Here is a 45,736-nt window from a genome sequence, read left to right as displayed (position 1 = left end):
CCGCGTGGGGGGGGGCCCGCCCCCTCCGGGTCCGTGCCGGGCCCCACCGCTTCCGGCGTGGTCATCTGCCCCGGCGGGGGCCCGGAGGAAGGGCGGGCGGGAGCGCCGCCTGAGCCGGCCGTCCCGCGTGCTGCCGGGGATCGCGCTGCCAGGACCCGGGGTACGGCGTATGCCCGAGCCCGGAGTGGCCGCCGTACCCGCCACGCGCGGCGTGCAGCCCGGTGCCGAAGGCCGTGAAGCCAAGATTCTCCTCATTGCTGCGGTCACCGGGCAGCGCCCTGAAGGACCGGCGGAATTCGGAGTACAGCGCGTCGTAGATCGGGGTCGTGGAGAACCCGTCCGCGACATCCTGCGCGGGGCGCATGGACGGGATGTGGCTCTGGTACTGCTGGCGGGTGGGGTCGTATGAGTGCACGTACGTGCCAACGACCTCGTCGCCCGTCGGATGCGGGCTGTCCTGGGATTTCGCCGCCACCGGAATGCGCAGCGGCGGGCGGGTGGGGCGCGTGGCCCCGGTCACGTGCCGGCCAGCGGCATCGCCGCGGCGACCAGCTTGCCGTTGGCCGCGGCCTTCTCCAGGGCGTCGCGCAGCAGGTCCTCGCGGGGCTGCTGGCCGATGGAGCCGACCGGCGCGGCGAAGACCAGGACGGTGTGCGACTTGTTGGCGGCGGTCCGCCAGCCCTCGGTGACCTGGAGCGGCTGATGGGCCTGCCACCACGCGGTCGGGGTGCCGCCGCCCGTGCCGGGCTGGAGCACGGCGTGCAGCTGTCCCATGGCGAGCAGCACCGACCAGCCGGGCAGCGGGGCGGGCACCTGGTTCAGATCACCGAGCGGCTGGAAGCCCTGCTCGACGAGGAGCGGCAGGAACTCGTCGATGGTGGCGTCCGAGCCGGGCCGGACGATCGGGGCGGTCGGCTCGACGACCAGGGCGGGGTGCAGATCGTCCTCGATCAGCACCAGACCGCTGGTGACCCCCAGCACGGCCTGGTTGGAGCCCGCTGCGGGGACTTCCCGCGCTCCCGGGGGCTGGGGCTCGCCGCCGGTGATCGACCGGACCGCCCCCTGGAGCTGGTCCTCGGCGACCTGGACGACCTGGGAGGGAATGCAGGTGGCGTGGGCGAAGGCGAGAACGGCGGTCTCCTCACCGACGAACAGCACGGTGCTGGTCCGCTCCTGTTCGCAGTCGCCGGGGGTCCGGCAGGACGTGCAGTCGTAGCTGCCCGGGGAGTTCTCGCCGGTGAGCAGCCGGTCGGCTTCTTCGTCGCCGATCTCGGCGCGTACGTCCTCGCTGACATCGAGCATGCGCGGCACGGGTGGCTCCTCGAACTCGGTGCGTGAGCCGGGCTGTTCCCGGCTCGTACAGAAGACAACGGGCGAGCCGTCGCCCGGGTCACGCGCGAAGGGGCATGGAATCGAACCATCCCGGGCCGGGCGCGGGCCATCGGCCTGAACAGGCCGGTACGGCTCAACGTCTGCCGGGCGAACGGAAGTTGACCCGGTACACCATGGAGCGGGTCCGTACATGGACAGATGGACAGGTCGACAAATCAGGAAAACAGCGAATCAATAGGGTGGCCGAAAGTCATTGCTCCTTCTGGGGCCCGGACGGGACCTGGTGGGCGCGCTGTCGGCGCGTGAACGTACCGATCCGCTCCGAGTCGGCACCATGTGGGTCATTTCCGCATCTAATCGGTCGGCCCGAACAGGGACCGGCGGAAATCGGAAGGAACCAGGAGACCCGGCACGGCATGCACCTCTCTTTTCAGCTCCACGGGCCGAGTCGCCTTGTCGATCCGCGGCGCGACAGTCCCGGCCGCGACGGTGACGGCCAGAAGCACCAGCGGCCCGCCCGGGGCGGCGTCTTATCCGGCGGCGCGTTCACCGTCAGGGACAAGGCCGCAGATGTGATCCGAAAGGGCAGAACCGTATGACCAGACCCATCGCGCGGCGGGCGTCGCCCGCCGTGTGCACCGCCGACTGCGTCGCCGACTCGGCGGGCGGAATCACCTTCGACATCACGGACGCCGCCCGCCCCGACGCGACGCTCGTGCTGCGCCGCCGGGCGGGCCACGCCGATGGGACGCGCGGCGCTGGTGACGACGAGGTACGGCTGCCGCTGACCGGTCCCGCCGGCGCCACCGCCATCGGCGCCGGGCGGGCGCGGCTGCGCGCCGTGCTGCCCAGCACCGTCGAACTGGCCGAAGGCCACTGGGACATCTTCGCGGGCGCCTCCGGCGACCAGCCCGTGCGGCCCGGGATCAGGGACGTACGGGCGCTGATCGACCGGGTGCCGGGGGCGGGCCCGGTCGCGGCCCGCGTCCCGTACCCCACCGCGGACGGCCGGCTCGCCCTCAGGACGTGGCTCCGCGCACCGCACGCCGAGGCCGGGACGGTCCGCTGCGAGCCGGCCGGGATGTCGGTCGAGGGCGTGGTGTACGGCGCCGAGCTGGGCGAGCACGCGCGGGCCGAGGCCCGGCCGCGCGGCGACGGCCGTACGCACCGGGTGGCCGTGACCGGCCGGGGCGGGGTGTTCGCCTTCACCCTGCCGTACGGACCGCTGGCCGAAGGGCCGGGCGGGCCTGGCCAGGAGCGCAGGCGCTGGGATCTGTGGCTGGTGCCCGCGCCGGACGCCGCCGGCATACGGATCTCCCGCATCCTCGACGACATCTGGGACAAGCGGGCGATCCATGTCTATCCGGCGCACGGCGTCTCGCCGGCGCACGGCACGGACGGCTGGCTGGCCGCCCCCGGCTACACCCAGGACAACGACTTCTGCGTACGGCTCGACCCCGCTGCCGACGTCGACGCGCTGACCTGACCGGAGCGAGGCCCGGGGGGCTTGCGGACAGAAGCTGTCCGCGAGGGCTGTGAGACTCGGACCCATGTTGGAGACCTCGGCACGACTACTGCGGCTGCTCTCACTGCTCCAGGCCCACCGCGAGTGGTCCGGCGCCGACCTCGCGGACCGGCTCGGTGTGACCCCGCGCACCGTACGGCGCGATGTCGACCGGCTGCGCGAACTCGGCTATCCGGTCAACGCCAGCCCGGGCACGGGCGGCGGCTACCAGCTCGGCGCGGGGGCCGAGCTGCCGCCGCTGCTGCTGGACGACGAGGAGGCCGTCGCCGTCGCCGTCGGTCTGCGCACCGCCGCCGGCAACGGCATCGAGGGCATGGGCGAGATCTCCGTACGCGCCCTGGCGAAGCTGGAGCAGGTGCTCCCCGGCCGGCTGCGGCGCAGGGTCAGCGCCCTCAACTCCTTCACCGTGCCGATGCTGAGCGGGCCGCGTGGGTCCACGGTCGACCCCGGCGTCCTCACGGAGCTGGCCAACGCCTGCCGGGACAGCGAGCGGCTGCGCTTCGCGTACCGCGACCACGAGGACACCGTCACCCGCCGCACTGCCGAGCCGCATCGCCTGGTGTGCACCGAACACCGCTGGTATCTGGTCGCCTGGGACCTGGACCGCGCCGACTGGCGTACGTTCCGCGTGGACCGGATCACCCCCACACCCCCGCACGGACCGCGCTTCACCCCGCGTACCCCGCCCGCCGAGGACCTCGCCGCGTATGTCTCGCGGGGCGTCTCCACCCGCGCCTACGCCACGACGGCCGTGGTCCGGCTGCACGCGCCCGCCGAGGAGGCCGCCCAGGAGGTCTGGCCGTCCTCGGGCGTTCTGGAGCCGGTCGACGAGCACAGCTGTCTGCTACGGACCGGGGCGGCGACCCTGGATGTGATGGTGATCCATCTGGTGCTGCTCGGCTTCGACTTCGAGGTGATCGAGCCACCGGAGCTGACCGAGCGCATCAGGGTCGTACGGGACCGGCTGTCCCGCGCCCTCGGCTGACAGGCCCGCGCCAACGGGAAGACGCCGGCGCGGGTACGTGTCGGCCGGCGGCGGATTGTGCGGGGGACTCGTGAATTCCTCGACGGCCCATCAATTGATTTCCTCGGCCGACCGGAAAATCACTGCCGTGGGCGGTGGAATTCAGTCGGACTATTTATGTGATCTTCGAGGTTGTGGAATTTCTAAGAAGTCGGATGTGAAGGGGCCGTAAGAGTGACGCCGTTCTCATCCGGAGCGCGCCGGAACCTGTGACACAAGTGTGACGCGCAGGGACGAGAGGCATACGAACGGGGTATCAGTTCGGCTTCCTTCGGCTTCCTTCCGCTGTCCCCGGCGCCTACGGTGAGTGGTATGGCACCGATACCGACTCCACCCCCACAGCCCGACGACGCCCCTGAGTCCTATGTCGGACTCGACTCGGAGAGCGCCGGACGGATCGCCCGCCGGCGCGGCTGGACCACTGTCAGAGCGCTGCCCCCGGGATCGATCATCACCATGGAGTTCGTCGCGGGCCGGCTCAACTTCGAGGTGGAGGCGGGCCGGGTCATCCGCTGCTGGCTCGGCTGACCGGTCGGTCGGCTGCCCGCGGTCCGCGACGGGGCTCCTGACGGCACCCCGCGCATACGAAGGCCCCGGCCGGAGCCGGGGCCTTCGTATGCGCGGGGAGGGGCTGTGCGTACCGTCCCCGCGGTCCCTGGGGGCGCTCAGCCGCCCGTCATGGGCCGCGAGTGCGGCGGTCGGCGGCTGCCGGCCGGAGTGCCCGGCGTACGTTCCGAGCGCACCGCGTGCGGCCTCGGCTGGGTGAGCCGGCCCGTACCCGCCACGGTGCCGGCGTTCAGGCCCGCGCCGCTGTGGCCGCTGTGACCTGCTCCGATGGGCTCGCACGGCGGCTCGTTGGCCAGCGCCGACGCCTCCTGCGACACCGGCGCCGGGCGTGGGCCGCCGGAGGCGACCGGGGTCGACGGGGTGGTCCTGCGGCGCGCGCGCCACCGCTCGCGTACCGCGAAGATGACCAGCTCGGCCCGGCCGATCAGCGGCTCGAACAGCGGCAGGGCCAGCAGGATCAGCAGCCCGGCGGCCCAGCCGAGCAGCACATCGCTCAGCCAGTGCGTACCGAGGTAGACGGTCGTCGCGCCGACCCCCAGGGCGACCACGGCCGACATGACCGACAGATAGCGCCTGGCCCGGGGCGTGGTGGCCAGATAGGCCAGGATTCCCCAGGTCACCACGGCGTTGGCGGTGTGGCCCGAAGGAAATATATCGCCGCCGGCGAAGAGCTCGGCCGAGCCGATCTGCGTCGCGTAGTGGGGGCCGAGCCGGCCCAGACCGAGCTTCACCGCCCCGACGGTCACGTTGAGCAGCAGCAGCGCCGTGCCGAGTGCCAGCAGCGGCCGCAGCGTGTGCTGCCGCCAGGAGCGCCAGCCCAGCCAGGCCGCGATCATCACGGCCGTGGGGCCGCGCTGCCCCAGCACCACGAAGTAGTCGAGGAAAGGATGCAGTTCCGGCCATTGCTGATAGGGCCGGAAGAGCATGACCTTCCAGTCGAGGATCACCAGCGAGGACGAGGCGAGCACGGCAACGACGATGGCGAGATAGAACGCCAGCGTCCCGCCGAAGAGAGCCTTGCGGGTGCGGCTCATCCGCGGGATCTCTATCTTCGGCGGTTCCGGCTCCCGGTCCAGACGGGCAAAGATGTCGGTACGCACCCAATCGACGTTACAGCGAGTGAGCGAGTGAACCGGTCGATCCGGTCTCTTTGTGATGACGATGTGATGTGGAGTCCGTCTCGGAGCGTGGTTTATCAGGGGCCGTTCCGGAAATCGAAGGGACCTTCGGCCCTATTAATCGGCATGCCGTTCCCGGAACTGTCTTTGTGCGGAACAGAATTAGTTCACCGTGGCGTCGCATGGAATTTCCCTACCGCTCGTGCGCGCTCGGAGCGCCGGTCCTGGCGCGGCGGAGTGGCGTACGCCACACTCGTCGCCCGGAACGGTGAGAGATGCACCACGCGCCACGTACGTTCACTCGCGTACGCTGGCGGCTCACTCGCCCGTCGATGCCGGGCCGCTCCGAGGGACCCGTGTCCCCGTTGGCCCGCCGAGCGCGAGGGACGCATTGGGAGGTACTCAGATGTCCGGGAGCACCACGGCCGGCGCCCGGCTGCGCGCGGCCGGGGCCCGCGGCGGTGCCAACCGCTGGATCGTCCTGGTCGTCCTCTGTGTGAGCCTGCTGCTGGTCGCGCTCGACGCGACCGTGCTGCATGTCGCCGTCCCGGCCGTCACGGCCGACCTCAGGCCGAGCGGTGTCGAGCTGCTCTGGATCGTGGACACGTATCCGCTGGTCTGTGCCGCGTTGCTGATCCTCTTCGGCACACTGGGCGACCGCATCGGAAGACGCCGGGTCCTGCTCATCGGCTACGCGCTCTTCGGGGTGGCCTCGGCCGTCGCGGCGCTCGCCGATACGCCGCTGGTACTGATCGGGGCGCGCGCCCTGCTCGGTATCGGCGGCGCGATGATCATGCCCGCGACACTCTCCATCCTGCGTGACGTCTTTCCCGACCGGCGCGAGCGCGCCATGGCCATCGGTGTCTGGACGGCGGTCGCCGCGGTCGGGGCCGCCCTCGGCCCGGTGCTCGGCGGCTTCCTCGTCGAGCACTTCTGGTGGGGCTCGGTCTTCCTGATCAATATCCCGCTGCTGGCGCTTCTGCTGCCGCTCGGCCGGCTGGTGCTGCCCGAGTCGAAGGGCCTCGGTGACGGCCCCTGGGACGTGCTCGGCGCGCTGATGGCCGCGGCCGGGGTGCTCGGGGTGGTCTTCGGGGTGAAGCGGCTCGGCGCCGGGGAAGGGCCGCTCGGCCCCGAGACCCTTGGCCCGCTCTGTGCCGGCGTGGCGCTCCTCGTCCTCTTCGTCCGCAGACAGCGGCGCAGGGCGCATCCGCTGATCGACATGCGGATGTTCGCCAGGCCCGCGTTCTCCACCTCCGTCGGCTGCATCGTCCTCGCCATGCTGGCCCTGGTCGGCCTGGAGCTGATCGCCGTCCAGTACCTCCAGCTGGTGCTGGAGCTCAGCCCGCTGGAGACCGGACTGCGGCTGCTGCCGCTCACCTTCGCCGCCATGGCGGCGGGGGTCACCGGCTCCGCCACGCTGCGCCGGGTGGGGCCGCGCCGGATGGTGGCCTGGGGCTTCCTGCTGACCGCGGGCGCCGTGCTGCTGTTGACGCTGATGGGCCAGCACGACCGGCCGGGGCTGCTGACCGCGGCGTTCGTGCTGCTCGGGTTCGGGCTCCAGACCACGCTCTTCGGCGCGTACGAGTCGATGCTCAGCGAGGCTCCGGCGGACCAGGCGGGCGGGGCCGCGGCCATCGGCGAGACCTCGTACCAGCTGGGCGCGGGCATGGGGATCGCCCTGCTCGGCAGCGTGATGAACGCGGTGTACGCGCCCGCGCTGTCGGCGGTGAGGGGCGTGCCGACGGCGGCGGGTTCGGCCGCGTCCGACTCGCTCGGTGAGGCGTATCAGGTGGCGGCCCGGCTCGGCGGGCCCGCGGGGGAGACGCTGCGTATCGCCGCCCGCCACTCGTTCGTCCACGGCCTGCATGTCACGCTGCTCGTCAGCGCGGGGGTGCTGCTGCTCGGCGCGCTGGCCGCGCTGCGGCTGCCGAAGATCATGGAGTGCCCGCCGCGCGCCGCCGAGGAGCCCGGCGTCGCGGAGCGGCCGTCCGTGGAGGCGCGTGAGGCGCGCGAAGAGGCGGCCGAGTCCGGGGACGCACGGCCGCCCCGGCCGCAGGAGCGGCGGCCGCCCGGGCCGCGCAGAGCGCCGACGGCGGCGCGTGAGTCGTCGGAGGCGGCCGTCCCGGCGGGCCGCGGCTCTCGTTAGGCGTACCGAACCAGGGGAGACGTACCGAGCCGGGGATGTTTGGCGCGGGCGGGGCATGGACGCGAGGCACACTGCGTCGTAACGTCGTCACCGAGCCGTAACTAGCGCTGCTAGTTACGGCTCGTCCGAAGTCGTCCGAAGTCGTCCGAAGTCGTCCGAAGTCGTTCGAAGTCGTTCGAGTCGTCCCATGTCGTGCGAGCCGCCGGAGGCCGTCCCATGTCCGCACCGTCCGCTCCTTCCGCACCGTCCGCACCTTCTTCGGTCAAGCCCCCGCCCTTCGACCCCGGCGACCCCCTCGGTCTCGACGATCTGCTCGAACCGGAGGACCTGGCGATCCGGGACACCGTACGGACCTGGGCCGCCGACCGGGTCCTGCCGCATGTCGCCGAGTGGTACGAGCGCGGCGAACTGCCCGTCATCCGTGAGCTGGCCCGTGAACTCGGCGGACTCGGCGCGCTCGGAATGTCCCTGACCGGGTACGGCTGCGCGGGCGCCACCGCCGTCCAGTACGGACTCGCCTGTCTGGAACTGGAAGCCGCCGACTCCGGGATCCGCTCGCTCGTCTCCGTACAGGGCTCGCTCGCCATGTACGCGATCCACCGCTTCGGCTCCGAGGAGCAGAAGCGCCGGTGGCTGCCCGGCATGGCCGCCGGCGAGATCATCGGCTGCTTCGGACTCACCGAGCCCGACCATGGCTCCGACCCGGCCGGAATGCGCACCCACGCCAAGCGGGACGGCTCCGACTGGGTGCTCAGCGGCCGCAAGATGTGGATCACCAATGGCTCGGTGGCGGGGGTCGCCGTCGTCTGGGCGCGGACCGACGAGGGCATCCGCGGCTTTCTCGTCCCCGCGGGCAGCCCCGGATTCTCTGCCCCGGAGATCACCCACAAGTGGTCACTGCGTGCCTCGGTCACCAGTGAACTGGTTCTCGATGACGTACGGCTGCCCGCCGACGCCGTCCTCCCGGAGGTCACCGGACTGCGCGGCCCGCTCAGCTGTCTGAGCCACGCGCGGTACGGCATCGTCTGGGGCTCGATGGGCGCGGCGCGCGCCAGTTTCGAAGCTGCGCTTCAGTACGCCAGGACCCGGGAGCAGTTCGGCCGGCCGATCGGTGGCTTCCAGCTCACCCAGGCCAAGCTGGCCGACATGGCCCTCGAACTGCACAAGGGCATCCTGCTCGCCCACCATCTGGGGCGGCGCATGGACGCGGGCCGGATCCGTGCCGAGCAGATCAGCTTCGGCAAGCTCAACAATGTGCGGGAGGCGATCGAGATCTGCCGCACCTCGCGGACCATCCTCGGCGCCAACGGGATCTCGCTGGAGTACCCCGTGATGCGCCATGCGACGAACCTGGAGTCGGTGCTCACGTACGAGGGCACCGTCGAGATGCACCAGCTCGTCCTGGGCAAGGCGCTCACCGGCCTCGACGCCTTCCGGTGACCCCGTGGGACCGGGCGAACCGGTGAGCGCCCTGCTCAGCTCTGGTTGAAGAAGCCGTCCTTGCCGCGGCCCGCGGCCTCGCCGGTGACGATCTCGGTGTCGGCGGGGCTCAGCAGGAAGACCCGGGTGGCCACGCGGTCGATCGAGCCGCGCAGCCCGAAGATCAGTCCGGCGGCGAAGTCCACCACGCGCTTGGCGTCGGCGGGCTCCATGGCCGTGAGGTTCATGATGACCGGGGTGCCCGCCCGGAAGAGCTCGCCGATGGCCCGGGCGTCCCGGAAGCTGTCCGGGGAGACGGTGGCGATTCTGCGGTCCTGCTCGGGGGCGGCCTCGGCGACGACCCGTACGCGCGGGTCGGTCCGCCAGTTGTCGCCGTTCTCCGCTTCCTCGGCGTACTCGTCGTCGTAGTAACGCTCGTCGTTGTCCTCAACGAGGCCCAGCCAGGCACTCGCCTTGCGCACCGATCCCATGGACGCCTCCTTTCACCGCGGTCACATGACGTTCCCTATCCCTATGGTCGACCATCATGCGGATCGCGCGCCAAGGGGATAGTCGGCGCGCAGATGATTCGTGACGGTACTGGTGCAGAAGATGTGGCGGTTCGTCAAGGTTCTTCCAGCGTACAGGCCCTGAGTCGGTACAAAATATTACGTTCCGGCCAGATGGGTGACGCTGGGGACGTACGGGTGAACCGATCGCTCGGTACGATGCGTCACGCACTTGTGAACGACTCTCGGGGGACTGTCGTGTTCGGAATCGTCAGACCATGTACGCATCGGCTCGCCGATGGGCTCAAGACCGAGTGGATGGCCCATCTCTGCGGGCTCTGTCTGGCACTTCGCGCGGACCACGGGCAGTTCTCCCGGGTCGTCACCAACTACGACGGTCTGATCGTCTCGGTTCTGACGGAGGCTCAGACGGAGCGCACCGCACGGCAGCGGCGCACCGCGGGCCCCTGTCCGCTGCGCGGTATGCGTACGGCGCCGATAGCCAGGGGCGAGGGAGCGAGGCTCGCCGCCTCCGTGTCGCTGGTACTCGCCTCGGCGAAGATACGGGACCACGTCGCCGACGGGGACGGGCTGTTGGGGCGCCGGCCGCTGGCGGCCGCCGCGCGCCGGGTCGCGCACGGGTGGGACAGGGCAGGCGCGCGCACCGGCGCGGAGCTGGGGTTCGACACGGCCGTCCTGGTCGACGCCGTCGAGCGTCAGCAGGGGATCGAGGCGCTGGCCGGTCCCGGTACTCCTCTGCTCACCGTCACCGAGCCGACCGAGACGGCGACCGCCGCGGCCTTCGCGTACACCGCCGTCCTGGCGGGCCGGCCGGGCAACAGCGCCCCGCTGGCCGAGGCCGGGCGGCTCTTCGGGCGGCTCGCGCATCTGCTGGACGCCGTGGAGGACCAGCCGGCTGACGCCGCGTCGGGTGCGTGGAACCCGCTCACCGCGACCGGTACGTCCCGCGCGGAGGCGCGCCGGCTCGCCGACGACGCGGTGCGCGGAATCCGGCCGGCGCTGCGGGACGCGGAGTTCACCGACGGCAGGCTGGCGCATGTGCTGCTGGCGCACGAACTGCGGGCGTCGGTCGACCGCGCTTTCGGTACGACGGCCCACGCGCACGAAGGGCATGGCGGCGACGGCGGTTACGGCAGTCCGGGCAGCGGCGGGTTGCCGCCCGGCTTCGGGCAGCAGCCACCGCCGAGGCCGGGCAAGCGCGGCTTCCTGGCCGGCTGCGCGGTCTTCGTCGGCCTGTGCTGCACCTGCAAGATCTGTTGTGCGGACGAGTACGAGGGCCCGTGGTCACGCAAGAAGCGTGAGGGCTGCTGCAACTGGTCCGACGGCTGCGACTGTTGTGGTGAGGGTTGCGACTGCTGTGACGCCTGTAGTTGCTGCGACTGCGGAGCATGACGGGCGTCCTTGCTCGGGCATCCATGCGAGGGGGGAGAAGCGTGGCGCTCTGCGTGTGAAGGCACGCGGGGAAACGGCGCGCGAGCGCCGGAAGTACGGGGAGGCCGTGCAGGGCGTCAGCTCAACAGGAAGAGGACCACACGCGACCGAAGTCGATGTGGGAGCGGGTGACCAGCCACTGCTGCGAATGCATGAGCCAAGTGGAACAGGCATCCGTTTCCGCGTCAACCGAGCCGAGACGGACGGCTCACAGTACGGACAAGCTTGACAACGGGCCGTACACACCGCTTAGCCTCGTACGGACAAGCGGATCGTGCTGAGGGGCTAGGTCCGCCTGCGTTTTCTGTGAAGGCACTCCCGTGTTCGATCGCTGTATCCACGGAGCCTTCGCATGCCTGTGTCCTCGGTCACCGTCCGCACTTCACCCGTGACCCCGTCCGTTGTCGTGGTCGGGGCAGGTCCGCGCGGCACGGGCTTTCTGGAGCGGATCGCCGCCAACGCGCGCTCCCTGTACGACGGTCTGCCGCTGGACATCCATCTCGTGGACCCGCATCCGCCGGGTGCCGGGCGGGTCTGGCGCCGTGATCAGTCGCCGCTGCTCTGGATGAACTCCATGGCCGGGGACGTGACCATGTTCACCGATGACACGGTGGCCCTGGCCGGTCCGGTACGGCACGGACCCGCGCTGCACGAATGGGCACGGGACATCAGGGAGGGCAGGGCGCGGCTCTCCGCCGAGTCGGAGGCGGCCGAGGCGGCGCTCGCTCCGTCCGGGTCCGGGGCCGGGGCTCCGTCCGGGGCCGGGCTGCGCGCCGAGATCGCCGCCCTCACCGGCCAGACCTTCCCCAGCCGCCGGGTGCAGAGCGCCTATCTGAGCTGGGTGTACGAACAGTCCGTCGCCGCCCTGCCGCCCGGTATCACCGTCCACCAGCACCGCACGGACGCCGTGCGCGTCAGCGGTCCGCGCGGCGGACGCCAGCGCGTCCGGCTGGCGGACCGTACCGAACCGCTCCTCGCCGACCTCGTCGTGCTCACCCTCGGCCATCTCGACGCCGAACCGGACGCGGAACAGGTGGAGTTGAGCCGGTTCGCGGCAGAACACGGACTGGTCCATCTGCCGCCCGACTTCACCGCGGACAGCGATCTGTCCGCCCTGCCCGCCGGCGAACCCGTCCTCGTCCGCGGCTTCGGACTCGCCTTCGTCGATCTGATGGTGCTCGTCACCGAAGGGCGCGGCGGACGCTACTCGGGGAGCGCCGACCACGACAACGGGGAGCTGGTCTACCACCCCTCGGGACGCGAACCGGTCCTGTACGTCGGATCGCGGCGCGGTGTCCCGTACCACTCCAAGATCGGTTACGGGCTCGACGGTGAACGGCCCCCGCTGCCCCGCTTCCTCGGGCCCGAGCAGATCGACGAACTGCTGAGCCGGCCGGTGCCGCCCGACTTCCGGCGCGATGTCCGGCCGCTGGTCGACAAGGAGCTGGGCTTCGCGCACTACCACCGGCTCTTCACCGCGCACCCCGAGCGCACCCGCGTGGACTGGACCGACTTCGAGGAGAAGTACGCCGCCGCCGACCCCGGGGGCCCCGAGCTGGACGCCCTGGTCGGCGCGGCCGTCCCCGACCCCGCCGACCGGCTCGATCTCACCGCCCTCGACCGGCCGCTGGCCGGGCTGCGCTTTCCCTCGTACGACGCGCTCCAGGACGGGCTGCGCGACTACATCCGCGCGGATCTGGCCCGCAGACACGACCCGGCCCACAGCGCGGACCTCGCCGTCTTCCTCGGGCTGCTCTCCGTCTACGGCCAGCTGATCCGCCTCGGCGACCTCGGCGATCCCGGCGGCGGCTGGCACGGCTTCTTCAGCTATCTCGCCTCCGGCCCGCCGGGGCCCCGGCTGCGCCAGCTGCTCGCGCTCTCCCGGGCCGGGATCGTCCGCTTCCTGGGCGCGGACATGTCGGTCGAGGCCGACGGACAGCGGGGGATCTTCCGGGCGGGCAGCGCCGTCGTACCGGGGGAGTACGTCGAGGCCCGCGCGCTGGTCGAGGCGCGGCTGCCCGACCCCTCGCCCGAACGCACCCGCAGTCCGCTGCTGCGCGCGCTGTACGAGGAGGGGGCCGCCGCGATCTCGGCGGGTCTGGTACGGGTCGACCCCGACGACGGGCGGCTGCTGGAGCGCGACGGCACCCCGCATCCCCGCCGCTTCGCGCTCGGTCCGTACACCACCGCCCGGTCCAGCGGCGCCTTCACCCGGCCGCGTACGGGCGGCCCCGCGTTCCGGCAGAACGACGCCACCGCGAGGGCCGCGCTCACCCTGCTCGCCGGCCTCGCACAGCCCTCGGTCGCACAGCCCTCGGCCACACAGCCGTCGGCCACACCGTCTCCGGCCACACCGCCCGCGGGCGCACCGTCCACGGCCGCTTCGGCTCCTCAACCGCCGGACGGGCTGCCCGTCCGAAGCTGAAAGGTAAGGCCCGCCATGTCCGCCACCCGACCTCCGCACCGGCCCCAGCACAATCCCCAGCACACCCCGTCGCGCAATCCGCCGCACCGGCCGCTGTATCTCGCCGCCGAGATCGGCGGTCAGCGGTCCTACGACGCCACGTGGTACGTCGAACTCGCCCGGCTCGCCGAGCGGGGCGCCCTCGACTTCGTCACGCTCCAGGACTCCTTCGCGCGCCCCGGCCCCGACGCGCTCGCCGTACTCTCCCGGGTCGCGCCCGCGACCGAGCGCATCGGGCTCGTGCCCACCGTCACCACCACCCACACCGAGCCGTTCCATGTCTCGGCGGCCGTGGCCACCCTGGACTGGGTGAGCCGCGGCCGGGCCGGCTGGCTGGTCGATGTGTCCACCACCCCGGCGGAGGCCCGGCTGTTCGGCCGCCGTCCCGCCGCCGCCGTCCCCGCCCTCTGGCAGGAGGCGGGCGAGGTGGCCGACGTGGCCGCCCGGCTCTGGGACAGCTGGGAGGACGACGCCGAGATCCGCGACACATCGACAGGGCGCTTCATCGACCGCGACAAGCTGCACTATGTCGACTTCGAGGGGGCCACGTTCACGGTCCGCGGCCCGTCCATCGTGCCGCGCCCGCCGCAGGGCCACCCCGTCACCGTGGTCGACGCGACCGAGGGGCACAGCAGGGAGACCGCCGCGCGCCACGCGGATGTCGTCCTGGTCAGGGCCAACCGGCCCGACGAGGCGGCGGCGGTACGGGAGAAGCTACGGTCACGGGCCGCCGACCACGGCCGTGACCCCGACACGCTGCGGGTGCTCGCCGCGCTCACCATCGATCTCGGCGACGGCGAACGCCCGCTGGAACCCGGCCTGGAGAGCGCGCCGCGCACCACGGCCGGGGACACCGGACCGCACTACCGCGGCGGCCCCGTCGATCTCGCCGACCTGATCACCAGCTGGCACGGCACCGGTGCCGTGGACGGCTTCCACCTCACCCCCGCCGCGCCGCGGCGCGATCTCGAACGGCTCGTCAACGGCACGGTGGCGCTGCTCCAGCACCGCAGTCTGTTCCGCACCTTCCATCCGGGCGGCACGCTCCGCGAGCATCTGAACCTCGCACGCCCGGCCAACCAGTACGCGCCCGCCGGGGGAACCTCATGACGACCGACACATCCCGTACCGACCGCAAGCGGATCCATCTCGCCGCGCACTTCCCCGGGGTCAACAGCACCACCGTATGGACCGACCCCCGCTCCCGGTCCCAGATCGACTTCTCCTCCTTCGAGGCGCTGGCCCGTACGGCGGAGCGCGGGAAGTTCGACTTCTTCTTCCTGGCCGAGGGGCTGCGGCTGCGCGAACACAACGGCCTCATCCACGATCTGGACGTGGTCGGCCGCCCCGAATCCCTCACCGTGCTGAGCGCGCTGGCCGCCGTCACCGACCGGCTCGGTCTCGCCGCCACCGTGAACGCCACCTTCAACGAGCCCTACGAACTGGCCCGCAGGCTCGCCACGCTCGACCATCTCAGCGCGGGCCGCGCCGCCTGGAACGTGGTGACGTCCTTCGACGCCTTCACCGGGGAGAACTTCCGGCGCGGCGGCTATCTCGACCGTGCCGACCGCTACACCAGGGCCGCCGAGTTCGTCGCGACCGCGCGGGAGCTGTGGGACTCCTGGACCCCGCCCGCGCCCGGCGCCCCGTACGGCACACCGCGCCCGTTCGCCCACTTTGGGCGGCAATTCGAGATCGAGGGGGAGTTCACCGTTCCGCGTTCGCCGCAGGGCCACCCCGTGGTGATTCAGGCGGGCGACTCGGAGGAGGGCCGGGAGTTCGCCGCCTCCGCCGCCGATGTCATCTTCACCCGGCACGGCACCCTGGAGGCGGGCCGCGAGTTCTACGCGGACACCAAGTCCCGGCTGGCGAAGTACGGCAGGGACCCGGACGATCTCAAGATCATGCCGGGGGTCACCTTCGTCCTCGGCGACAGTGACTCCGAGGCGCAGGAACGGGCCGCCGAGATCCGCAGGCAGCAGGTCTCCCCGCAGAACGCGATCCTCGCCCTGGAGCAGGTCTGGGGGCGCGATCTGTCGGCGTACGACCCGGACGGGCCGCTGCCCGGGATCGATCCGGACCCGGACTCCGAGCTGGTCCAGGGCCGGGTGCGGCACGGTGATCCGTTCGCGGTCGCGGCCAAGTGGCGGGCGCTGTCCGAGGCCAAGGGGCTTTCCATCCGGCAGACCGTCATCGAGACCACCGCGCGGCAGTCCTTCATCGGCACCCCGGAGAGCGTCGCCGAGAGCCTTGACACCTTCGTGCGGACCAGGGCGGCGGACGGGTTCATTCTCGTACCGCATCTGACCCCGGGCGGTCTGGACGACTTCGTGGACCGGGTCGTACCGCTCCTCCAGGAGCGCGGGGCCTTCCGTACGGAATACGAGGGCACCACCTTGCGCTCACATCTCGGGCTTCCCGCACCCGAAGGGAAAGGCTGAGCGGCCCGAGGGAAAGGCTCAGCGGTATGAGCACGGATCGCGAAGGATCACGCCAGGGGAGCAAGGGCGAATTCAAGACAGGACTAGTCCTCACCCGCTGATGACGCGGTGATCGCACCGGGTGTTCGCATATGGAACCGCCCCTGTCCGGCAGCGGTCGGCCGACTGTGCGGCGTACGGGGGCCGTTGCGGACATCGGTCCTGAAGTCGACCTTGTGTGTTACTGGTCTGTCTCGGAATAGTGGGCGCCTCATCCTCCGTGTCAGGACACCCCACATGGCCTGACACGGTCCCCCACAGGAGGCTGACGTTGAATCATCGGCGTATATCGAAGAAGCGCGTGACGATGGCGGGAGGTGCCGTGGCCGCTCTGGTGGTCGCCGGTTTCACCTTCCAGACTGCGAACGCCAGTGAGAGCACACCCCAGTTCACGGTGAAGTCGCTGACCGCCACGGCGGCCGGAACTCTCGCGTCCACCCTGGACGACAGCCTGGGCGCCGGCGCGGCCGGCACGTACTACGACGCCGAGTCGAAGGCGCTCGTGGTGAATGTCGTCAACGAGCGGGCGGCCGAGACCGTGCGCCAGGCCGGCGGCAGGGCCAGACTGGTTCAGAACTCCCTGGCCGAGCTGAAGAGCGCCCGGCAGACCCTCACGGACCGGGCGACCATCCCGGGTACGTCCTGGGCCGTCGACCCGGTGACCAACAAGGTGGTCGTCACGGCCGACCGTACGGTCACGGGCGAATCCTGGAAGACGCTCAGCGGCGTGGTGAAGGCGCTCGGCGACAAGGCCGAACTGAAGAAGACGGCGGGGGAGTTCAAGCCCTTCGTCGCCGGCGGTGACGCCATCACGGGCGGCGGCGGGCGCTGCTCGCTCGGCTTCAACGTGGTCAAGGACGGCGCGCCGTACTTCCTGACCGCCGGGCACTGCACGGAGTCCATCCAGACCTGGTCGGACGCGCAGGGCACCGAGATCGGGACGAACGAGGGGTCCAGCTTCCCGGACAACGACTACGGCCTGGTCAAGTACACCGCCGAGGTGGCGCACCCGAGCGAGGTGAACCTCTACGACGGCAGCACGCAGGCGATCACGCGGGCGGGCGACGCGACCGTCGGCCAGCAGGTGACCCGCAGCGGCTCCACCACCCAGGTGCACGACGGTGAGGTCACCGGGCTCGACGCCACCGTGAACTACGGCAACGGCGACATCGTCAACGGGCTCATCCAGACCACGGTCTGCGCCGAGCCGGGCGACAGCGGCGGCTCGCTCTTCGCGGGCGACACCGCGCTCGGGCTGACCTCGGGCGGCAGCGGTAACTGCTCCTCGGGCGGTGAGACGTTCTTCCAGCCGGTGCCGGAGGCGCTTGCCGCGTACGGAGCACAGATCGGCTGACCCCGGACGCGGATCGGCTGACCGACCCGCTCGGAGGAGGGGCCCGGTCCACCACAGCCTGTGGTGGACCGGGCCCCTTCATGTGTTTACGGCGCCGGATCGTTACGGAGAGTGTTTTCAGTGTCGCCAAACGTCACGCATTCGGGGGCCTAGATCGCTGAACGCGGCGGCGGTGGTGTGCGTGGCGCACGCCCGGAAGGCGTTTTCCCTCAACTGCGCTGCCCGGCCGGGGAGGTGACGGGATGGCGCCTGTCCCGGACGCCGTTCCACTCGCCGAAGAATCGTTTGCATGTTCGAATCTGGTCGCTGACCTGGGCTGATGGGGTTAGAGTAATCGAACGAGCGTACGATGAACATATCGGGTGTATGGCCGAAAAGGGGTGGAGTGATGGAGGTGCGACATGGCGGGCTTCGCCCATCTGCACGTCGCGTCCGGTTACTCCATTCGCTATGGAGCCGCCCATCCCGAACATCTCGTCCGGCGGGCGGCCGAGCGGGGTGTGACGGCGCTCGCGCTCACGGACCGGGACACGGTCACTGGTCTCGTCCGGTTCGCGCGGGCGTGCGCCGGGGCCGGCGTTCGGCCGGTCTTCGGTGTCGATCTGGCGGTGGAGGCCCTTGCGCCCCCGCCGCCGGTCCAGCGGCGCCGTACCCCGGCGCGCGGTGGTGCGCACGTCGTCGAGCCGCCGCTGCGGTTCGTTCTGCTGGCGCGGAACCGGGAGGGATGGGCGCGGCTGTGCCGCATCACATCGGCCGCCCATGCCGGTGCCGTGTCCGGTACGGCACCGGTGGTGCCGTGGGAAGCGCTGCGCGAGTACGGCGGCCCCGGTCTGACCGTGCTGCTCGGACCGCTCTCGGAGCCGGTGCGGGCCCTGGCGGCCGGGCGTGAAGACGTCGCGGTGAAGCTGCTGGCGCCGTGGCAGGAGATCTTCGGTGAAGGACTCAGGCTGGAAGCTGTCGTGCATAAACGTTCCGGCATCGGGCCCGGATCGCTTCGCTCGGCTGCCCGAACCCTGGCACTGGCCGACCGCACCAACACCACCGCGGTGCTCTCCAACGCCGTCCGCTACGCCGACCCCGACCAGCACCGACTCGCTGATGTCCTGGACGCCGCGAGGCTGCTGCGGCCGATCGACCGGCGCCGCCTGGACAGCGGACAGCGCTGGCTGAAGGACGAAAGGGCGATGACGGTCATCGCGCGGATGATCGCCGAATGCGCCGGAGCGGATGCCCGGCGGGCACACCGTCTGATGGCGGACACCGCTGCCACGGCGGCCATGTGCGCGGTCGACCCCCGAGCGGACCTCGGGCTGGGTACGCCGCACTTCCCGGAGCCGGAGCTCTTCGGCGCCGGACCCGCAGCGGGAGGAGCCGGAGCGGGACGGCCCGGAGCGGGAGGAGCCGGAGCGGGACGGCCCGGAGCGGGAGGAGCCGCACAGCTGTTGCGCCGGCGGTGCGAGGACGGCATGGCCCGACGTGGCCTGGACCGCGACCGCGCCGCGCTCGACCGGCTGGAGGAAGAGCTCGGTGTGATCTCCACGCTGGACTACGACTCGTACTTCCTCGCCGTCGGCCAGGTCGTGGCCGACATCCGGGAGAAGGGCATCCGGGTCGCGGCCCGGGGCTCGGGCGCGGGATCGCTGGTCTGCCATGTGCTGGGCATCGCCACGGCCAACCCGCTCGACCACCGACTGCTGTTCGAACGCTTCCTGAGCGTGCGCAGGGGGTCGCTGCCCGATATCGACATCGACGTGGAATCCGCCAGACGGCTGGAGTGCTACGACGCGATCTTCGACCGGTTCGGCAAGGAGCGGGTGGCGGTCACCGCGATGCCCGAGACCTACCGGGCCCGCCGGGCCCTGCGGGACACCGGCCTCGCGCTCGGGATCGCGCCCGCGGACATCGACCGGATCGCCAAGAGCTTCCCGCACCTGAGAGCCTCGGACATCACCGGCGCGCTCGCCGAACTTCCCGAACTGCGACCGCTGGCGGCCGAGGCGGACCGGTTCGGGCCGCTGTGGGAGCTTGCCGAGGGCCTTGACTCCCTGGTCCACGGCATGGCCATGCACCCGTGCGGTGTGGTCATCAGCGACGCCACGCTCCTGGACAGGCTGCCGGTGCAGCCCACACCCCAGGGCGACTACCCCATGGCGATGGCGGCGAAGGAGGAGATCGAGGACCTGGGCAACATCAAGCTGGACGTTCTGGGCGTACGGATGCAGTCCGCGATGGCCCACGCCGTCACCGAGATCGAACGGGCCACCGGCAACCACATCGACCTGGACGATCCCCAGCAGGTGCCGCTCGATGACGTCTTCGCGTTCAAGCTCATCCAGGAGAGCCAGACCCTGGGCCTGTTCCAGCTTGAGTCACCCGGCCAGCAGGATCTTCTGTCCCGGCTGCAGCCCCGCGACCCACAGGACGTCATCGCCGACATCAGCCTCTTCCGTCCCGGACCGGTCGCCGGCGGTATGCCCGAGCGGTACGTCGCCGCGCGCCACGGCGGCTCACCGTCCTACGCCCACCCGGATCTGGAGCCGGTGCTCGCCGACACCTACGGCGTGACCATCTGGCACGAGCAGATCATCGAGACGTTGTCGGTGATGACCGGCTGTGACCGTGCGCTGGCCGAGATCGCCCGGCGGGCACTCGGCGACAGGAACCGACTGCCCAGGATCAAGGGCTGGTTCGACCGGCAGGCACGCGCGCGTGGCTACAGCGCGACCGTCCGGGAGGAGGTCTGGAAGACCGTCGAGGCCTTCGGCGCCTACGGCTTCTGCCGGGCCCACGCGGTCGCCTTCGCCGTACCGGCCCTGCAGAGCGCCTGGCTCAAGGCGCACTATCCGGCGTTCCTGCTGGCCGGTCTTCTCGAACACGACCCCGGTATGTGGCCCAAGCGGGTCCTCGTCTCCGACGCCCGTCGGCGCGGTGTGCCGCTGCTGTCCGTCGACATCAACCACTCCAAGGTGAAGCACACCGTGGAGAAGGCCGACGGAGAGCGGTGGGGCGTGCGGCTCGCGCTGTCCGCGGTGCACGGCATCAGCGAGGAGGAGTGCGCTCGAATCGAGGAGGGCCAGCCGTACGGATCGCTGTCGGACTTCTGGCAACGGGCCCACCCCAGCAGACCGGTCGCCGAACGCCTCGCTGAGATCGGCGCACTGAACGGCCTTCACGACGGCCGCCTCACGCGCCGCGATCTGCTGCTGCAGATCGCCGAACTCCACCGGCAGTCCCGTACCCGGTCCGCGGGCAAAGGCCAGCTGCCCATCGACACGAACGCCGTCGGCGGAGCGGGGCCGAGCGGTCTGCCGGAGATGACTGGACGCGAAGCCCTGAGCGCCGAGCTGAACACTCTCGGTATCGACGTCTCCAAGCACCTGATGGAGCACCATCACCGGCTGCTGCGCGAGATCGGCGCGACCGACGCGGCGCATCTGGCCGGCCTGCGCCCTGGTCAGCAGGTTCTCGTCGCCGGCGTACGGGCTTCCACCCAGACCCCGCCGATCGCCAGCGGCAAACGCGTCATCTTCGTCACCCTGGAGGACGGTTCGGGCCTGGTCGATCTGGCGTTCTTCGAGGATTCCCATCCGGCCTGCGCGTACACCGTCTTCCATAGCGGCCTGCTGCTGGTGCGTGGCACGGTCCAGGTACGCGGCACCCGCCGCACCGTCGTCGGCACCATGGCCTGGGACCTGGACGAGATCGCCGCCGCCCGGCGCGACAACGGTCCCGAGGCCGCACTCGCACTCCTCGGAGCCGACCGCCCGCACCCGACCCCCGCACAGCCGCGGCGCACCCTTGCCAACGGCACCACCGGCGCCCGCCTGCACCCGTACGCCGACCTCCAGCCCCCCGGCAGCCGCTCGGCCGATCTGAAGAAGTTCGGCCACACCAGCCCGGGGAGCGCGGGATGACCACGCGTCAGCGGCATATCGCCCATCTCTACCTGCACTTCCCGCACGACCCGCACGCCGCACCGGTCGAGGATCAGTACCGCGATATAATCGAACTGGTGTCTGGTATCACGCCTCATATCCAGGCCGCCCCGCCCGACGCCGTCCAACTCGATCTGACATCGGCACTCCGGTACTTCGACTTGTCCCCCTACGACGTGGTCCAGTTGGCGAAGCTCAGACTGAAGGCCTTCTACGGCATCGACAGCAGCGCCGGACTCGCGGGCAACCGCATGCTCGCCGTCATGGCGGCCGACACGTCCGCGCCGGGAGAGACCACCTGGGTCCCCGCCGAACGGGCCGCCGGCTGGCTGTACCCGCGCCCCGTCACCGCACTGCCCGGGATCGGCCGCACCACAGCGGCGACACTCGGCAGATACGGTCTGCACACCATCGGCCAGGTCGCCGACATGCCCCCGGCGACCCTCCAGCGTCTTCTCGGCGTCGACCAGGCCCGGTTGCTGACCGAACGCGCCCGGGGCCACGACCCCCGCCCGGTCACCCCCATGGAACCGGTGGCGCACCTGACCGCCGATCACGTGCTTGACCGGGACTGCCTCGATCCGGCCCAGCGTCATCGAGTCGTCCTGGGGCTGGCCGACCGGATCGGTCAACGCCTGCGCGGTGAAAGCCGGGTCGCCGGCCGCGTCACCCTCACCGTGCGCTATGCCGACCGCAGCTCCACCACGCGCACGCGTGCGCTCCCGGAACCCACCAACCACTCACCGGCTCTCGCCGTAGCCGCCCTGGGGCTGCTGGCGGCTCTTGGGCTGCAACGAGCACGGGTCCGGGCCTTCGTGATCCGTGCCGACGACCTGTGGTCGGCCAACAGCGCCTACCGTCAGCTCTCCCTGGATCCTGGTGATGCCCGTGCTCGCGCGGCCGAAGCCGCCGCGGACCGTGCGCGTCGCCGCTTCGGGCCGGATGCCGTACGGCCGGCGGCTCTGGCCAACTGACCGCTTGTGCCAGGAGCCGTCCCGCGGCCGTTCCTCCCGTGTGACCGCGCCGGAAGCACGAACTGGCGCCACGCGTCGCACTTTTTACCGACGCGTAACTTCCCTTCTTCACCTTACTCATGCGTAACTTCATAGCGGAAGCATCTTTGTGGTCCGGGCCACAGGGCTGACAGTCATCGCCATTTCCCTTGAGCCGCAAGGAGATCACACGATGCTGCCCTGGAAGCGCGCGCTCGGACCACTGACCGCGCTGCTGCTGGCCGCTACGTTCCTGGCCACCCCCGCCGTTGCCGCGGCCCCCACCACCCCCACTTCCGTGTCCGGCGCCCCCACCGCCGCCGTCTCCGCTGTACCTGCTGTACCCGCTGTCTCCGCTGTCTCCGCGTCGAGCAGCGGCTGGAACGACTACTCCTGCAAGCCCTCCGCCGCCCATCCCCGTCCCGTCGTCCTGGTCCATGGCACCCTCGGGAACGCCGTCGACAACTGGCTCGGCCTCGCCCCGTATCTGGTGAACCGCGGATACTGCGTCTTCTCCCTCGACTACGGGCAGCTCCCCGGCGTCCCGCTCTTCTACGGCCTCGGCCCCATCGACGCCTCGGCCGGGCAACTCGCCACCTATGTCGACAAGGTGCTCGCGGCCACCGGCGCCGCGAAGGTCGATATCGTCGGCCACTCCCAGGGCGGCATGATGCCGCGCTACTACCTGAAGTTCCTCGGCGGGGCGGCGAAGGTGAACGCCCTGGTCGGCCTCGCCCCCTCCAACCGCGGCAGCACCCTGCTCGGGCTGACACGGCTGCTGCCGTACTTCCCCGGGGCGGTCGATCTGCTGAACGAGAAGACCCCGGGGCTCGCCGACCAGATAGCCGGATCCGCCTTCCTCACCAAGCTCAACGCGGGCGGCGACACCGTTCCCGGGGTGCGCTATACCGTGATAGCCACCCGGTACGACGAGGTGGTCACCCCGTACCGGTCACAGTTCCTGACCGGCCCGGACGTACGCAATGTGCTGCTCCAGGACCTGTGCCCGGTCGATCTCTCCGAGCATGTGGCGATCGGGACGATCGACAGGATCGCCTTCCACGAGGTGACCAACGCGCTCGATCCCGCCCGTGCCACCCCGACCACCTGCTCCTCGGTGATCGGCTGACCCGTACACCCGTACATCCGTACACCCGTACACACACGACTGCCCTCCGCCGCCGAAGAGTTCCCGGTTGCGGAAGGCAGTGTGCGGTGCCGTACGGCGGGGGTCAGCGGCTATGGCGCCCGGACGATACGGCCCTGCGGCGAGCGGCTCCGAAGGTCACCGCGGCACCGATGGCGAGGGCCGCCGTGCCACCGATCGCGAGGTATGACGTGGTGCTGTCGCCGCCGGTCGCGGCGAGGGTGTCCTGACCGTCGGCGCTCTTCGCCTCGGGGGAGTTGGCTTCCGTGTCGGCGTTGGCGTTGGCGTTGGCATTGGTGTCGGAGTCGGCGTAGGCGTCGGTGCTGGTGTCCGGCTGCTTCTCCGGAGTGGCCGGAGTGGCCGGAGTCGCCGGGGTGTCCTTCGCCGAGACCTTCGTCGCGTCGGTACCGAGGTCACCATGGCCGTTGTGCTCGACGGTGGACTTCTCCGTACCGTCCGCGATCTTCTCGTCGGTGGGCGCGGAAGCGGCCGGCGCACCGCCGCCCGCACCGCCGTTGTCCTGCCCGAAGACCACGTCGGAGCAGGTGTAGAAGGCCTCGGGACTGTCCGAGCGCTGCCAGATGGAGTAGATCAGATGACGGCCCGACTTGTTCGGGACGATGCCGTCGAAGACATAGGCGCCGCTCTCCAGCTTCGGGTCGGTGACCTTGAGGAAGGGCTTCTCCTCCAGATCCGACCACTTCAGCGGCTTGGCCGGGTCATAGCTGTCCTTGGTGACATACAGCTCGAAGGAGCCGCGGTGCGGCGCGGTCGCCTTGTAGCGGAAGGTGCGGTTGCCCGGTGCCAGCTCGGACGACGGCCAGTCGCCGCGCGCCAGATCGAGTCCCTTGTACTTGTCCCTGCCCGCGCTGCACAGCTTGCCGTCCGGGATCAACTGCCGGTGGTTCCCGGCGGCGTTGGCGATATTGACCTCGTTCCAGTCGTAGAGCGCCTGCGTTCCGCCGGCCGCGACCGCCGCCTCGCACGCCGCCGACCGCGGACTCTCCGGCCCCTCGGCGAAACACGCGGCGACCCGGCTGACCGGATCGGTCATCGAGCCATGGGCGGCGGCCGGCCCGGCGGAGAGCCCGGCCAGCGCGAGCGGAGCGAGGCCGAGGACGACGATCCCGGTGGCCGTACGTCGAACGGTCATGAACTGGTTCTCCTTCGGAGCGGCGGCAGCGGGGAGGGGGACAGCCGGAGCGGCAGGTGACCTCCCCGTCGCCGTACCGCCCCAGCGATCAGCAAACTAGCCGCCCGGAACCGCGAAATCGGCTGTTGGGAGCGGGTGACGACGCTCCTTATGCTCGGCTTAAGGAGCGGCTAAGAGACCCCTCAGGAAGCCTCTGGGAAGTACTTGGGAAGCCCCGGGCAACCCTTGGCAGCCCTCGGGGACGGGCCGGTCACTCTCATCCGTCCGCGCCCCGGGGGGCCGGGCTCGGGTAGGGTGACCAGCGCAGTACGAGCTGTGGACGTTACCTACCGAAGGAGGCGAGACCCATTACCGCTGTATCAGGTCGGGTGCTCCCCTTTCACGGCCGCGCGGTCCCGCAGGCATAGCTGACCGCCGGGAGTGCCCATCGGCATCCCGAAAGGCTCCTCCTCCTCATGTCGGCTCCTTCTCCGTCCTCTTCTTCTTCTCCTTCTTCTTCCGAGTCTCCTTCCGAGCCTTCTTCCGCGACCGAGTCCGTCATCGTCACCAGGCTCCGCGCCGCCGGCTGTGTCTTCGCCGAGGACGAGGCGCGGCTGCTCATCTCCACGGCGGCGACGCCGGACGATCTCGCGGCCATGGTGGACCGGCGCGTCGGCGGTCTGCCCCTTGAACACGTCCTCGGCTGGGCGGAGTTCTGCGGACTGCGGATCGCTGTGGACCCCGGGGTCTTCGTACCCCGCCGCCGTACCGAATTCCTTGTGCGGCAGGCCGCCGTCGCCGCCACCGCCCTCGCCGGGCCCGGAGCCGTCGTGGTCGACCTGTGCTGCGGCTCGGGCGCGCTGGGCGCGGCGCTGGCCGGGATCCTGGACCGGGCCGAACTGCACGCCGCCGACATCGACCCGGCCGCGGTGCGCTGCGCCCGGCGTAATGTCGCGGCCGTCGGTGGCCGGGTGTACGAGGGCGATCTGTACGCTCCGCTGCCCGTCGCCCTGCGGGGCCGTGTGGACGTCCTGCTCGCCAACGTGCCGTACGTACCCACCGAGGAGGTCGGACTGCTGCCCCCGGAGGCCCGTATCCACGAGGCGCGGGTGGCGCTCGACGGTGGTGCGGACGGGCTCGACGTCCTGCGGCGCGTGACCGCGGAGGCGCCGCGCTGGCTGGCCCCGGGCGGGGGCCTGCTGGTCGAGACGAGCGAGCACCAGGCCGCGCGCGCCGTCGAGACCGTCGCCGGGAGCGGGCTGATCCCACGCGTGGCGCGCTCCGACGAGCTCTATGCCACCGTCGTCGTGGGAACCATGCCCGCCCCCTAAGAGCTGTCCGGGGTCCTGTCCGGTCAGTGGATCTTTCCGGCGCCCGCCCCCCTGTCGACCCGGTGCGGGACCGCGCGCGGGTGGTCGACCGTGGTGCGGAGCGTCGGCGTCCAGCCCGCGTCGGGGCGCAGTGTCTCCTCGGGGATCTCCGCGTTGTGGGCGGCGAGCAGATCGACGTACTTCCCGTTGACGTGGTTGTCCGCCGCGGTGACCGGCGCGTCGTTCCACTTCTTCAGGACGCGGCCGGCGCTCACGGTCGACGGGAGTGTGAACGCGTTCTTCTCGGCGACCAGTTGGGATTCGAGACCGATGCCGAAGGAGTACCCGTAGCCCGACTCCGGTACGTCGAAGTGGTTGTTGTACGCGTCGACCTTCCCGAAGCGGACCCGCGGTGCCCGCTCGATGATGTCCGTGAAGCGGTTGTGATGCAGTGTGACCCGCAGCTTGCCCCGGTCGGTGGCGGCGGCGCTGTCGCTGTTGCCGATCATCAGCGTCTTGTCGTGGTCGGCGAAGACGTTCCAGGAGACGGTCACCAGATCCGAGCCCCGGACGACATCCAGCTCGCCGTCGTGCTGCTGGTACAACCGGCCGTAGTAGTGGGGCTGTTCACTGTCCGGGCGGCGGCCGTCGGTGAAGGTGTTGTGGTCCACCCACACACGCGTGGCGTTGTACAGCACCAGATTGTCGTACTCGGAGTTCCAGTTGCCCAGCTCGGTGTCCGTCGGGTCCCACTGGGGGAAGCAGTCGAAGGCGTCCTCGAACGTGAGGTTGCGGATGATGACATTGCCGACATCCTTCACCTGGAGGCTGCCGCCGAGGATACGGGCGTCCCGGCCCACACCGACGATGGTCGTGTCGGCCGGGACATACGCCTTGATCTGCGCGGCCTGACGGGCGGCGGACGCGGCCCGCAGATCTTCCTGTTCGCCGCTGACCGGGTTCTCACGGCCCCAGACCGCCGGGTCGTACGCGGCGAGGTAGCCGGCCAGGGAGTAGCCGTCGACGGCGTAGTCGTCGCAGGTGCGCGGGTTCCCCGTGCCGTCGGAAAGGGCGTCGAGCGTGCCCTTGACCCGGATGACCGACGGACTGCCCGCGGCGTCGGTCAGGGCCTGTCTGAACTGGGCCCAGGTGGTGACGGTGTAGACGTGTGCGGCGTCCGCGGCCCGGCCGCCGGTGGTGCCGCCGTCGGCGGAGGCCCAGCCGTCGTCGGGGGCGAGGACGGCCCGTTCGAGGGACGGCCGTGCCGACGCCGACACCCGCGCCGATACCGGTGCCGGCGCTGGTGATGCCGGAGCCGCCGGGGCGGCCGTGGGCAGCGCCATCGCGCACGCCAGCCCCGCCGCCGCGATGAGCGTGTGATGTCTCCCTATGCGCATGACTTCTCCTCCAACTCCTCGTCCGACTTCTCCTCGGACAGGTCAGCCCTTGGTCTGCTCGTTCCACTCCGCCTGGGCCTCGTTGAGCTCCTTGGCGACCTTGTCCGCGAACTCCTTCGCGGTCATGTCACCGAGCAGCACCTTCTGGAAGTTCGGCTCGTTGCCGCTCTTGCTGATGGTGTTCCAGTCGGGCAGGTAGTACGGCAGATTGACGATCTTGGTCGAGCCGTCGCTGAGCGCCTTCATCGCCGCCGCTGTCGGCTCGGCCCGCTGGATCCAGGCGTCGGAGGCGGCGTCGGTGTTGGCCGGGATGGATCCCGCCGACTCGTTCCACGCGCTGTTCGACTTGTGGGAGGCGGCGAATTCGATGAGCTTCCAGGCGGCGGCCTTGTTCTCGCTGTTCTTGAACAGACCCAGACCGTCCACCGGGTTGGAGACCTGGACGCGCGAGCCGTTCTCCTGGGCCGGGTAGGGGAGGCCCTTGAACTTCTCGGCGCCCAGCGCCTTCACATGATCCTGGTACGAGGCGAGGTTGTGGGTCAGCATGCCGATGGAGCCGTTGTCCCACTGGGCGACCATCTTGATGAAGTCATTGTTGAGATCGGCGGACGGTGTCACCTTCTTGTACAGCGCGACGTACTTCTCCAGCGCCGCCACGTTCTTTGGATCGTTAACGGTCGTCCTGTCACCGTCCCAGAACGACGTGATGCCGGACTGCCCGTACATCGCGTCCATCGCCGGCGCGATGGAACCCGCGCCGCCCCGGATGGTGTAGCCGAACCGGTTCTTCCCGGCCACGGTGAGCCTTTCGGCCGCCGCGTAGAACTTCGACCAGGTGGTGGGCGGTTCGAGACCGGCCCCCGCGAACAGGTCCGTGCGGTACCAGAGCGTGCCGTTGTTGCTGGACGTCGGCACCGAGTACATGGAGTCCCCGCGACCGCCCGCCGCCTTGACGCTGTCCACCATCGCGGGCACGAGCCTGCCCTTGAGGGAACTCGCGTCGATACGGTCGCCGACCGGCTCCAGGACGTCCCGTACCACCAGGTTGGAGAGATAGGCGGTACCGACGCCGCCGACGTCCGGCAGCCCGCCGCCGTCGATCGCCGTGTCGTACTTCGCCTGCACCTGGTCGATCGGGATCCCGACGTACTTCACGCGGATGTCCGGGTTCTGCTTCTCGAAGTCCTTGATGATCCGCGCCCAGACGTCCCGGCGCTCACCGGTGTTGTTGTCCCAGAGGGTGATCTCGCCCTTGCCGGAGCCCTCGGCGCCGCCGCTGCCGCTTCCGTCGTCACCGCACGCGGTCGCCGTCAGGGCGAGCACCGCCGTCAGGGAGACGGCCGCGGCCGTCCGCCCTCTGACTGCCTTGGAGATTCTCATGGTCGGCTCTTCTCTCTCGGTGGGTTCTCTGCTGAATTCATTGGTGCGGCGCCCAGCTGTCGGTGCTCGCAGGTGGCGCGACCGGGGCCGCGAAGAGCGCGGTGAGCGCGGTGAACGCGGTGAGTACGGTCAGTGTGGTCAGGCAGGCGGTGGCACCGGCCCGGAAATGCTTGCTGCGCAGGTGCGGCGTCATTGCGGCTCTCCTCACAGGCTTACGTCTGAAGGCGGTGGTACGTGCTGAGGCGGTGGTGTGTGATGAGGCGTGGTGTGTTGTGTGGTGTCGCGTTACGTGGTGGCTCGGGCGCTGCGCGGCGGGCTCATACCGCCACCGCCTTGCGCGCGAGCGCGGCGGCGGCCCGCCGGTCGAGCCGGCCGTCCGCGACGACCGTCACCACGCGCCGGGAGACGCTGCCGCCCGCGGCCAGCGGCAGCCGCCGCCGCCAGGCCAGCGCTGAGCCGACCCCCGGATAGTCGGTGGTACGGACGAACCAGGGGTCGTCGCGGGTCTCCCGGTTCGCCCCGGCGAAGATCAGGGTCCAGTCCCGGCCCGCCAGCGCCAGCCAGGGCGCGGTGCTCCCGTGCACCGCGCGCTCGCCCGACGCGCCCTCGGTGAAGGCGTCGGGTGCCGGGCCCGCCGCGTCCTCCTTGGGCGCTCGCCAGAAGAATCCCCCGTACCCCGCCCCCGCACGGCCGTTGGTGGCCGGACTGCCGAGCGACAGCTCCCCGTCCGACACATTGGTCAGCGACGAAGTGAAATCGAGGACCCACGCGTCGCCGGAGAGGGCGAGAGCGCTGATCGTGCGGCGCTCCCTGAGCAGTTGACGTTCGCCGTGTGTCCAGCACAGCTCCTGGACACAGCCGTCGGGGTCCCGCAGCAGCCAGTCCGTGTGCCGCTGCGAGCCATGGTTGGCCAGCCATACGGGGCCCTGGTCGCGTACGAAGGTCCGTCCGCCCCAGAAGTTGGCACCCGCGACGTCCGGCACCGCCATCGAGACGCCCAGGTGGTGCGGATGGTCGGCGGGCCCCAGCTCCGTGACCGTGACACCGCCCAGGGTCCGTACGGGATGCAGATACGGTCGCGGCGACAGCGTTCCGGGCAGCCGCGGCCGGTGTACGTAGTCGGCCACGGGCCCGACGTCACAGCGCAGTACCGTCACCTCTTCGGCCCGGGAGAGCCGTGCCCCGCTCACCGCGGAAGCACCCGCGCCGGGGGCACGGCCCAGTCCGCGCCCAGTTCGGAGAAGGTGGCGAGGGATTCGGCGGCGGCCTCGATCAGCGAGTCGATGCCCTTGACGATCCGGCGCGGTGCCTTCTCGCCGGGCGCGCTGTACCAGGCGTCCGCGGGCAGCGGCTCGGGAGACGGCCCGGTCCTGATGGCCTCGACGATCCGCGTGAAGGCGCCCGTACGGCGGGGCGGTACGAGAAGCCCGCTGCCGTCGCGCACATGCGCGACCAGATTCTCCAGCAGGTCGGTACGCGCGTGGACGGTCTCGACCGGGCCCACGCCCGCACGCTCCACCAGCACCCGGTCCTGCTTGTACCAGAAGGTGATCCGGCCCTCCGTCCCGTGGACCAGGACGTACGGCTCCGCGTTCCGTTCCGCGCACAGGGTGACGGCGACCGCGATCCGGGTCCCCCTCGCTGTCCGCAGCCGCAGACAACTGGTGTCGTCGGCCTCGATGTCATGCGCCCGGTACTGCTCAAGCTCCGACTCGGAGATGTCCTCGGCCAGATCACTGCCGTCGATACGCAGGGCGGTCGCCACCGCGTGCGCGAGCGGGTTGGTGAGCACGCCGTCCACGACGTCCCGCCCGTCCAGGGTGCGGTGTCCGGCCCAGGGGACCCGCCGGAAGTACGCCTCGTCCCGTACCCATGCCCCGGCGGCGCCGATCCCGCGCAGCTGTCCGATCGTGCCGTCCGCGATCAGCTCCCTTATCGCTCGGACCGCGTGGGAGCCGAGCGACTGGAACCCGACCTGGCAGGCCGTGCCCCGCTCGTCGAGGCCGGCCAGCAGCCGTTCGTACTCCGCGTACGACGGTGTGGTCGGCTTCTCCAGCAGTGTGTGCACACCATGGGCCGCGGCGGTGAGGGCCAGATCCGTATGGGTGTGGATGGGCGTGCAGATGACCGCGATCCGCGCGCCCGTGCGCTCCAGCAGCTCGCCGAAGTCGGAGGACTGCGCGGGCCCCGGGGCACCGTAACCGGCGTCGGCCAGCTCGCGCGGGCTCAGCGGCTCCAGCTCGCAGATGCCCACGAGCCGTACCGGCCCGGCCTGTTCGAGACGGCGGATGTTGCGCAGATGCGTACGGCCGTGACCACGCGCCCCTGCCAGCACGACGGGGAGGCTCATCCCTTCACCGCCCCCGCGCTGAAGCCGGTGATCAGCCACTTCTGGATGAACGCGAAGACGATGACGACCGGCACCGCGGAGATCACACCGCCCGCGGCGAGCGCCCCGAAGTCCACACTGTCCGCGCCGATGAGGGTGGAGAGGCCGACCGGGATCGTCTGCTTGTCCTGTTCCATCAGGAACATCAGGGCGAAGAGGAAGTGGTTCCAGCTGTGGACGAAGGCGAAGGAGCCGACGGCGATCAGACCGGGCCGCAGCATGGGCAGGACGACGATACGGAACGCCTGGAGCCGTGAGCAGCCGTCCACCCAGGCCGCCTCCTCCAGGGAGTACGGCACATTCTTGATGAAGCCGCTGATCAGGATGATCGACAGCGGCAGCTGGAAGACCGTCTCCGCGATGACCACGCTCAGCGGGGAGTTGATCAGGGAGAGGTTCTTGAAGATCTGGAAGAGCGGGACCAGCATCAGCGCGCCCGGGATGAACTGCGAGCACAGCAGCGCCAGCATGAAGCCCTGCTTGATACGGAAGTCGAAGCGCGCCAGGGCGTAGCCGCCGGCCAGCGCGACCCCCGTCGTACAGATCAGGGTGAAGACCCCGATCAGCGCACTGTTCTGGAAGAAGACCGAGAAACTGCGTTCGTTCCAGACCTTCTCGAAGTGGTCGAAGGTGACCGGCCAGGGCACCAGCGAGGTGGAGCCGGCGGGCCGCAGCGAGAAGAGCAGCATCCAGTAGAAGGGGATGAGGGTGAAGAGCAGATAGAGGCCGAGCGGCAGATAGATCTGCCACCGGGGGACCTCGTCGAAGGCACGCCCGCGCCGCCCGCGCCGCTTCCGCCGCGGGGGCGGGGGCTTCCGGCCGCCGTCCGCGGGCGCGGCGGGCAGGCACTTCTCGGTGATGACAGCGGTCACTTGTGGTCGCCTCCGAACTTGCTCAGGCGGAGATAGAGGATCGAGCAGAAGAGGAGGATCGCGAAGGCGACGGTCGTCAGCGCGGTCGCGTAGCCGAAGTCGTGTGCTTCGAAACCGGTGACGGCCACATACAGCGGCAGTGTGGTGGTGACACCGGCGGGACCGCCCTCGGTGAGGGTCAGCAGCAGATCGACGTTGTTGAACTCCCACACGGCCCGGAGCAGTGTGGAGAGGATGATCGCGTCCCTGAGGTGGGGGAGTGTGATGTGGAGGAACTGCCGGAACCTGTTCGCCCCGTCGACCGAGGCCGCCTCGTACAGATCGCCCGGGATGGACTGGAGGTCGGCGAGGATGAGGATCGCGAAGAACGGCACACCGCGCCAGAGTTCGGCCAGTACGGCGGCCCAGAAGACGGTGCCGGTGTCGGAGAGCACGGACGAGCCGTACTCACCGATGCCCGCGTCCGCGAGATAGCGGCCGACGCCCGTGGACGGGTTGTAGAGCAGCAGCCAGATGGTGGTCGTCAGCACGCCGGAGACGGCCCAGGGCGAGAAGACCAGGGCGCGGGCCACCGCGCGGCCCATGAAGGTCTGGTTGACGAGCAGCGCCAGCACCAGCCCCAGGGCCAGTTGGAGCGTGACTTCCGTGACGACCCATTTGCCGCTGAAGACGAGACTGTCCCAGAACAGCGGGTCGTCGGTGAAGATCCGCCGGAAGTTGTCGAGGCCGGCGAAGCCGTTCCGCCAGGGCTTGGTGACGTTGTAGTTCTGGAGGCTGTAGTAGAAGACGCTGAGCATCGGATAGGCGATGAAGCCGAGCATCAGCAGTCCGGCGGGGGCGATCAGCAGATACGGGAGACGGCGTGGTGTGGCTCCCGTACGGCGCCCCGGCTTCCCGGGCGTCCGGGGCGGCGGAGCCCCTGGTGAGTCCTGCGCCACAGCTGAGGCCATGACTGCTTCTCCGTTCCTTTGGTGAAGCGCTTCGCAGACGGTGTTCGATATGCCGAACCGGTGGATCCGGGTAATGCGGGGGGCGGACGAGGACGGGCGGGCGTGCGACGGGCCGTCTCAGCCCACGTACGGGTCGGGCACCTCGCCGGGCCTCGCCAGGAAGGTGAAGTCGCACCCGGTGTCGGCCTGGGTGATCTGTTCGTCGTAGAGGGCGCCGTAACCGCGCCGGTAGCGCTCGGGCGGCGGTGTCCACTCGCCGCGCCGCCGCGCCAACTCCCCGTCCGAAAGGTGGAGATGGAGGCTACGGGCCTCGACATCGAGGGTGATGGTGTCGCCGGTGCGTACGAGCGCGAGCGGCCCGCCGACATAGGACTCGGGCGCGATGTGCAGGACGCACGCGCCGTAACTCGTGCCGCTCATCCGGGCGTCGGAGATCCGGACCATGTCCCGCACCCCCTGCTTGAGCAGATAGTCGGGGATCGGCAGCATCCCGTACTCCGGCATGCCGGGGCCGCCCTTGGGGCCCGCGTTGCGCAGTACCAGCACATGACCGGGCGTGATGCCGAGCTGCGGGTCGTTGATGGTCCGCTGCATCGTCCGGTAGTCGTCGAAGACCACGGCGGGACCGGTGTGTTTGAGCAGGCGCGGTTCGGCGGCGATGTGCTTGATGACCGCGCCGTCGGGGCAGAGATTGCCGCGCAGCACCGCCACCCCGCCCTCCGCCGCGAGAGGGTTCTCGCGCGGCCGGATCACATCCGGATTGTGGACGAGCGCGCCGTCGAGCTGCTTCCGCAGGGTGGGGTGCGCGACGGTCGGCCGGTCCAGGTGCAGTACGTCCGTCAACTGACCCAGGAACGCGGGCAGTCCGCCGGCGAAGTGGAAGTCCTCCATCAGATACCGGCCGCCGGGACGGAGGTTCGCCAGCACCGGCACCGTACGTGCGGCCTTGTCGAAGTCGTCGAGGGTGAGCCGGATCCCCGAGCGTCCCGCCATCGCGATCAGATGGATCACCGCGTTCGTCGAGCCGCCCAGCGCGAGGACGGTGGCCACCGCGTCCTCGTACGCCTCCCGGGTCAGGATCTTCGAGAGCCGCAGATCGTGGCGTACCAGCTCCACCACGCGCCGGCCGGAGGCGGCGGCCATCCGGTCGTGTCCTGAGTCCACGGCCGGGATCGAGGAAGCCCCGGGCATGGTGACGCCCAGCGCCTCGGCGGCGGCGGTGAGCGTGGACGCGGTGCCCATGGTCATGCAGTGGCCGGGCGAGCGGGCCAGACCGTTCTCCAGCTCGGCCATCTCCGCGTCGCCGATCAGCCCGGCCCGCTTGTCGTCCCAGTACTTCCACATGTCCGTGCCCGAGCCGAGCACTTCATCGCGCCAGTGCCCCGGCAGCATGGGCCCGGCGGGTACGAAGACGGCCGGCAGATCGACGCTCGCCGCGCCCATCAGCAGCGCCGGTGTCGTCTTGTCGCAGCCGCCCATCAGCACCGCGCCGTCGACCGGATAGGAGCGAAGCAGCTCCTCCGTCTCCATCGCCAGCAGATTGCGGTAGAGCATGGGCGTGGGCTTCTGGAACGTCTCGGAGAGTGTGGACACCGGGAACTCCAGCGGGAAGCCGCCGGCTTGCCACACCCCGCGCTTCACCGCCTGCGCGCGCTCCCGCAGATGGACATGGCAGGGGTTGATGTCGGACCAGGTGTTGAGGATCGCGATGACGGGCTTGCCCAGATGCTCTTCGGGGAGATAGCCGAGCTGGCGGGTGCGGGCGCGGTGGCTGAAGGAGCGGAGGCCGGTCGAGCCGTCGCCGCCGCCGTACCAGCGGTGACTGCGCAGGTCTTCGGGGCGTACGGTCGTCACGCCCTCGGGCTCAGCGGTCCCGTCCGGGGGTCGTACCGTCCTGTCCGGGGGCCGCACCGTCCCGTCCGGGGGCCCCGCGGTCGGGCCCTCACGCCGTACGGTCATATCGCCCACCCCGCCACCATCGCGGCGACCTCGGCGCGCCGTTCCTCGGGCAGGGCGCGGCTCGGCGGGCGGATGTCGCGCCGGCACAGACCGAGAGCGGCCAGCGCCTCCTTGACCACCGTCACATTGTCGGCGGACTGCCGCGCGGCCCGCAGCTCCTCGAACGGCCTGATCTGCTCCCACACCTTCATGGCGGCCGCGTAGTCCCCGGCCCGCAGCGATTCCAGCATCCCCAGCGAGACGGCCGGGGCGACATTGACGAGGCCCGAGGTGAAACCGGTGGCTCCGCCCGCGAAGTACGAGGGGGCGTACAGCTCCGCGAGCCCGGCCACCCAGACGAACCGCTCCAGCCCCGCGTCCCGCGCGAAGGCCGCGAAGCCCGCCGCGTCCGGCACCGCGTACTTCGCCCCGATGACATTGGGGCACAGCTCCCCGAGCGTCGCGAGGCTCGCACCGCTCAGCCGCGGATTGCGGATGTACGGGACGACGCCCAGCTCCGGCACCGCGTCCGCGATGGCGCGGTGGTAGTCGATCCAGCCGGCCTGCGACACATAGGGGTGCACGGGCTGATGGACCATCACCATCCCGGCCCCGGCCTCGCGGGCGTGCGTCGCCGCTGCCACGGCCGTCGGCAGGTCGAGACCGATACCGACCAGCACCGACGCCCGGCCCGCCACCTCCTCGATGGTCAGCTCGGTGACCACGCGGCGCTCGTCGGGGCTGAGGGCGTAGTACTCACCGGTGTTGCCGTTCGGGGTGAGGGTGCGTACGCCGCCGTCGAGCAGCCGGCGCAGCAGAGCGCGATGGGCGGTGAGGTCGAGCGTGTCGTCGTCGCCGAACGGTGTGACGGGGATCGCCACGACATCGGCGAGCGCGTCCCGCGACGAATCGAGGTCAGGAGTGGTCGTCATGCGTGGTCTCCCTCGGGGAACGCCCGCTGTACGAATGAGGCGATGTGGTCGTGCAGTGCCCGGGCGGCGCCGTCGGCGTCACCGGCGAGCGCGAGCCGCAGGATCTCCCGGTGCTCCCCGGCCTCCTGCTCCCAGGACGGGACGGCGGCCCAGGCGACGGTCGAGACCAGGGCCGCCTGGTCCCGTACCTCGTCGAGCATCCGGGCCAGCAGCGGATTGCCGCAGGGGAGATACAGCGCCCGGTGGAACTCCCGGTTGGCGAGCGACCGTTCGGCGCGGTCCGCCGCTTCGTCCGCCTTGACCAGGGCTTCCCTGGCGGGCTCCAGCGAGGCGCGGCGGGTCAGGGAGCGGCGAAGCGCCTCCGGCTCCAGCAACAGCCTTACGTCATAGACCTGGTGGGCCATGGCCGCGTCGACCGTACGGACGGTGACGCCCTTGAACTGGCTCATCACGACGAGGCCGGTGCCCGCCAGGGTCTTCAGCGCCTCCCGTACCGGAGTCTTCGACACCCCGAATTGCGCGGCCAGTTCGGTCTCGACCAGGGGCTGACCGGGGCTGAGGCCGCCGGTGAGGATGCCGTGTTTGATCGCTTCCAGAACGTACTGGGTGCGGGAGGGGATCGGACTCGGGGCGAAGGCCATGGGCGCTCTCAGATCTCGTGTCTCATATATGACGTACGAAGTACGACGCGATGAAGCTAGGGCCGGTCCCGATGTTTCGTCAATGCTTCGCGCAGAAGTTGGTGAAGCGCTTTCTACGAAGCGCGCGGCGCGATCCAGCGCGCGGGAAAAGGGCTGCGGGCGCCGCGTACTCCGTACGCTCACCAGCAGCCACCTGAAGCGGCTGGTCGACCCGGCACCGGCGGCCCGAGTTCTGGGTGAGACCGCCGCGCTCCTGCCCGCCGGATCATGAGCGGATCGTTGCGATCCTTGTACCGGTCCTCGTCGCGGCGCCCTGTGTTCGAGGCTTGTGGTTCCTGGTCAGAAAGGTACGGTCAGCCCGGCCTCGCGCAGTTTGAGCAGTGCCCTGCCCATGCATTCCTCGACGGAGGCGCCATCAGCCCTCATTCCCCCGGACAGAGGGCCACCACCGGCAGCGAAGGTCCACGCCGGCCGACCGTCCCGCATGCGCTCCGCGTCAACCCGGATCATGGCCCCCACACCTTGCTCACCGAGCCATTCCAGGATGAGCAGCGTCGCGTCCTCGACGCCTTGGTCCGGTTCCAGCTTGGGCCACCGCCCCTTTGCCCTGGTCATGACCGAACCCTACGCAGGATCCCGTGCGGCCGGTCGACAGGGCGGCACAGGGGCTGGGGCGGCCGCGAAACCATAACCCTGTAGATCCGTTACGCGCTCAGCCCCGCCAGCGGTAGCGGCGTTCCGGGCGGCCCGTGCCGCCGTAGCGCAGGGTTATCTCCGCTCGGCCCGTGGTCGCGAAGTACTCCAGGTAGCGGCGGGCGCTCACCCGCGACAGGGCGCCCGCCTCGGCGCATTCCGTGGCCGAGAGGCCGTCCGCGTGTGCGCGCAGGACTCGTTCGACCAGATCGGCCGTGTGCGGGGCCAGGCCCTTCGGGAGTTCGCGGCTGCCCGGCGGGCGGGTGCCGAAGATATGGTCCACGTCTTCCTGGCGTGCCTCGCCCAGGCCGGCCAGGCGCGAGCGCAGCGAGGCGACGTGGCGCAGCTGCTCCTGGAGCGCCGCCTGGCTGAAGGGCTTGATCAGATAGTGCAGGGCGCCCGCGCGCAGCGCCGCCCTGATCACCCCCGCGTCCCTCGCCGCCGTGATGAACAGGGCGTCGACGCTGTTGGGTCTTCGGTCCCGTTCCTCCGCCGCCCGCAGCTCGCGCAGTACGGCGATCCCGTCCATATCGGGCAGATAGATGTCGAGCAGGACAAGGTCCGGCCACAGCCGCTCGGCGGCGCGCAGCGCATCGGCACCGCTGTGGGCCACCCCGACGACCGTAAACCCGTCCATGGCGGACACAAAGCGGCTGTGCAGCTTCGCGACCATGAAGTCGTCGTCCACCACCAGCACTTTCATCACGCCGACACGCTAGGCCGCGACCACAACGACCACAACGTCCGTTGATTCCGGAAGAGAGACAGCTTGTTAACGCGAAGGCAACATGTGGCCCACTTCACAGCTCTTCGCTCACCTCTTCGCTCACCTCTTCCTCTTCGCTCATCTCTTCGCGCTCAGAATTCCGAAAGGCGGCACACGTGCGATTGCGCACCCCCCTGGCCCTGCTCGGGTCGGCGCTGCTGGTGCTGGTGGGGCCGCCGCTGCTCACCGCGGGCAGCGGCGACGACACCGGTACGCAGATCCCCGGCCTGCGTTTCATGGTCCCCAACACCCCCGGCGGCGGTTACGACATCACGGCCCGCACCATGGCCAAGAACGCCGAGGACGCCGAACTCACTCACAACATCGAGGTGTTCAACCTGCCCGGGGCGGGCGGCACCGTCGGTCTCGCCCGGCTCGTGGGTGAACACGGCAACGGCAAGCTCGCGATGTCCATGGGGCTCGGGGTGGTCGGCGCCGTCCACACCAACAAGTCGCCCAAGACCCTCGCCGACACGACCCCGATCGCCCGGATCACCGAAGAGTCGGACATCGTCGTCGTCAGCAAGGACTCCCCGTTCAAGACCATCGACGACCTGCTGACGGCCTGGAAGGCCAACCCGGCCAAGGTCCCCGTCGGCGGCGGATCGGCCCCCGGCGGGCCCGACCATCTCGCCCCCATGCTGATGGCGGAGGCCGCGGGCATCGCGCCGAAGACGGTCAACTACGTCCCGTTCGACGGCGGCGGCGAACTCCTCGCCTCGATCCTCGGCAACAAGGTCTCCTTCGGAGTCTCCGGCCTCGGCGAGTACCGCGACCAGATCGAGTCGGGTGAGCTGCGGCTTCTCGCGGTCACCGGCCCCGAGCGGCTTCCCGGCCTGGACGCCCCCACCCTGCGCGAGTCCGGCCTCGACACCGACTTCACCAACTGGCGCGGCATCGTCGCCCCGCCGGGAATCTCCGACGCCGAGCGCACCAAGCTTCTCGCCTTCATCGAGAAGCTCCATGACTCGTCCCAGTGGCGGGACTCCCTCAAGAAGAACGGCTGGGACGACGCGTTCCTGACCGGCGAGAAGTTCGGAGACTTCCTCGCCGAGGAGAACCGCCGCGTGGACTCGGTCCTGAAGGAGCTGGGACTGTGATGACACCCACCGGCACGCCAGGAACGCCGAACAAGCCGGAAGCGTCCGAAGTGACCGAAGCATCCGGAACGAATGAAGTCTCCGGAATATCCGGAACACCCGGATCCCCCGAAGCGCCGCGCACCGGCCCCGGCGCCCGCTCCTGGCTGCGCGAGCACTCCGAGATCGGCGTCGGACTCCTCCTGCTCGTCCTCGGTGTCCTCGTCCTCACCGACGCGCTCACCATGAATGTCGAGATCGCCCAGCGCGGCCCCGTCGGACCCAAGACCGTCCCGGTCGTCGTCGGCATCGGCCTGCTCATCGTCGCCGTACTGCTCACCCTCGACGTCCTGCGCGGCGGACGCGGCGAGGCGGAGGGCGGCGAGGACATCGACCTCGCGGAGCCCAGCGACTGGCGGACCGTACTGCTGCTCGCCGGTGTCTTCCTCGGCAACGCCGTCCTCATCGGCCCGCTCGGCTTCCCGATCTCCGGCGCCCTGCTCTTCTGGGGCTCGGCGTACGCGCTCGGCAGCCGCCACTACGACCGTGACCCGCTGATCGCCGCGGGCCTCGCGCTCGTCACCTACTTCGTCTTCAACAACCTGCTCGGTGTCCCCCTCCCCGGTGGCCCGCTGATGGGGGTGCTGTAACCGATGGACTCCCTGAACTCGCTCATCGACGGCTTCGGTACGGCGCTCACGCCGATGAATCTGCTCTGGGCCGCGATAGGCGTGCTGCTCGGCACGGCCATCGGGGTCCTCCCCGGCATCGGCCCCGCCATGGCCGTCGCGCTGCTGCTCCCGGTGACGTACGGGCTCGAACCGACCGGTGCGTTCATCATGTTCGCCGGCATCTACTACGGCGCGATGTTCGGCGGCTCGACCACCTCGATCCTGCTCAACACCCCGGGTGAGAGCGCCGCCGTCGTGGCCGCCATCGAGGGCAACCCGATGGCCAAGGCCGGACGGGGAGCGCAGGCGCTCGCCGCGGCGGCCGGCGGGCACTTCGCCGGCGGCATGATCGGCACGATCCTGCTGGTGGTCCTCGCGCCCACCGTCGCCTCGCTCGCGGTGGACATCGGTGCCCCCGACTACTTCGCGATCATGGTGCTCGCGTTCATCGCCGTCACCTCCGTCCTCGGCTCCTCCCGGATCCGCGGACTCGCCTCACTGCTCATCGGACTCACGCTCGGTCTGGTCGGTCTCGACCAGATGACCGGTCAGCAGCGGCTCACCTTCGGCACGCTTCAGCTCGCCGACGGCATCGACGTGGTGATCGTCGCGGTCGGGCTCTTCGCGATCGGCGAGGCCCTGTGGGTCGCCGCGCATCTGCGGCGCACGACGGGCGAGGCGATCCCGGTCGGCCGTCCCTGGCTCGGCAAGAAGGACGTACGCCGCACCTGGCGGCCCTGGCTGCGCGGACCGCTCATCGGCTTCCCGTTCGGCGCGATCCCGGCCGGCGGCGCGGAGATCCCCACGTTCCTCTCGTACGTCACGGAGAAGCGGCTCTCCAAGCACAAGGACGAGTTCGGCAAGGGCGCGATCGAGGGCGTGGCCGGACCCGAGTCCGCGGCCTCCGCCTCGGCGGCCGGGACGCTGGTCTCGATGCTGACCCTCGGGCTGCCCACGACGGCCGTCGCCGCCGTGATGCTGGCCGCCTTCCAGCAGTACGGCATCCAGCCGGGACCGCTGCTCTTCGAACGCGAACCCGACCTGGTCTGGGGCCTGATCGCCTCGCTCTTCGTCGGCATGGTGCTGCTGCTCGCGCTCAACCTGCCGCTCGCGCCGGTCTGGGCCAAGCTGCTGCGCATCCCGCGCCCGTATCTCTACGCGGGCATCCTCTTCTTCGCGGCCGTCGGCGCGTACGCGGTCGGCGGGGAGGCGCTTGACCTGATCATTCTGCTGATCATCGGTCTGATCGGCTTCGGCATGCGGCGGTACGGACTGCCGGTGCTGCCGGCCGTGATCGGCGTCATCCTGGGCCCGGCCGCCGAGCAGCAGCTGCGGCGCGCGCTCCAGATCAGCGACGGAAGCGTGACCGGACTGGTCAACACGCCCTTCTCCGTAACGGTGTACGCGGTGATCGTGCTGCTGCTCGCCTGGCCGGCGGTGAACAAGCTGATCGCGCTGCGCCGGGACCGCGGTGACCGTAGTGACCGCGGTGACCGCAGCGATGTGACGGTGTGACGTACGAGGACTGACGTCGCCATCCGCCCCGCGACCACCACTCCGGTGGTCGCGGGGCGGACGCGTACGGCAAGGACGGCCGACCCCGACCCCACACGGCCGTATGGCATACTCCCCCGATGACCTCGAAGACGATCACCGCGGACTCCGCGGGCAGTTGGCGGCTCGGCGACAGAACAGTCAACCGGATCGGCTTCGGCGCGATGCGCCTGACGGCGAACGCCGACGGCACCCCGAGCGACCGCGACCGGGCGATCAGCGTGCTCCGCCGCGCGGTCGAGCTGGGGGTGAACCACATTGACACCGCCGCGTTCTACTTCTCGTCGCTGCGGTCCGCCAACGAGCTGATCAACCGGGCGCTGGGCCCGTACCCGGACGACCTCGTCATCACCACCAAGGTCGGTCCCGGCAAGGACCCGTCGGGCGACTGGCTGTGGGCCACTCCGGAGCAGCTGCGCGGACAGGTCGAGGAGAATCTGCGCCAACTCGGCCGGGACCACCTCGACGTGGTCAACCTGCGTATCCCGAGACTGCGGACCACCGGCTCGATCGCCGAGCACTTCGGCGCGCTGGCCGAGCTGCGCACCGCGGGGCTCATCCGCCACCTGGGCGTCTCCAACGTCAGGCCCGACCACCTCGCGGAGGCGCGGGCCATCGCGCCGGTGGTCTGTGTGCAGAACCCCTACGGTATCGACGCGCGGCCCGAGGACCATGAGTTCCTCCGCGCCTGCGGCGAACAGGGCATCGCGTTCGTGCCGTTCTTCGCGATCGCCGGAGCCGGGCGGGAGGCGGGCGCGAGCGGTACCGAGAGCGAGGACGTACGCGCCGTCGCGCGGGCGCACGGGGCGAGCGCCGCGCAGGTCAGGCTGGCATGGACGCTCCAGCGCGGGCCGCATGTGCTGGCCATTCCGGGCACCGGTAATCCGGATCACGTGGCCGACAACGTGGCCGCCGGCGCGCTGCGTCTCTCGGCCGACGAGGTGAGCCGTCTCGCATCCCCCCACCAGGCGGGGGAATGAGCGAAAGCCCCTGCCATTACGGGCGTTGTCCGAGGCCAGGGGCGTTGTCAGTGGTGGCTGGCAGTATCGGGACATGACGACGATCGACTGGGATTCCCTCGCCGACTCCTTCGACCAGGAGCCCGATCACGGGCTGCTCGACCCCGACGTCCGCGCCGCCTGGGCCGCCCGGCTGGAGGGCTGGCTGCCCAGGGAGCCCTCCCGGGTGCTCGACCTCGGGTGCGGTACGGGCAGCCTGGCCCTGCTCGCCGCCGAGCAGGGCCATCGGGTGACGGCCGTCGATCTCTCGCCCCGCATGGTGGGTCTGGCCAGGTCCAAGCTGGCGGGTACCGACGCGGAGGTGCTGGTCGGTGACGCGGGGCGGCCGCCGGTGGGGGAGCGGACGTTCGATGTGGTCCTGGCCCGCCATGTGCTGTGGGCGCTGCCCGATCCCGAAGAGACCCTGAGGCACTGGACATCGCTGCTGCGACCGGGCGGCCGGCTGGTGCTGATCGAAGGAGTCTGGTCCGGTACGGGCCTGCCCGCCGCCCGGCTCACCGCCGCCCTGGCCCCGCTCACCGAACGGGTCCACCACGAGCGGCTTTCCGCGGATCCCGCCCTGTGGGGCCGCCCCGTCGACGACGAGCGATACGCGCTGATCGCCCAATTGGCCCCGCCCCGGCGCCATACCGAGGTGGTCGACGTCCATCTGATCCTGCGCAGGGGCGACGAGATCCTGCTCGCCCGCCGCTCCGGCACGGGATACGGGGACGGCCTGCTCAACGGCCCCTCCGGACATGTCGAGAAGGGCGAGGACGTCCGTACGGCCATGATCCGTGAGGCGTACGAGGAGGTCGGCGTCGAGCTGACCCCCGCCGATCTGCGCGTCGCGCTGGTCATGCAGCACCGGGGACCGGCCGGACAGCCCCGGATCGGCTGGTTCTTCGAGGCCGCGTACGGCGCGGGGGGCGAGCCGTTCAACCGCGAGCCGGAGAAGTGTTCCGGCCTCTCCTGGCATCCGCTGTCCGCGCTCCCGGACGATCTGGTCGCCTACTGCCGCGCGGGCCTCGACGCCTACCGCGCCGGCGAACGCTTCGTCATCCACTGGCATGAGGACGACGACCCGATCGCCCACACCCCGGGCACCCCGGACCGGTCGGTCATCCTGCCCGCCACGCACCGGGAGACGCACTCGACGCCGGGACGGTCCGGTGACTGACGATGCCGGCGGCAGGCCGTGGCCAATTCAATCCGGTTTCAGGCTGGTTCACAGGAGCGGCGGGGCGTCGGGGCGGCGGGGGCGTCAGCCCAGGGTGCGGACATGGCGTATCTCCGACGCGCAGATCTCGTAGCCGAACCACCGGTTGACCGCCAGCATCGGGCCGTTGGCCCCGTCGTTCGCGGTGTACGCGTCCAGGAAGCCCGCCCTGCCGGCGCGATGGAGGGAGTCCGTCTTGGCGAGCTTGGCCAGGCCCCGGCCGCGGAAGGCGCGGCGCGTGCCCGTCATCGCGGTCAGATAGCGGGTGGCGCCGTCGGTATGGGCCAAGGTGAACGCGGCGACCTGGCCTGCCACCTCCACCACCGTCGTCAGCTCGCGGTCCAGACACGGCTGGTTCCAGGTGTGGTTCAGCCAGTCGTCGTAGTCGTCCAGGCCCGTGCTGATGTCGCTCGGCTCGTCGGATGTCACCTCCGCGTCCGCCTCGAACAGCGGGCGCGGATCGGCCGCGTAGTCCAGCGCCGTACGCAGCACCACCCCCGTGGGCAGCTCCGCCGGCGGTCCTGGCAGGACGCCCCTCGCCAGATCGAGGCGCTGGAAGTGTGCCAGACGCGTCGGGCGGTAGCCGCGGCGCTCGGCGAAGGCGATGCTGGACGGCTCCTCCAACACCCACGCGTAGACGCTCGTCGCGCCGTGCGCCGCGAGATGTTCCTCGGCGGTACGGAGGATCAGCGACCCGGCGCCACGGCCCCGGCGCTCCGGATGAACCTGCGGGGTGACCGACGCCTGGCCCGGCTCGCTGCTGTCGTACGCGATGCCGACATGCGCAGATCCGATGATCTCCCCCGCCTCCTCGGCGACGAGCAGGCGGTACTTCTTGGCCGGGTTGGCGGTCGCCACATCGAACAGGAGGGATTCCTCGGTCGTGATGAGGAATGGAACGCAGGCGCGTCGCAGCCGGACGACGGCCTCGGCGTCCCCGGGGCGGAAATCACGGACGGTCACATTCATGGAGCGCGACACTACGGGCGCGCCTCCTCGGTCCGCCTCTCCTTTTCCCGTCGCGTTCCGGCCACCCCTGCCGTGTACCGCCCGGTGGCGGTGGGTCGTGGGGGAGAATCGGTCCGTGACCTTGAAGATCGTGATCGACCCGGCTGCCACGACCCCACCGTACGAACAACTGCGTGCCCAAATCTCCGGGAAGGCGCGGTCCGGCGCGCTGCCCGTCGGGTACAGACTCCCGACCGTACGGGGGCTCGCCGAGGAGCTGGGGCTGGCCGCCAACACCGTCGCCAAGGCATATCGCGCGCTGGAGACCGACGGGGTGATCGAGACCCGGGGCAGAAACGGTACGTTCGTCGCCGCCGCGGGGGAGGCCGCCGAGCGTGAGACCGCGGTGGCGGCACGGGCCTACGCGGAGCGCGCCCAGCGACTGGGGCTCGGCCGGGCCGCCGCGCTCGCCGCGGTGGAGGAAGCGGTACGGGCCGTCTACGCCAAGTGAGCCGTCCACGTCGAGTGAGCCGTACACGCCAAGTGACCGGAAGTGGTACGGGCGACCGCCGGACAACGGGTGCGGGACGCGGGCGTCAGAGGTAGAGGCCCGCGTCCTCGCCCGTGTGCTGGGCCGGGACCGACGCCGGGCCGGTGCCCCGGCGCAGCGCGTACAGCTCCGCCAGCGTCGCCCCCTCGCGGCCGACCGCCGTCTCCCAGTCCCCGTCCTCCCTGCTCAGCCAGGACAGCGCCTCCGAACGGGTCAGCGAGCCGACCTCGATCCTTGCCAGACAGCGGCCGGGCCGGACCACGGCCGGATGCAGCCGCTCCAGATCCTCGTTGGTCGTCACGCCCACCAGGACGTTCCTGCCCTGGCCGAGCAGTCCGTCGGTGAGGTTCAGCAGCCGCGAAAGCGCCTGGCCCGCCGTGTGCTTGGCCTCGCCGCGGATCAGTTCGTCGCAGTCCTCCAGGAGCAGCAGCCGCCAGCGGCCCTTCGCCGAGCCGTCGTCCTCCCCGATCGCGATGTCCATCAGATAGCCGACATCGTTGAACAGCCGCTCGGGGTCGAGGACACAGTCCACCTGGCACCAGTCGCGCCACGAACGGGCCAGCGTGCGCAGCGCGGAGGTCTTGCCGGTGCCCGGCGGGCCGTGCAGCAGGAGCAGCCGGCCCGCGATGTCGTCCGGGGTCACCTTCATCAGCCGGTCCATCGCGTCGGCGACCGGCGCGGTGTAGTTGGGCCTCACCTCGTCCCACGTACCCGCCGCGATCTGCCGGGTGGTGCGGTGCGGGCCGCGGCGCGGCGAGACGTACCAGAAGCCCATGGTCACGTTCTCGGGCTGCGGTTCCGGCTCGTCCTGCGCGCCGTCCGTCACCTGGTGGTGGATCTTCTCGGCCAGTTC

At 70.6% G+C, this 45,736-nt stretch carries 39 protein-coding genes (1 of these 39 only partly in view); 20 read left to right on the top strand and 19 right to left on the bottom strand.

Annotation, left to right across the window (positions count from 1 at the left end; genetic code table 11):
* Positions 1–61 precede the first annotated feature (61 nt).
* Both ACFRMN_RS29570 and ACFRMN_RS29565 read right to left on the bottom strand, forming a co-directional pair.
* On the bottom strand, positions 62–520 hold the full coding sequence (locus tag ACFRMN_RS29570) for a hypothetical protein (protein ID WP_383024969.1): 459 nt from the start codon (positions 518–520) through the stop codon (positions 62–64).
* Positions 517–1,311: a hypothetical protein gene (locus ACFRMN_RS29565; protein WP_383024966.1), complete on the bottom strand. Its 795-nt coding sequence runs from the start codon at positions 1,309–1,311 to the stop codon at positions 517–519. The genes ACFRMN_RS29570 and ACFRMN_RS29565 overlap by 4 nt, the downstream gene beginning before the upstream one ends.
* Positions 1,312–1,927: 616 nt before the next feature.
* On the opposite strand from ACFRMN_RS29565, the gene ACFRMN_RS29560 reads away from it, so the two are divergent.
* The 3 genes from ACFRMN_RS29560 to ACFRMN_RS29550 all read left to right on the top strand — a co-directional run bounded on the left by ACFRMN_RS29560 (position 1,928) and on the right by ACFRMN_RS29550 (position 4,409).
* The gene (locus ACFRMN_RS29560; RefSeq protein ID WP_383024964.1) at positions 1,928–2,818 is read left to right on the top strand and encodes a transferase; all 891 of its coding nucleotides are present in this window, start codon (positions 1,928–1,930) and stop codon (positions 2,816–2,818) included.
* A 64-nt stretch (positions 2,819–2,882) separates the two neighbouring features.
* Positions 2,883–3,842 carry a helix-turn-helix transcriptional regulator gene (locus ACFRMN_RS29555; RefSeq protein ID WP_383024962.1) on the top strand — a complete coding sequence of 320 codons (960 nt, stop codon included), beginning with the start codon at positions 2,883–2,885 and terminating at the stop codon, positions 3,840–3,842.
* Between the two features lie 351 nt (positions 3,843–4,193).
* Entirely contained in the window at positions 4,194–4,409 is a 216-nt protein-coding gene (locus tag ACFRMN_RS29550) for an I78 family peptidase inhibitor (RefSeq protein ID WP_383024959.1), read from the top strand.
* 137 nt (positions 4,410–4,546) lie between these two features.
* Here the strand turns inward: ACFRMN_RS29550 and ACFRMN_RS29545 are convergent, their stop codons facing one another.
* A complete protein-coding gene (locus tag ACFRMN_RS29545; protein ID WP_383024956.1) occupies positions 4,547–5,548 on the bottom strand; it encodes a phosphatase PAP2 family protein in 1,002 nt (333 codons plus the stop codon).
* Positions 5,549–5,972: 424 nt separating this feature from the next.
* On the opposite strand from ACFRMN_RS29545, the gene ACFRMN_RS29540 reads away from it, so the two are divergent.
* Positions 5,973–7,712, top strand: coding sequence for an MFS transporter (locus ACFRMN_RS29540; RefSeq protein ID WP_383024954.1), 1,740 nt, complete (start codon positions 5,973–5,975; stop codon positions 7,710–7,712).
* Positions 7,713–7,928: 216 nt separating this feature from the next.
* A complete protein-coding gene (locus tag ACFRMN_RS29535) occupies positions 7,929–9,152 on the top strand; it encodes an acyl-CoA dehydrogenase family protein (RefSeq protein WP_383024951.1) in 1,224 nt (407 codons plus the stop codon).
* Positions 9,153–9,187: 35 nt separating this feature from the next.
* Here ACFRMN_RS29535 and ACFRMN_RS29530 read toward each other — a convergent pair whose 3' ends face one another.
* A complete protein-coding gene (locus tag ACFRMN_RS29530; RefSeq protein WP_383024948.1) occupies positions 9,188–9,622 on the bottom strand; it encodes a cell division protein SepF in 435 nt (144 codons plus the stop codon).
* Positions 9,623–9,859: 237 nt separating this feature from the next.
* Between ACFRMN_RS29530 and ACFRMN_RS29525 the strand changes: the two genes are divergently transcribed.
* From ACFRMN_RS29525 to ACFRMN_RS29490, 8 genes are all read left to right on the top strand, one after another.
* Positions 9,860–11,053 (top strand): DUF5685 family protein, encoded by a 1,194-nt coding sequence (locus ACFRMN_RS29525; protein ID WP_383024945.1) that lies wholly within the window; start codon positions 9,860–9,862, stop codon positions 11,051–11,053.
* 391 nt (positions 11,054–11,444) lie between these two features.
* Complete coding sequence (locus ACFRMN_RS29520) at positions 11,445–13,517, top strand: FAD/NAD(P)-binding protein (protein WP_383024942.1); 2,073 nt, start codon at positions 11,445–11,447, stop codon at positions 13,515–13,517.
* 15 nt (positions 13,518–13,532) lie between these two features.
* On the top strand, positions 13,533–14,666 hold the full coding sequence (locus tag ACFRMN_RS29515; RefSeq protein ID WP_383024940.1) for an LLM class flavin-dependent oxidoreductase: 1,134 nt from the start codon (positions 13,533–13,535) through the stop codon (positions 14,664–14,666).
* Positions 14,663–15,997, top strand: coding sequence for an NtaA/DmoA family FMN-dependent monooxygenase (locus tag ACFRMN_RS29510; protein ID WP_383024937.1), 1,335 nt, complete (start codon positions 14,663–14,665; stop codon positions 15,995–15,997). The genes ACFRMN_RS29515 and ACFRMN_RS29510 overlap by 4 nt, the downstream gene beginning before the upstream one ends.
* Positions 15,998–16,307: 310 nt before the next feature.
* Positions 16,308–17,390: a S1 family peptidase gene (locus ACFRMN_RS29505; protein WP_383024935.1), complete on the top strand. Its 1,083-nt coding sequence runs from the start codon at positions 16,308–16,310 to the stop codon at positions 17,388–17,390.
* 401 nt (positions 17,391–17,791) lie between these two features.
* A complete protein-coding gene (locus ACFRMN_RS29500) occupies positions 17,792–21,304 on the top strand; it encodes a DNA polymerase III subunit alpha (protein ID WP_383024932.1) in 3,513 nt (1,170 codons plus the stop codon).
* Complete coding sequence (locus ACFRMN_RS29495; RefSeq protein WP_383024930.1) at positions 21,301–22,299, top strand: ImpB/MucB/SamB family protein; 999 nt, start codon at positions 21,301–21,303, stop codon at positions 22,297–22,299. Before ACFRMN_RS29500 ends, ACFRMN_RS29495 begins: the two co-directional genes overlap by 4 nt.
* 211 nt (positions 22,300–22,510) lie before the next feature.
* The gene (locus ACFRMN_RS29490; RefSeq protein ID WP_383024927.1) at positions 22,511–23,446 is read left to right on the top strand and encodes an esterase/lipase family protein; all 936 of its coding nucleotides are present in this window, start codon (positions 22,511–22,513) and stop codon (positions 23,444–23,446) included.
* Between the two features lie 103 nt (positions 23,447–23,549).
* Here ACFRMN_RS29490 and ACFRMN_RS29485 read toward each other — a convergent pair whose 3' ends face one another.
* On the bottom strand, positions 23,550–24,617 hold the full coding sequence (locus tag ACFRMN_RS29485) for a lytic polysaccharide monooxygenase (RefSeq protein ID WP_383024924.1): 1,068 nt from the start codon (positions 24,615–24,617) through the stop codon (positions 23,550–23,552).
* A 455-nt stretch (positions 24,618–25,072) separates the two neighbouring features.
* On the opposite strand from ACFRMN_RS29485, the gene ACFRMN_RS29480 reads away from it, so the two are divergent.
* Positions 25,073–25,927: a putative protein N(5)-glutamine methyltransferase gene (locus ACFRMN_RS29480; RefSeq protein WP_383024921.1), complete on the top strand. Its 855-nt coding sequence runs from the start codon at positions 25,073–25,075 to the stop codon at positions 25,925–25,927.
* A gap of 23 nt (positions 25,928–25,950) precedes the next feature.
* On the opposite strand, the gene ACFRMN_RS29475 is transcribed toward ACFRMN_RS29480, so the two are convergent.
* The 12 genes from ACFRMN_RS29475 to ACFRMN_RS29420 form a co-directional block, all read right to left on the bottom strand.
* Positions 25,951–27,303, bottom strand: a complete 1,353-nt coding sequence (locus tag ACFRMN_RS29475) for a polysaccharide lyase family 1 protein (RefSeq protein ID WP_383024918.1) — start codon at positions 27,301–27,303, stop codon at positions 25,951–25,953.
* 42 nt (positions 27,304–27,345) lie between these two features.
* Positions 27,346–28,683 carry an ABC transporter substrate-binding protein gene (locus ACFRMN_RS29470; RefSeq protein ID WP_383024915.1) on the bottom strand — a complete coding sequence of 446 codons (1,338 nt, stop codon included), beginning with the start codon at positions 28,681–28,683 and terminating at the stop codon, positions 27,346–27,348.
* A 37-nt stretch (positions 28,684–28,720) separates the two neighbouring features.
* Positions 28,721–28,876, bottom strand: a complete 156-nt coding sequence (locus tag ACFRMN_RS29465; protein ID WP_383024912.1) for a hypothetical protein — start codon at positions 28,874–28,876, stop codon at positions 28,721–28,723.
* Between the two features lie 124 nt (positions 28,877–29,000).
* Positions 29,001–29,873 (bottom strand): PmoA family protein, encoded by an 873-nt coding sequence (locus ACFRMN_RS29460; protein ID WP_383024909.1) that lies wholly within the window; start codon positions 29,871–29,873, stop codon positions 29,001–29,003.
* Entirely contained in the window at positions 29,870–31,033 is a 1,164-nt protein-coding gene (locus ACFRMN_RS29455; RefSeq protein WP_383024906.1) for a Gfo/Idh/MocA family protein, read from the bottom strand. The genes ACFRMN_RS29460 and ACFRMN_RS29455 overlap by 4 nt, the downstream gene beginning before the upstream one ends.
* Positions 31,030–31,932: a carbohydrate ABC transporter permease gene (locus tag ACFRMN_RS29450; RefSeq protein WP_383024991.1), complete on the bottom strand. Its 903-nt coding sequence runs from the start codon at positions 31,930–31,932 to the stop codon at positions 31,030–31,032. Before ACFRMN_RS29450 ends, ACFRMN_RS29455 begins: the two co-directional genes overlap by 4 nt.
* Positions 31,933–31,940: 8 nt before the next feature.
* Positions 31,941–32,894: a carbohydrate ABC transporter permease gene (locus ACFRMN_RS29445; protein ID WP_383024903.1), complete on the bottom strand. Its 954-nt coding sequence runs from the start codon at positions 32,892–32,894 to the stop codon at positions 31,941–31,943.
* 117 nt (positions 32,895–33,011) lie between these two features.
* Complete coding sequence (gene araD / locus ACFRMN_RS29440; RefSeq protein ID WP_383024900.1) at positions 33,012–34,853, bottom strand: L-arabinonate dehydratase; 1,842 nt, start codon at positions 34,851–34,853, stop codon at positions 33,012–33,014.
* Positions 34,850–35,764, bottom strand: coding sequence for a dihydrodipicolinate synthase family protein (locus ACFRMN_RS29435; protein WP_383024898.1), 915 nt, complete (start codon positions 35,762–35,764; stop codon positions 34,850–34,852). Before ACFRMN_RS29435 ends, araD begins: the two co-directional genes overlap by 4 nt.
* Entirely contained in the window at positions 35,761–36,405 is a 645-nt protein-coding gene (locus ACFRMN_RS29430) for a GntR family transcriptional regulator (RefSeq protein ID WP_383024896.1), read from the bottom strand. Before ACFRMN_RS29430 ends, ACFRMN_RS29435 begins: the two co-directional genes overlap by 4 nt.
* 339 nt (positions 36,406–36,744) lie before the next feature.
* Positions 36,745–37,020: a hypothetical protein gene (locus ACFRMN_RS29425; RefSeq protein WP_383024894.1), complete on the bottom strand. Its 276-nt coding sequence runs from the start codon at positions 37,018–37,020 to the stop codon at positions 36,745–36,747.
* Between the two features lie 97 nt (positions 37,021–37,117).
* Positions 37,118–37,801 (bottom strand): response regulator, encoded by a 684-nt coding sequence (locus tag ACFRMN_RS29420; RefSeq protein ID WP_383024987.1) that lies wholly within the window; start codon positions 37,799–37,801, stop codon positions 37,118–37,120.
* A 179-nt stretch (positions 37,802–37,980) separates the two neighbouring features.
* Here ACFRMN_RS29420 and ACFRMN_RS29415 point away from each other — a divergent pair, with 179 nt between their 5' ends.
* The 5 genes from ACFRMN_RS29415 (at position 37,981) to ACFRMN_RS29395 (ending at position 43,346) form a co-directional block, all read left to right on the top strand.
* Positions 37,981–38,964, top strand: coding sequence for a Bug family tripartite tricarboxylate transporter substrate binding protein (locus ACFRMN_RS29415; protein ID WP_383024892.1), 984 nt, complete (start codon positions 37,981–37,983; stop codon positions 38,962–38,964).
* Complete coding sequence (locus ACFRMN_RS29410; protein ID WP_383024890.1) at positions 38,964–39,593, top strand: tripartite tricarboxylate transporter TctB family protein; 630 nt, start codon at positions 38,964–38,966, stop codon at positions 39,591–39,593. Before ACFRMN_RS29415 ends, ACFRMN_RS29410 begins: the two co-directional genes overlap by 1 nt.
* Before the next feature lie 3 nt (positions 39,594–39,596).
* Positions 39,597–41,129, top strand: coding sequence for a tripartite tricarboxylate transporter permease (locus ACFRMN_RS29405; RefSeq protein WP_383024888.1), 1,533 nt, complete (start codon positions 39,597–39,599; stop codon positions 41,127–41,129).
* Between the two features lie 119 nt (positions 41,130–41,248).
* On the top strand, positions 41,249–42,148 hold the full coding sequence (locus tag ACFRMN_RS29400; protein ID WP_383024886.1) for an oxidoreductase: 900 nt from the start codon (positions 41,249–41,251) through the stop codon (positions 42,146–42,148).
* Positions 42,149–42,221: 73 nt separating this feature from the next.
* Positions 42,222–43,346, top strand: a complete 1,125-nt coding sequence (locus tag ACFRMN_RS29395; protein ID WP_383024884.1) for a methyltransferase domain-containing protein — start codon at positions 42,222–42,224, stop codon at positions 43,344–43,346.
* An 84-nt stretch (positions 43,347–43,430) separates the two neighbouring features.
* On the opposite strand, the gene ACFRMN_RS29390 is transcribed toward ACFRMN_RS29395, so the two are convergent.
* Positions 43,431–44,354, bottom strand: coding sequence for a GNAT family N-acetyltransferase (locus ACFRMN_RS29390; protein WP_383024984.1), 924 nt, complete (start codon positions 44,352–44,354; stop codon positions 43,431–43,433).
* Positions 44,355–44,469: 115 nt separating this feature from the next.
* On the opposite strand from ACFRMN_RS29390, the gene ACFRMN_RS29385 reads away from it, so the two are divergent.
* On the top strand, positions 44,470–44,844 hold the full coding sequence (locus ACFRMN_RS29385; RefSeq protein WP_383024882.1) for a GntR family transcriptional regulator: 375 nt from the start codon (positions 44,470–44,472) through the stop codon (positions 44,842–44,844).
* Positions 44,845–44,929: 85 nt separating this feature from the next.
* On the opposite strand, the gene ACFRMN_RS29380 is transcribed toward ACFRMN_RS29385, so the two are convergent.
* Positions 44,930–45,736, bottom strand: the 3' portion of a protein-coding gene (locus ACFRMN_RS29380) for a DUF5925 domain-containing protein (protein WP_383024880.1). It continues 303 nt past the right edge of the window; only the last 807 of its 1,110 coding nucleotides appear in the window; its start codon lies off the right edge, out of view; its stop codon occupies positions 44,930–44,932.

It is taken from the genome of Streptomyces sp. NPDC056835, assembly GCF_042789485.1.
Lineage (GTDB): Bacteria > Actinomycetota > Actinomycetes > Streptomycetales > Streptomycetaceae > Streptomyces.
The sequence above is the reverse complement of the archived record's forward strand: the minus strand, read 5'-3'. Positions and strand labels throughout refer to the sequence as shown.

Bases quoted from the DNA above. Each gene is read 5' to 3' on its own strand.
- ACFRMN_RS29410 (WP_383024890.1), top strand. From the start codon at position 38,964: ATGACACCCACCGGCACGCCAGGAACGCCGAACAAGCCGGAAGCGTCC.
- ACFRMN_RS29550 (WP_383024959.1), top strand. From the start codon at position 4,194: ATGGCACCGATACCGACTCCACCCCCACAGCCCGACGACGCCCCTGAG.
- ACFRMN_RS29470 (WP_383024915.1), bottom strand. From the start codon at position 28,683: ATGAGAATCTCCAAGGCAGTCAGAGGGCGGACGGCCGCGGCCGTCTCC.
- ACFRMN_RS29535 (WP_383024951.1), top strand. From the start codon at position 7,929: ATGTCCGCACCGTCCGCTCCTTCCGCACCGTCCGCACCTTCTTCGGTC.
- ACFRMN_RS29475 (WP_383024918.1), bottom strand. From the start codon at position 27,303: ATGCGCATAGGGAGACATCACACGCTCATCGCGGCGGCGGGGCTGGCG.
- ACFRMN_RS29555 (WP_383024962.1), top strand. From the start codon at position 2,883: ATGTTGGAGACCTCGGCACGACTACTGCGGCTGCTCTCACTGCTCCAG.
- ACFRMN_RS29540 (WP_383024954.1), top strand. From the start codon at position 5,973: ATGTCCGGGAGCACCACGGCCGGCGCCCGGCTGCGCGCGGCCGGGGCC.
- ACFRMN_RS29390 (WP_383024984.1), bottom strand. From the start codon at position 44,354: ATGAATGTGACCGTCCGTGATTTCCGCCCCGGGGACGCCGAGGCCGTC.
- ACFRMN_RS29525 (WP_383024945.1), top strand. From the start codon at position 9,860: ATGCGTCACGCACTTGTGAACGACTCTCGGGGGACTGTCGTGTTCGGA.
- ACFRMN_RS29465 (WP_383024912.1), bottom strand. From the start codon at position 28,876: ATGACGCCGCACCTGCGCAGCAAGCATTTCCGGGCCGGTGCCACCGCC.
- ACFRMN_RS29395 (WP_383024884.1), top strand. From the start codon at position 42,222: ATGACGACGATCGACTGGGATTCCCTCGCCGACTCCTTCGACCAGGAG.
- ACFRMN_RS29405 (WP_383024888.1), top strand. From the start codon at position 39,597: ATGGACTCCCTGAACTCGCTCATCGACGGCTTCGGTACGGCGCTCACG.
- ACFRMN_RS29515 (WP_383024940.1), top strand. From the start codon at position 13,533: ATGTCCGCCACCCGACCTCCGCACCGGCCCCAGCACAATCCCCAGCAC.
- ACFRMN_RS29455 (WP_383024906.1), bottom strand. From the start codon at position 31,033: ATGAGCCTCCCCGTCGTGCTGGCAGGGGCGCGTGGTCACGGCCGTACG.
- ACFRMN_RS29560 (WP_383024964.1), top strand. From the start codon at position 1,928: ATGACCAGACCCATCGCGCGGCGGGCGTCGCCCGCCGTGTGCACCGCC.
- araD (WP_383024900.1), bottom strand. From the start codon at position 34,853: ATGACCGTACGGCGTGAGGGCCCGACCGCGGGGCCCCCGGACGGGACG.
- ACFRMN_RS29480 (WP_383024921.1), top strand. From the start codon at position 25,073: ATGTCGGCTCCTTCTCCGTCCTCTTCTTCTTCTCCTTCTTCTTCCGAG.
- ACFRMN_RS29430 (WP_383024896.1), bottom strand. From the start codon at position 36,405: ATGGCCTTCGCCCCGAGTCCGATCCCCTCCCGCACCCAGTACGTTCTG.
- ACFRMN_RS29520 (WP_383024942.1), top strand. From the start codon at position 11,445: ATGCCTGTGTCCTCGGTCACCGTCCGCACTTCACCCGTGACCCCGTCC.
- ACFRMN_RS29490 (WP_383024927.1), top strand. From the start codon at position 22,511: ATGCTGCCCTGGAAGCGCGCGCTCGGACCACTGACCGCGCTGCTGCTG.
- ACFRMN_RS29500 (WP_383024932.1), top strand. From the start codon at position 17,792: ATGGCGGGCTTCGCCCATCTGCACGTCGCGTCCGGTTACTCCATTCGC.
- ACFRMN_RS29435 (WP_383024898.1), bottom strand. From the start codon at position 35,764: ATGACGACCACTCCTGACCTCGATTCGTCGCGGGACGCGCTCGCCGAT.
- ACFRMN_RS29420 (WP_383024987.1), bottom strand. From the start codon at position 37,801: ATGAAAGTGCTGGTGGTGGACGACGACTTCATGGTCGCGAAGCTGCAC.
- ACFRMN_RS29530 (WP_383024948.1), bottom strand. From the start codon at position 9,622: ATGGGATCGGTGCGCAAGGCGAGTGCCTGGCTGGGCCTCGTTGAGGAC.
- ACFRMN_RS29445 (WP_383024903.1), bottom strand. From the start codon at position 32,894: ATGGCCTCAGCTGTGGCGCAGGACTCACCAGGGGCTCCGCCGCCCCGG.
- ACFRMN_RS29485 (WP_383024924.1), bottom strand. From the start codon at position 24,617: ATGACCGTTCGACGTACGGCCACCGGGATCGTCGTCCTCGGCCTCGCT.
- ACFRMN_RS29495 (WP_383024930.1), top strand. From the start codon at position 21,301: ATGACCACGCGTCAGCGGCATATCGCCCATCTCTACCTGCACTTCCCG.
- ACFRMN_RS29510 (WP_383024937.1), top strand. From the start codon at position 14,663: ATGACGACCGACACATCCCGTACCGACCGCAAGCGGATCCATCTCGCC.
- ACFRMN_RS29400 (WP_383024886.1), top strand. From the start codon at position 41,249: ATGACCTCGAAGACGATCACCGCGGACTCCGCGGGCAGTTGGCGGCTC.
- ACFRMN_RS29425 (WP_383024894.1), bottom strand. From the start codon at position 37,020: ATGACCAGGGCAAAGGGGCGGTGGCCCAAGCTGGAACCGGACCAAGGC.